34 protein-coding genes and 1 riboswitch (2 of these 35 running past the window's edge) are annotated in these 57,671 nt (G+C 54.7%); of the genes, 25 read left to right on the top strand and 9 right to left on the bottom strand.

The annotated features are described in order from the left end of the window. The 20 genes from MHH78_RS12185 to MHH78_RS12280 form a co-directional block, all read left to right on the top strand. Positions 1-8: the 3' portion of a Gfo/Idh/MocA family protein gene (locus MHH78_RS12185; protein WP_341167544.1), read on the top strand. The gene continues 1,096 nt to the left of window position 1, outside the view; the window shows 8 of its 1,104 coding nt (coding positions 1,097-1,104); its start codon lies beyond the left edge, outside the window; it ends in the stop codon at positions 6-8. A gap of 627 nt (positions 9-635) precedes the next feature. Beyond that, positions 636-2,354 carry an alpha,alpha-phosphotrehalase gene (treC, locus tag MHH78_RS12190; protein ID WP_445668044.1) on the top strand — a complete coding sequence of 573 codons (1,719 nt, stop codon included), beginning with the start codon at positions 636-638 and terminating at the stop codon, positions 2,352-2,354. Positions 2,355-2,492: 138 nt separating this feature from the next. Beyond that, positions 2,493-4,475: a PTS system trehalose-specific EIIBC component gene (treP, locus tag MHH78_RS12195; RefSeq protein ID WP_341167545.1), complete on the top strand. Its 1,983-nt coding sequence runs from the start codon at positions 2,493-2,495 to the stop codon at positions 4,473-4,475. Positions 4,476-4,506: 31 nt separating this feature from the next. Then, entirely contained in the window at positions 4,507-5,226 is a 720-nt protein-coding gene (treR, locus tag MHH78_RS12200; protein ID WP_341167546.1) for a trehalose operon repressor, read from the top strand. Positions 5,227-5,447: 221 nt separating this feature from the next. Further along, a complete protein-coding gene (locus MHH78_RS12205; RefSeq protein WP_341167547.1) occupies positions 5,448-11,408 on the top strand; it encodes an S-layer homology domain-containing protein in 5,961 nt (1,986 codons plus the stop codon). Positions 11,409-11,717: 309 nt separating this feature from the next. After that, positions 11,718-13,241, top strand: a complete 1,524-nt coding sequence (locus MHH78_RS12210; RefSeq protein WP_341167548.1) for a glycoside hydrolase family 43 protein — start codon at positions 11,718-11,720, stop codon at positions 13,239-13,241. Continuing rightward, positions 13,238-14,233, top strand: a complete 996-nt coding sequence (locus MHH78_RS12215; RefSeq protein WP_340951203.1) for a glycoside hydrolase family 43 protein — start codon at positions 13,238-13,240, stop codon at positions 14,231-14,233. Before MHH78_RS12210 ends, MHH78_RS12215 begins: the two co-directional genes overlap by 4 nt. A 928-nt stretch (positions 14,234-15,161) precedes the next feature. Continuing rightward, positions 15,162-17,969: an endo-beta-N-acetylglucosaminidase gene (locus MHH78_RS12220; RefSeq protein ID WP_341167549.1), complete on the top strand. Its 2,808-nt coding sequence runs from the start codon at positions 15,162-15,164 to the stop codon at positions 17,967-17,969. A gap of 146 nt (positions 17,970-18,115) precedes the next feature. Then, entirely contained in the window at positions 18,116-19,939 is a 1,824-nt protein-coding gene (locus tag MHH78_RS12225; RefSeq protein ID WP_341167550.1) for a cache domain-containing sensor histidine kinase, read from the top strand. After that, entirely contained in the window at positions 19,932-21,449 is a 1,518-nt protein-coding gene (locus MHH78_RS12230; protein WP_341167551.1) for a response regulator transcription factor, read from the top strand. Before MHH78_RS12225 ends, MHH78_RS12230 begins: the two co-directional genes overlap by 8 nt. Before the next feature lie 206 nt (positions 21,450-21,655). Continuing rightward, the gene (locus tag MHH78_RS12235; protein ID WP_076084390.1) at positions 21,656-23,161 is read left to right on the top strand and encodes an ABC transporter substrate-binding protein; all 1,506 of its coding nucleotides are present in this window, start codon (positions 21,656-21,658) and stop codon (positions 23,159-23,161) included. A gap of 94 nt (positions 23,162-23,255) precedes the next feature. Then, complete coding sequence (locus MHH78_RS12240; RefSeq protein WP_076084393.1) at positions 23,256-24,182, top strand: ABC transporter permease; 927 nt, start codon at positions 23,256-23,258, stop codon at positions 24,180-24,182. A gap of 29 nt (positions 24,183-24,211) precedes the next feature. Further along, complete coding sequence (locus MHH78_RS12245; protein ID WP_036731568.1) at positions 24,212-25,129, top strand: carbohydrate ABC transporter permease; 918 nt, start codon at positions 24,212-24,214, stop codon at positions 25,127-25,129. Positions 25,130-25,224: 95 nt separating this feature from the next. Then, a complete protein-coding gene (locus tag MHH78_RS12250) occupies positions 25,225-27,519 on the top strand; it encodes a glycoside hydrolase family 3 N-terminal domain-containing protein (protein WP_341167552.1) in 2,295 nt (764 codons plus the stop codon). 17 nt (positions 27,520-27,536) lie between these two features. Next, positions 27,537-30,686, top strand: coding sequence for an alpha-mannosidase (locus MHH78_RS12255; protein WP_341170318.1), 3,150 nt, complete (start codon positions 27,537-27,539; stop codon positions 30,684-30,686). Positions 30,687-30,982: 296 nt separating this feature from the next. Next, complete coding sequence (locus MHH78_RS12260; RefSeq protein WP_341167553.1) at positions 30,983-32,302, top strand: glycoside hydrolase family 125 protein; 1,320 nt, start codon at positions 30,983-30,985, stop codon at positions 32,300-32,302. A gap of 278 nt (positions 32,303-32,580) precedes the next feature. Further along, positions 32,581-33,579: a glycoside hydrolase family 130 protein gene (locus tag MHH78_RS12265; RefSeq protein WP_076084405.1), complete on the top strand. Its 999-nt coding sequence runs from the start codon at positions 32,581-32,583 to the stop codon at positions 33,577-33,579. A 6-nt stretch (positions 33,580-33,585) separates the two neighbouring features. Then, the gene (locus MHH78_RS12270) at positions 33,586-36,324 is read left to right on the top strand and encodes an alpha-mannosidase (RefSeq protein ID WP_341167554.1); all 2,739 of its coding nucleotides are present in this window, start codon (positions 33,586-33,588) and stop codon (positions 36,322-36,324) included. A gap of 43 nt (positions 36,325-36,367) precedes the next feature. Beyond that, positions 36,368-37,858, top strand: coding sequence for a beta-N-acetylhexosaminidase (locus MHH78_RS12275; RefSeq protein ID WP_341167555.1), 1,491 nt, complete (start codon positions 36,368-36,370; stop codon positions 37,856-37,858). A gap of 407 nt (positions 37,859-38,265) precedes the next feature. Next, positions 38,266-39,153 carry a PhzF family phenazine biosynthesis protein gene (locus MHH78_RS12280; RefSeq protein ID WP_076084414.1) on the top strand — a complete coding sequence of 296 codons (888 nt, stop codon included), beginning with the start codon at positions 38,266-38,268 and terminating at the stop codon, positions 39,151-39,153. Between the two features lie 22 nt (positions 39,154-39,175). On the opposite strand, the gene MHH78_RS12285 is transcribed toward MHH78_RS12280, so the two are convergent. Further along, positions 39,176-39,763: an NAD(P)H oxidoreductase gene (locus MHH78_RS12285; RefSeq protein WP_341167556.1), complete on the bottom strand. Its 588-nt coding sequence runs from the start codon at positions 39,761-39,763 to the stop codon at positions 39,176-39,178. A 169-nt stretch (positions 39,764-39,932) separates the two neighbouring features. Between MHH78_RS12285 and MHH78_RS12290 the strand changes: the two genes are divergently transcribed. From MHH78_RS12290 to MHH78_RS12300, 3 genes are read left to right on the top strand one after another with little or no spacing between them, the layout of a single operon-like run. After that, on the top strand, positions 39,933-40,304 hold the full coding sequence (locus MHH78_RS12290) for a winged helix-turn-helix transcriptional regulator (RefSeq protein WP_341167557.1): 372 nt from the start codon (positions 39,933-39,935) through the stop codon (positions 40,302-40,304). 36 nt (positions 40,305-40,340) lie between these two features. Then, complete coding sequence (gene cls, locus MHH78_RS12295) at positions 40,341-41,783, top strand: cardiolipin synthase (RefSeq protein WP_341167558.1); 1,443 nt, start codon at positions 40,341-40,343, stop codon at positions 41,781-41,783. A 48-nt stretch (positions 41,784-41,831) separates the two neighbouring features. Further along, entirely contained in the window at positions 41,832-42,281 is a 450-nt protein-coding gene (locus MHH78_RS12300; RefSeq protein WP_341167559.1) for a DUF1877 family protein, read from the top strand. A 29-nt stretch (positions 42,282-42,310) separates the two neighbouring features. Here the strand turns inward: MHH78_RS12300 and MHH78_RS12305 are convergent, their stop codons facing one another. The 3 genes from MHH78_RS12305 to MHH78_RS12315 form a co-directional block, all read right to left on the bottom strand. Beyond that, positions 42,311-42,745, bottom strand: a complete 435-nt coding sequence (locus MHH78_RS12305) for a GNAT family N-acetyltransferase (protein WP_341167560.1) — start codon at positions 42,743-42,745, stop codon at positions 42,311-42,313. Positions 42,746-42,945: 200 nt separating this feature from the next. Then, positions 42,946-45,417, bottom strand: coding sequence for an MMPL family transporter (locus tag MHH78_RS12310; RefSeq protein WP_341167561.1), 2,472 nt, complete (start codon positions 45,415-45,417; stop codon positions 42,946-42,948). A gap of 29 nt (positions 45,418-45,446) precedes the next feature. Beyond that, positions 45,447-46,067, bottom strand: coding sequence for a TetR/AcrR family transcriptional regulator (locus MHH78_RS12315; RefSeq protein WP_036731586.1), 621 nt, complete (start codon positions 46,065-46,067; stop codon positions 45,447-45,449). A gap of 616 nt (positions 46,068-46,683) precedes the next feature. Next, a riboswitch (cyclic di-AMP (ydaO/yuaA leader) is annotated at positions 46,684-46,866 on the top strand. Between the two features lie 717 nt (positions 46,867-47,583). Between MHH78_RS12315 and MHH78_RS12320 the strand changes: the two genes are divergently transcribed. Both MHH78_RS12320 and MHH78_RS12325 read left to right on the top strand, forming a co-directional pair. Further along, positions 47,584-47,940, top strand: a complete 357-nt coding sequence (locus tag MHH78_RS12320; protein WP_341167562.1) for a hypothetical protein — start codon at positions 47,584-47,586, stop codon at positions 47,938-47,940. Between the two features lie 18 nt (positions 47,941-47,958). Continuing rightward, the gene (locus tag MHH78_RS12325) at positions 47,959-49,389 is read left to right on the top strand and encodes a flotillin family protein (RefSeq protein WP_209871543.1); all 1,431 of its coding nucleotides are present in this window, start codon (positions 47,959-47,961) and stop codon (positions 49,387-49,389) included. A gap of 134 nt (positions 49,390-49,523) precedes the next feature. Here the strand turns inward: MHH78_RS12325 and MHH78_RS12330 are convergent, their stop codons facing one another. From MHH78_RS12330 to MHH78_RS12350, 5 genes are all read right to left on the bottom strand, one after another. Then, a complete protein-coding gene (locus MHH78_RS12330) occupies positions 49,524-51,818 on the bottom strand; it encodes an alpha-galactosidase (protein ID WP_076085905.1) in 2,295 nt (764 codons plus the stop codon). 116 nt (positions 51,819-51,934) lie between these two features. Continuing rightward, a complete protein-coding gene (locus tag MHH78_RS12335) occupies positions 51,935-52,930 on the bottom strand; it encodes a LacI family DNA-binding transcriptional regulator (protein WP_341167563.1) in 996 nt (331 codons plus the stop codon). A 717-nt stretch (positions 52,931-53,647) separates the two neighbouring features. Further along, on the bottom strand, positions 53,648-54,175 hold the full coding sequence (locus tag MHH78_RS12340; RefSeq protein WP_341167564.1) for a phosphotransferase-like protein: 528 nt from the start codon (positions 54,173-54,175) through the stop codon (positions 53,648-53,650). Positions 54,176-54,219: 44 nt separating this feature from the next. Beyond that, positions 54,220-55,842, bottom strand: coding sequence for a response regulator transcription factor (locus MHH78_RS12345; protein WP_341167565.1), 1,623 nt, complete (start codon positions 55,840-55,842; stop codon positions 54,220-54,222). A 100-nt stretch (positions 55,843-55,942) separates the two neighbouring features. Beyond that, on the bottom strand, positions 55,943-57,671 hold the 3' portion of the coding sequence (locus MHH78_RS12350) for a sensor histidine kinase (RefSeq protein WP_341167566.1). It continues 95 nt past the right edge of the window; 1,729 of the gene's 1,824 nt are visible here — the last part of the coding sequence; its start codon lies beyond the right edge, outside the window — the gene reads right to left on this strand; its stop codon occupies positions 55,943-55,945.

The following is a 57,671-nucleotide window of genomic DNA, read 5'->3' on the forward strand; positions in this document are numbered from 1 at the left end:
TGGAGTAGTAAATAGTAGCTAGGCATAGCGAAAAGTAGCGCGAATAAGCGAAGAGTGTAGAGTTAATAGCATTTTAACAAGCAGCGTTCTGTCCCCGGTTGCGGGGAGGGGCGCTGTTTTTTTGTGAGGTGGAGTGGTGGATGCTCGGCCTGAAGGTACGTGGACCCAGTGTATGCGAAAAACCGCACACAATTTGCAGGTAGGGGCGCGTGAACCGAATGTGTGTGAAAAATCGAATACAATTTACAGGTAGGGGGTGCGTGAGCCTAATGTATGTCAAAAACAGCATACATTGTGTTCGCAAGCGGCACACGGCCCGAATGTATGCGGAAAACAGCATACATTGTGCCCGCAAGCAGGCACACGGCCCGAATGTATGCGGAAAACAGCATACATTGTGTTCGCAAGCGGCACACGGCCCGAATGTATGCGGAAAACAGCATACATTGTGTTCGCAAGCGGCATACGGCCCGAATGTATGTGAAAAACAGCATACATTGTGCCGGGGGACGGCGCGTGGTCTTAATGTATCCGTTGGTGCGAGAGCATCCTCCTCACATTCAGGCCCCTCTCTGTTTAAACTTGTATATACAAGTGTAATGTATGTCAACAAGTTCTTCATGGAGGTGCTTTAGTTGAATCAAGTGAGTCAAGCCCGGACAGCGGAATGGTGGCGCCGGTCTACTGTGTATCAGGTGTATCCGAAGAGTTTCAAGGATACGACGGGGAACGGAACCGGCGATATCAGAGGCCTGACGGAGAAGCTGGATTATTTGCAGGAGCTGGGGATTGATATTGTCTGGCTCCAGCCGGTCTATGTCTCGCCGGGACATGATAACGGTTACGATGTGGCCGATTATGAGCGGATTAACCCCGAATTCGGCACGATGGAGGACTTCGACGAGCTGGTAGCGGAGCTGCACCGGCGCGGAATGAAGCTGATGACGGATATCGTGGTCAACCATACCTCGACAGAGCATGAGTGGTTCAAGCAGTCCATCTCAAGCAGGGATAATCCGTACCGTGATTATTATATCTGGAGAGATCCGGCTCCGGGCGGCGGCCTGCCGAACAACTGGCAGTCGAAGTTCGGCGGCCCGGCCTGGCAGTACGATGAGGCGTCAGGCCAATATTACCTGACCCTGTTCGACAAAACTCAGGCGGATCTGAACTGGGAGAACGGGCAGGTCCGCCAAGCGGTGAACGAGATGATGCTGTTCTGGGCTCGCAAGGGTGTGGACGGCTTCCGGATGGACGTCATTAACCTGATCTCCAAGGACCAGCGCTTCCCGGATGATGACGGGAGTGTGCCGCCGGGAGATGGACGGAAATTCTACACAGATGGTCCACGTGTCCATGAATTCATCAGAGCGATGTATGATGAGGTATTTGGCCCGCATGAGATGATCACGGTCGGAGAAATGTCCTCTACTACGCTTGAAGAGTGCATCCGTTACTCCAGCCCTGAGCAGCGGGAATTCTCGATGACCTTCAACTTCCATCATCTGAAGGTGGATTATCCGAACGGCCGGAAGTGGGAGCTGATGCCTTACGATTTCGAAGCACTCAAGCGGCTATTCAGTGAGTGGCAGACCGGGATGCAGGAGGGTGGGGGCTGGAACGCTTTATTTTTCAATAATCATGATCAGCCCAGAGCGCTGTCCAGATTCACGGATGATGGTGTCTACCGCATGGAGAGCGCCAAGCTGCTGGCGACCACCCTGCATGGGCTTCAGGGCACGCCGTATGTGTATCAGGGGGAAGAGATCGGCATGCCGAATCCGAAGTGGCGGGGGATCGAGGAATTCCGCGATATCGAGTCGCTGAATATGTACCGGATTCTGTGTGAGCAGGGGGCAAACCCCGGGGAAACTCTCGCTATCCTGCAGGAACGTTCAAGGGACAACTCCCGTACGCCGATGCAGTGGGATGACAGCGCGAATGCAGGCTTCACCACTGGTACTCCTTGGCTGAAGGTGGATGAACGTTACCCGGACATCAATGTGCAGAAGGAGCGGGAGCGGCCGGATTCGATCTTCCATCACTACCGCAGGCTGATCGCTCTGCGCAAGGCGCATGCGGTCTTCACGGACGGCATCTACCGCAGACTGGACGAAGCACATCCCGAGGTGTTCGCTTATGCACGCTTGGGGGACGGCGAGGCGCTGGTGGTGGTATCGAACTTCAGCAGCAAGGAGGTCAGCTTCCGGTTCCCGGAAGAGCACTGGACGGACTTAAGCGCAGCCGGCAAGGGCCGGCTTCTGATCGGCAATACGGGAGAGCATCCCGCACTGACACAAGAGCTTCAGCTTAGTCCTTATGCTTCCTACCTGTGGCTAATCAGCCAGAGTTAGAGGAAGCGGATAATAGGGAATGTACATTTAGAAGCGGCATAGAAGCGACGCTTGCTAAGAAATCAGATGCACTAAGAGAATAAGAGAAGCAACATCTGCCAGGGCTTCATCAACTATGACTACGCGAGGAGTGACAATATGGCTATAGACCGCAAAAATGTTGAAGAGATTGTCCGGGCGGTTGGAGGCAAGGAGAATATTGAGGTTGCAACACATTGTGTAACCCGGCTAAGATTCTCACTCTATGACGAGAGCAAGGTGGATTCGGCGGCGCTGGACCGCAACGACCTTGTGAAGGGACAATTTTCTTCCCAGGGACAATTCCAGATTGTTATCGGACCGGGAACGGTAGATAAAGTCTATGATGAGATGATTCAACTGACCGGCGGCTCCCGCTCCTCCAAGGATGAGGTGAAGTCAGCCGCTGCCCGCAAGCAGAACCCGCTGCAGCGGGCGATCAAGACGCTGGCGGATATCTTCATCCCTATTCTTCCGGCCATCGTCACTGCGGGTCTGCTGCTGGGGATCAATAACCTGCTGACCGGCCCGGGGATCTTCTTCAGCCAGTCACTGGTCGATGTCTATCCGCAGTGGAAGGATATTGCTGCCATTATTAATACGATTGCCAGCACGGCGTTTACCTTCTTGCCGGCTCTGATCGGCTGGGCGGCCATGACCCGCTTCGGGGGTAGTCCGCTGCTTGGGATTGTGCTGGGTCTGATTCTGGTTCATCCGGACCTTCTGAGTGCCTACGGCTATGCGGCTGCTTCTACGGAAGGAACTGTTCCGACCTGGAACCTGTTCGGCTGGCATCTGGAGCGGATCGGTTATCAGGGGCAGGTCCTGCCGGTCCTGGTATCGGCCTATATTCTGGCCAGTATTGAGAAATTCCTGGATAAGCGGGTCCATGATTCGATCAAATTGCTCGTGGTCGCACCATTGACACTGCTGATTACAGGGTTCCTGGCCTTCACCATCATCGGACCGGTTACGTTCGGCATTGCGAATGCCATTACCTCCGGGCTGATCTATGTTTTCGATCATTTCGCCATCCTTGGCGGCTTGATCTACGGCGGATTCTATTCGCTGCTGGTTATTACGGGAATGCATCACACCTTCCTGGCCGTGGACGTTCAGCTGATCGGCAGCGAAGGAGGGACGTTCCTGTGGCCGATGCTAGCCCTCTCCAACATTGCCCAGGGTGCCGCAGCTCTTGCCATGATATTCGTGGTCAAAGAGCAGAAGGCCAAAGGTCTGGCCGTCACCTCTTCCGTCTCGGCGTTCCTCGGAGTCACCGAGCCGGCGATCTTCGGGGTAAATATCCGCTACCGTTACCCGTTCATCTTCGGGATGATCGGCTCCGCGATGGCCGGAGTGCTGCTGACCGTTAATCAAGTCCGCGCCACTTCCATTGGCGTAGGGGGAGTACCCGGCTTCCTGTCGATCTTCCCTAACCAGTGGGGCGTATTCTTCGTCGGGATGGCGATCGTACTGATTGTGCCGTTTGTTGCCACGGTGCTGTATGGCCGGGCAGTCGTGCAGCGGGCGGCGAACAAATCAGATGCTGCTGGAGCAAGCGCGGCAGTATCCAGTCCATCAGATACAAGCAAAGAGCTAAGCAGCCGCAGCTCCGTCCAAGGCTCGCAGGAGCCGGTGAATATTCTGGAGCTGGCCTCGCCGCTCAACGGAACGGCGGTGCCGCTGGAGCAGGTTCCTGATCCCGCTTTTGCCGAGAAGCAGATGGGGGAAGGGATTGCCATTGAACCTTCCGAAGGCAAGGTCTACGCTCCCTTCGATGCTACAGTGGCCCATGTGATTAAGAGCAAGCATGCGCTGATTCTGGAGCATGCCAGCGGAGTCCAGGTGCTGATCCATGTCGGGATCAACACCGTGTCGCTCAAGGGCAGCGGGTTCACGGCGCGCAAGGAAATCGGCGACAAGGTGCAGGCTGGCGAGCTTCTGCTGGAATTCGATATGGAGGCCATCCGCGCCGCCGGTTACCCGCTCATTACTCCGATCATTATCCCTGCCGGGCAGGAAATGGTGGAGCGGATTGAGGAGCGGACCGGACCGACTACCGCGAAGCAGACAAGTATTCTGACCGTTCATCTTAAGGGGTGACCCGTGTTACAATATAGGGCGGTGATGATTGATGAGAGAGAATATATTTTTGCAGATTTATACGGAATATAGCAACCGTATTCATTCCGGCCAGCTTGCGCCTGGAACCAAGCTGCCCTCCGAGAGTGAGCTGGCGGAGGCTTACCAGACTTCGCGGGAGACGGTGCGCAAGGCGCTGAATCTCTTGTTCCGTGAGGGCTATATTAACAAGATCAAAGGCAAAGGCTCGTTTGTGCTGGATATGACGCGGCTGGATTTCCCCGTAACCGGGCTGATCTCATTCCAGGAGCTGACCGGGACGCTCGGGGTTCCCTCACGGACACTGGTAGAGGAGACGGTCCTGGAGCCGGCAGGCTCCCTGCTGGCCCGGCAACTGCACATCACCGAAGAGACGCCGGTGTGGAAGGTGATCCGCGTCAGAGAGATTGAAGCCGAACGCATTATTCTGGACAAGGACTATTTCCGCTCAGATATCATTCCTTTCCTCAGCAAGGAGATCGCAGCAGGCTCAATTTTTGAATACCTTGAGTCTGAGCTGGGTCTTAAGATCAGTTATGCCAAAAAGCTGATTTCCGTTGAGCCCTCCACCGGGGAGGATCAGCGCCTGCTGGACCTGAAGCAATATACGCATATTGTCGTAGTGCGCAACTATGTGTATCTGGAGAATACCGTGCTGTTCCAATATACCGAGTCCCGGCACCGGCTGGACAAATTTCAGTTTGTGGATTTTGCCAGAAGGGTTAGGCGGTGAAACAAACTTCCAGAACTGGATGTGCTGGAGGCATTCCTGACCGCAACTGAAATGAAGCACCATAAAGCAGGGCGTTCACGTAAAATCGTGCGCTCTGCTTCTTTTTTTGCTTTTTGCGCAAATTAACGACATTTTTCGATCATTTGTGAGAATTTTGTGAGAATGATTTGCTTTTATTAGGGATAGGCTTGCATTTCAATGATGAAGAATGGAGTGAGACAATGAAGCGTAAGAAGCTGCTCGCACTGCTAATGGTGCCCACAATGATCCTGTCTATGTTTCCAGCGCCCCTGGCTGTACATGCAGATTCAGCAGATTGGGGAGCAAGGGCTGCCTATGGCGGGGAAGGCGGAACAGAGCTTTTCCTGGGAGGGAAATTCATTGAACTGGGGATAAGCAACTGGGGGAATTTCGGTACGATGGGCAGTAAGCCCGCTAATTTCCGTGGAACGAATTCCAGACCTTATCTGGGAATGAGTGCGGATCATGACGGATATGGAACAGGCAAAGATCTGCCAGTCGATTATTATTTGCCGGGTACCCCTGAAGAACGGTTCGCGGTAGGATACCAGATCGGCGGAAATACATATGCGAAGTCCAATTCAGCGCAGATGCACTCGATGGATATGCCGACCACCGTTGTAAATACCTCGCAGACGGATAAAGGAATTCTTAGTGCGACTACGGTATCCACATGGACTGACACTATGGAGATTAAGCAGGTGATCAGCTTTGGGGAGAACCAGAAATTCTACCGCAATGATGTGACTATTACCAATCTTACAGATAAGAATTGGGACGGGGCGCGGTATATGCGCTCAATGGACCCGGATAATACGGTGGATCAAGGAGGGGCATATGTCACCTCTAATATTGTGACCCACACCATTGAGGAAGATCGCGCTGCAGTCGTGAAGGCGAGTACTATTGCTGATAATGATCCGCTGTACAAGGCCTTTAATTCAAGAGCCCCAATCTTCTTCTATTCCAGTGATCCACGGGCGAAGGCTTCCGTCTTCGGGTTTACCAATACTAACCCTTATGCGCTGGAAGCTTACAACAGTCCGAAAGCGAAGAACGTGGAAGTCAAGGCTGATGCAGGGATTACCATGACCTGGGATTCTGGTACGCTGGCTCCGAACGCAAGCAAGAAATTCACCTATTACACGAGTCTCGATGAGAGGGATTTCAGTGAAGTCATCTCTGACATTGAGCTGGATGAAGGCGCCAGCAACGAGCTGGTGGAAGCCAAGGCGAATGATGGAACGGTTACCGGCAACCAGAAGGTGAATATAGTCGGTGCGACCCTTGCTGATTCTATTGATCCAAGCCATATCCGTATCAACAATCTGCCGGAAGGACTTGATTTCGCAGTAACCCGGCTGAGTGATACGGAGCTTAACTTCACACTGACTGGTGCGGCGGTTGATCACGGCAAGGATGCGACAACGAAGAACCTGTCCGTTACGGTCGATAAGGAGAATCTGCTGGGGATCTCCTCCGGTCTGACGACCAAGACCTTCAGTGTAACGTTCAGAGATCCTGCGGCGCTTAGCCTGAATAAAGGGATTGTATCCGAAGCGGTCTATGGCTCGGGTGAAATCACTGAGACGCTTGGCGTGACGATTACTGGCGGCAAATTCAATGAAACGATTGATGCAGCCGATGTGCAGGTGCATGGTCTGCCAGCCGGTCTTGGCACTAGCGTGACAAGAGTATCCGACACAGAGCTCACGCTTCAGTTCACCGGTGCAGCTACGGTGACCAGCGATGTCTACGGTGCATACGTGACTGTGGCTTCCGGGAAGCTTGAAGGAAGTCCGGCGGATATAAGCACGAACACCTTCAAATTCGATTTCATGGACAAAGAGCCTTATTTGGTGGTCAAGACACCGCAGCTCTATGAATCGGATCTGAATGATGGCACGATCGGGGATGTGCTTGTTCTTGAACTGAAGAACGGTTCTTTCGATGAGTCGGTTATGGATGCCATCGAAGCGGTGAATTGGCCGCCGGGCCTTACGCCAGGCAAGATTACCGTGGATTCTCCGAACCAGATTACGGTGGCCATTACCGGCCAGGCTGCCAGCCATAAGACTGCTGACAGTGTGAACCGGGCAGCGGTTACGCTAGCAGGCATTCCGTCAGGAACCTTCGCTATTCTGTTCCGCTCTCCTCCGGCAGTGATTGCCGCGTCTCCTGATGTAATCCACGATGCGGGTGACGGCTCAGCGGCAGAGACGCTGACGGTGACCCTGCGTAACGGCGTATTTACAGAAGAGGTCGAAGGCGGTGTAAGTGTTAATAATATGCCTGAAGGCTTAAGCTTCAGCGTGGTGCGAATTAGCGGCACGGTACTTGAGATTCATTTCACCGGTCAGGCGGCTGGAAAATACGAGGCATCTGCTTTTGCTTCAGTCACGGTAGATCCTTCTATTATTGTAGACGGGGTTAAGCCTGTGACCTCCAATAACGTTGATCTGCAGTTACCGGGTGCTGGTGCGTTGGTGAAACGCGATATGGAAGCCTTAACCTGGGAGTTGATCCGTAAGGACAATGCCCTGCAGAGCTCTGTGCTGAGCGGACTAGATTTACCTCTAAAAGGAGCTAACGGTAGCACGATTACCTGGACCTCCACCAATGGAACGGTCGTTGCCACAGACGGGACGGTGACAAGACCGCCGTTCAATACAGGCGATCAGCCGGTTACATTGACAGCGGTGCTGAAGAATGGGGCATCCGAGCTAACGAAGACCTTCGAGCTGATTGTCAAAAAGCAGGCCGGCACCGACAAACAATCGGTAACCGAAGATACTTACCTGCTTACCTGGAATACGATCCGCGAGGAGAATGTGAAGCAGGAATCCGTAACCTCTGCGGTGTATTTGCCGAAGAATGGGACGAATGGCAGCACGATCACCTGGACCTCTTCCGATGAAGAGGTGATTGCCACTGACGGAACGGTAACACCACCTTCCTTTTCAAAGGGGGACAAGCCGGTAACCTTAACAGCGGTCATCCGTAAGGGAGACAGCGTGCTGACCAAAGAATTCGTGCTTACGGTCATCAAGCGTCCAATGACAGATGAAGAATCTGTAAATGAGACCTTGGCCAAGCTGGACTGGGACATGATTCGGGAAGATAACGAGGAGCAGGAGCAGGTCCTGACGGATCTTGACTTGATTACCGAAGGCACCAGCGGCAGCACGATCACCTGGACCTCCTCCCAGGATTCGGTGATTACTCCGGATGGTGGCGTGAAGCGCCCTGCTTATGCAGATGGAGACCAGAAGGTTACCCTGACAGCAACAGTGACCAAAGGCAGTGTGACCTACCAGAAAGAATTCATAGTAACTGTTAAGGCTAAGCGTCAGAGCATCGACGATCAGCTAGATGAAGCTATGAAGCTGCTGAGAATCGGCTACAAAGGACAGGATACAGCCAAGAGCGTAACGCAAGACGTTGAGCTGATCTCCAAGGGCTACTATGATTCCGAGGTTGTATGGACAAGCCATCGCGGCGATATTGTCAGCAACACAGGTGAAGTGCAGCGTCCGCTGAAGGATACAGTAGTACGGCTGACGGCACGCGTTGCCAAGGAAGGCTTTTTCCGGGAGCATGACTTCTACATTACGGTCAAAGGAACGGCCACGGTCGATCTTCCTCAGGATGAGGTGAATATCAAGATCGGTTATGCTCCTGGAGATTCAGAGGAGTCGGTGACCCGGAATCTGTTCCTGCCTAAGACAGGAGAGACCGGATCTGTACTGACCTGGACTTCGAACAAGCCGGATATTCTGACGAATACCGGACGGGTTAAGCGACCGGGGCCGGATGAAGAGGATGTTACGGTAGAGCTTACTGTACAGCTCGCAGACCCGGACCATCCGGGCGGGACTCTGGCGAAGACTTTTACAATTGTTATCAAAAAACTCAGTGATCAGGAAGCGGCAGAGGAAGCGGCCAGAACTACAGGAATCCATCCTGCGGCAACGTTCGCTGAGGGGGATACCTGGGAGAGTGTCACTGAAGCCTTCGTATTGCTTCAGACTGGCAAATACGACACTAAGATTACCTGGACCTCAAGCCTGCCTTCGGTGATTGCCGTCCAGCAGGATGCGGACGAGGCCAAGGGCAATGTAACGCCTCCGGCCCAGGATACGAATGTCATTCTGACCGCTACCTTCACCCGGAACGGTAAGAGTGCAGTGAAGCAATACCTGCTGATTGTGAAGGCGAAAGGCGTAGTCAAGGAAGGTGCCGTTCGTGAAGCAACGTCCAGACAAGCCGGACTGTCTACCCCTAATGACGGCAAGCCGCTGGAGCAGGGCGTGACGATTCTTAGAACGAACCTGTCAAACGGAACGAAGATTGACACCATCGTGATTGATGAGAACGAAGTATATAACCTTGTGGAAGGCGTGAACCCGAATGACCCGGATGCAGCCAACCGGAGTGTAACCATCACCCATGTGGATGATCCGGCTGCGCGCGCGGATGAGATTGCAGTTGAAATTCCATCAACGGCCGTTTCGATTCTTGCCGGGCGCAAGGCTTCACTGGATATTGTAACTGCACTCGGCTCGATCCATCTGGATGCAGCCAGCCTGGCACAGCTTGATGCGAGTGCTACCGACCTGTATTTCCGGATTGTACCGGTGAAGAACCCGCAGGCGAAAGCGAACGTCCAGAGCAACGCGATCCTGAACGGTTCTTCCAAGCTGGCACTGGCCAGTGACAAGACGCTTCAGAATCTGGGTTCGCCTCGCGAGATTGAGACGAACTACAGCAAGATCAATACTATGATTCAGCTCCCGTTGTCCGAGTTCGCGGATCAGATTCCGCTGCAAAGCTCCGGGGTGCGCGACGCCTTCCTGGACAGCTTGCGGGTGTACGTTGAACACAGCGATGGCGAGATTACAATCTACACGCCAGAAATTGTGTATAATCGGAGCGGCGAGCCTGTAGCGCTGGAGATTCAGATTAACAAATTCAGTACCTTCCAGATTGTACGGATTACAGATAAGGCTGCGGAGCCTGTTAAAGAAACTGAACCCGCACCTACAACTGCACCTGTAACTGTCCCTGGGGTAAAAGGCGAGACAGTTCCTTCGGCCAGTGTAGAACTGACCGCAGATCAAGTGAAGGAATTGCAGAATAAGGGCAGTGAAATTGTGATCGAGTCGAAGCTGGGCACGGTTAAGCTTGACGCAGCTGCTATCGATCTGGCAGCGCTCAGCAAGCAGTTTGGACTGAAGAATGACAATCTGGGTGGCATTGTCATCACAGCTGAGCTGGCAGCATCCGCTCCGGATAGCCTGGAAGCCTTCAAGCTTGCGGCCGCGAAGCAGAAGGTACAGCCTGGTAACACTCTGGTGAACTTCTCTATTAAGGCGAAGTATCAGGGACAGACGGTACAGGTAACCAGCCACGGCTGGGCGAAGTACACGCTTGAAGTACCGGCAGATATGAAGATTACCACTGGCGTATTATACCGGGATGGTGCAATCTATCATCAGCCGACATATGTAACCGTTAAAGACGGACGTTACTACGCTACGATCAACAGCCTGGAGAGCGGAGAATTCGGCTTAATCTGGAATCCGCTGGAATTCCCGGATGTAGCGAAGCACTGGGGTAAGCCTGATGTCAATGACATGGGCTCAAGACTGGTGGTAAGCGGCACGAAGGAAGCGGTCTTTGAACCGCAGCGGGCGATCACACGGGCTGAATTCACTGCCATGCTGGCAAGAGCGCTCGGCATTGTCACCCATGGGGAGCAGCCTGTTACGTTCAGCGATGTCTCCGCAGGCGGATGGTACGGGCTGGAGCTTCAGGTTGCCATCGAGAACGGCCTGATCACCGGTTATCCGGACGGAACCTTCCGACCGGACAACAATATCTCCAGACAGGAAGCCATGGCAATTGTCAGCAGAGCCTTGAGCATCACAGAACTGAAGTCTTCGCGCAGCGAAGAGCAGACTCAGCAACTGCTGAAGTCCTTCGCCGATTCCGCTTCGGTAGCGGGCTGGGCGGTTGCTAATGTGAAGCAGAATCTGGCAGCTGGTATTATTCTGGGCAGAGACGAGCAGCGTCTTGCGCCGAACGAGAATATTACCCGCGCCGAGGCGTCGGCTGCCATCCGAAGATTACTGATTCAATCGAATCTGATTAATCCGTAAGTATAAGCATCACATAACCATTGTATAAGCAAGATCAGGGTCGTCCCTCAAGCCAGATTATGGTTGGGGGACGGCTTTTTGTTAACTTTTGAGACTACTATACGGCAGACGGTAAACACCGCAAAAAATGACCATTAACTCAAGCAAAATGGCGAGCAACCGGTGTGTTTTTCCAGTACAATCGGTTGTAGGCGGAAATTGTACATTTTTTCGGGGGAAATTCTTTAGTCTGCGCATAGGAAAGCTTAATCGGGGCTTGTACAATAACACTAGCGATTGTAAACGCTTGCTTTCATTCCAGAGGAGGGTATGATGCAATCCATGAATGTGCGGAATCCCGTTATTGCCGGGTATTATCCGGACCCCAGTGTGGTCCGTGTGAATGAAGATTTCTATCTGATTAACAGCACCTTTGAATATTTTCCGGGTGTGCCTGTCTTCCACAGCAGGGACCTGATCGAGTGGACCCCGATAGGGCATGTGCTGACCCGCCAGTCCCAGCTGGATCTGCGGACCACCAAGAGCTCGTCAGGCATCTACGCCGCCACCATCCGTTATCATGACGGGCGATTCTACATGATTACTACAGATGTCAGAGGCATAGGCAATTTCTATGTGACTGCGGACAAGCCTGAGGGGCCCTGGTCTGATCCGATTCTGCTGCCGCACGGGGGCATTGATCCGTCCCTGTTCTTCGATGATGACGGGCGCACCTATGTTACGGTGCAGAACGGTGCAGGCTATGAGTCGCACATTATCCAGTATGAGATTGATCCGCTGTCCGGGGAAGTGCTGTCGGAGCCGGTTAACATCTGGAGCGGCGATGACGGCCCGTGGGTCGAAGGCCCGCATCTGTACAAGATCAAGGGCGTCTACTACCTGATGACCGCCTCCGGCGGCACGGCGGGCGATCACCGGGAGATTATTGCCCGCAGCAGCAGCCCTTACGGCCCGTTCGAGGACAAGCTGGAGCCGATCCTGACCCACCGGGGACTGAAGGATCACCCGGTACAATGCCTTGGACATGCCGATCTGGTGGAGGATACGTCCGGGCAGTGGTGGGCCGTCTTCCTGGGCATGCGCCCGGTGGAAGGCCGGTATTCCCCGCTGGGCCGGGAGACCTTCCTGGCTCCGGTCACCTGGACGGAGGACGGCTGGCCGATGATTGACAATAATGAAGGCACCGTCATAGCCGCGGACGAGTCCAGCCTGGAGGAACAGGTGCGGCGCTTTACGCCAGAGGACGGCTTCGGGCCGGAGTGGGCCTTCCTCCGCGCTTATGAAGCGGAACGGTATTCCTGGACCGAGCGCGAAGGCAGTCTGACCGTGCGCGGGAATGCCTACACGCTGGACGATGAAGCGCCCGCCGTGTTCGCGTGCCTCCGCCAGCAGCACCACCGGATGGAGACAGGCGTCAGCCTTGACTTCACGCCGGTGACCGAAGGCGAGCATGCCGGACTGGCTGCGCGGCTTAACAACCGCGGATATCTTTTCTGGGGACTTACTTGCCGCAGCGGCCGCCGGGTGATGGAGCTTGTAGTGAAGAACGGCGAGGAGCGGCAGGTTCACCAGTATGAGGTAAGCGGTGAAGGTGCCGTTCAGCTTCGCCTCCGCTGCGACGGCTATCACTACCACTGCTCCTATTCGGCAGATGGGGTGTCCTGGCATGAAGTCCCGGAGACGGTTCATGTATCGGTCCTGTCCCCGGAGGTCAACGGCGGCTTCACCGGTGTCTGCCTCGGCGTACATGCCTCGGGCAACGGTACAGAGAATGCCAGCCCTGCTTACTATGAAGGATTCTATTATTCCAATATCAAAGGAGATGCCTTATGAATCAGCAACAACCACCTAAGCCTAACCAACCGATCGTAACTCACATCTATACAGCGGATCCGTCCGCCCATGTCTATGAAGGCAAAATCTATATCTATCCTTCCCACGATCTGGATCATGACGAGCCGAGCAATGATAACGGTGACCAGTATAAAATGGAAGATTACCATGTTCTCTCGATGGACAGCTTCGATTCTCCGGTGGTCGATCACGGCGAAGCGCTGCATGTGAGAGATATTCCATGGGCCTCCAAGCAGCTCTGGGCTCCAGATGCCGCATATAAGAACAACACCTACTATCTGTTCTTCCCGGCCCGCGACCATGACGGCATCTTCCGTCTTGGTGTGGCAACGTCGGAGTCTCCCGCAGGCCCGTTCTCCCCGCAGCCGAATTATATGGAAGGCAGCTTCAGTATTGACCCGGCCGTGCTGGTAGATGACGACAACCAGGCGTATATCTACTTCGGCGGACTCTGGGGCGGCCAGCTGGAGAAGTGGCAGACCGGCAGCTTCGTGCCGGATGCGGAAGGACCGGCTGCCGACCAGCCGGCGCTTGGACCGCAAGTTGCGCTGCTTAGCGACGATATGCTGTCCTTCCAGGGCAAGCCTGCTGAGATCTCGATTGTCGATGAAGACGGGAATCCGATTCTGGCCGGGGATGAGGAGCGCAGATATTTTGAAGGCCCATGGATGCACAAATATAACGGCGATTACTACCTGTCCTACTCAACAGGAACCACGCATAAGCTCGTGTATGCGATCGGCAAGAATCCGATGGGACCGTTCACGTTCAAGGGCGAGATTCTGTCTCCGGTCATCGGCTGGACGACTCACCACTCCATTGTGCAAGTGGAAGACAAATGGTATCTGTTCTATCACGACAGCTCCCTCTCTGAAGGCGTCAACCACAAGCGCTGCGTGAAATACACCGAGCTGAAGTACAACGCCGACGGCACGATCCAGAGTATCAATCCTTATCCGGATGCGGAGTAAGCTGGCGGATAGATTAATGAAGGTAAGTAACATATGAGGTAACCATGAAGCAGTTCCTAGAGGGGCTGCTTTTTGGCGTGGCAAGGATGCGTGAGGGCCGAATGTATGCGAAAAACCGAACGCATGTGCTGGTGCGGGGCGCTCGGGCTGAATGTATACGAAAAAGCGAACACATTGGACAGGTGCGGGTGCGAGTGGGTCGGATGTGTGCGAAAAACCGAATACAATGTGCTGGCAAGGGGCGTTTCGGCCGGATGTATGTGAAAAACCGAACACATTGGGCAGGCGCGGGTGCTTTTGGCGTGAGGAGATGTTGGTCGGGTTAGGCTATATCGGAAACAGTTGGATTTTCTCCACTTGCTGCTCGAGGAATGGAGGGTTCAAGAATAATAATTGGAAAAACGTCACTTAATTCCTACTAATTCTCCCATAACAGCAAAAGTGCCAATTTTAGTTGTTGTTTTTCCACTTGTTTTCTGGCATCTGTCCGAAATCGGAAAATTAAGATACGTTACTCCACTTGCTTCCGGCAAGTACTAAGGCTGGAGGGTGGGAGTATGAGCAGATCGCAGGGGAAGAGGTGTAGAGTAGCAATCAGCAGAGCCAGCAGCCAATAGAGTAACTAGACAGCAGAGCCAGCCACCACCAGAGCCAACTCCCAATAACTCATTAAGCAGACGCCCACCACACTTCCGCGCCTGCACCACTATATTTTTCCTTTAATTTGACTAGTGAATCTTTAATTTGACTTCTATTAAATTGGGTTTGAGCTGCTATATAGTAAACTTGGATGAACAATAAATAGGAGGATGATGGAATTTATTGTTAATTAGTAAGTTGCGAGTAGTTAGTGTGATGATTTCGATGGTTAAGAAGTCGGTTATTATGAATGCGTTCTCATCAATCTGAAGAATGAGGAGAGTGAACAATGGTAGCTACATCCCGGACACACAGAATTCGTAAGCTGACTTCAGCGGTATTAGGTACAGCGCTGCTGGTGACCTTACTGCCGCAGACAGCCATGGCCGGAGACACCTGGCCGTTCAAAGGTGAAAGCGCACACGGTGCGAATCAGCCCAGCGTACACGGCTATACCAGCCAGCACATTGCGGACTGGAGTCCGCAGAGAGATCAGGACGCGGCGCTGCTGCGCTCCAGGGTGCCGTTGCAGCAGCGGATTGCACCTTTCCAGCAGACTCAGGCCAATCCGGCGCTGAATCCGGCGGTGCAGATGATGAATGTTGCGGGCGATTATGGCAATGCTTTTATCGAGAATGCCCCGTACACCAACAAGTTCGCCCAGTACCACTTCAACTTCTGGCAGTACATTGACTATTATTCCTACTGGCACGGAACAGCGACAGCGTATACACCGCCGGAATATTACGACGATCTGGCCCAGTCTGACTGGCAGCAGAAATGGTTCGAGTTCGGCATGCTGAACATTCCGAATCCTACCTATACCGATGCCGCGCATAAGAATGGGGTTATGTCGCTGGCCGGAGTGTTCTTCTCGAACAATGACCGGGGGCAGCAGACCTATAAGCAGATGATCGTGAAGGACGCGAGCGGGAAGTTCCCGGTAGCCGAGAAAATGATTGAAATGGCCGAATACTTCGGGTATGACGGGTACTTCCTGAATCAGGAGGAGCAGAATCCGAATGTGGCGACAGCGGATATTCCCGATTATATTGCTTTTATGAAAGCGCTACAGGATGGCGGGCTGTATGTGCAGTGGTATGATTCTCTGAATACCGCCACAGGAGCCAATGTCTTCGCCAGAACCTTCAATAACAACAATATCTCTATGCTCTATGATAAAGCGGCCAACAAACAGGTATCGAATTCGTTTTTCTTCGATTATGGCATGGGCAGCTCGCAGATTACCTCGGCGGCGAATTACTTGAATACCTTCAATGCGGCCCAGGGGACGAGCTACAATCTCTTTGAGACCGGCTTCGCGGGGCTGGAAGCCGGGCGCGACCGCTTCAAGAGTGTGCAAGGCTCAGCCTTGAGCAGCAAGCTGGCCGGGGGAATTCCACGGACCAGCCTGGCGACACTGGGCGCGGATTTTGTCCATGCCGGTCTGGATGAGGATATGAATCAGTCCTGGCCGGTCTCGAACCGCACGGATAACAAATACCAATGGATGACGAACCTGCGCGAGCAGCTATGGTGGTCAGGACCACGGGTAAATCCGAAGAATACAGCCGTGTCTTCCAATAATACGGTGGCCGATGTGTATGCCGATAACCGCTACTGGCCGGGGATCGCTTCGGTCATTGCCGAGCGCTCGGTAGTGAAGGATGCCAACTTCTATACCAGCTTCAATACCGGCCATGGCCTCTCCTATTACAAGGATGGAGCGGTATCCAGCGTAGCGGAGTGGTCCAATATGAGCCTTCAGGATGTTCCGGTCACCTGGCAATGGTGGCAGGATACTACAGGCAACCGCCTGAACGTGGACTTCGATTATGGTCCGGGTTATGACCAGACCGCCAATTCGCGTATGAATTACCAGCAGCTTGGCGGTTACAACGGCGGCAGCTCTCTGGCGGTGAGCGGGAATCTGAACAGCGAGAACTTCCTGCGTCTCTACAAGAGCGAGCTTGCCGTGAAGGCTGGTTCTAAGCTGTCCATCGTCTACAACAAGCCGTCTGCCGATGATGGCTCTGTCCTGAGTGCCGGACTGATCTTCCGTGACCAGCCTGCCCAGGTAGTGAAGGTTCCTGTTGCAAATAGCGGGAAGCATACCACGGGCTGGACCACAGCTGAGCTTAATCTTGGTGCTTATGCCGGCCGGGAGATCGCAGCCTTCGGCCTGGTGTTCACCCCTGGAGCCACTCCACCAGCCAATTACCAGATGAATATCGGCCAGCTGCGGGTTCATGACGGCTCGGCAGTCCGGCCTGCGGCTCCAGCCGGTCTCTCCATAGCGCAGGCGCTGCCGGGCACGGATGAGATGATCGTGAAGTGGAGTATGGACACCGATTATTCCAAGGTGAAGCAATACAATGTCTACGTGAATGATATCTATGTGGGCGGGAAGTATGATGAGACTTTCTATATCAAGAAGCTTCCGGCCAAATCCGGCGTGCTGAAGGTGGCGGCAGTAGGTGCAGACGGGCTGGAGGGCGATGCGGCCACGCTGTCCTTCGACCTGAATGCTGCGGTATCCAAGGTGACCGCCGAATCCGCTGCGAATGGGGACTTCCTGGTGAAGTGGACGAATCCCGCCGCCGCTCAGGGCAGTATCAAGGTTACGGTGAAATCCGTGAACTGGACTACCACGCCACAGCCGGTATCGAAGGAATTGACCGTGCCGCAGGGTGCGGCATCAGCGCTGTTCCAGAATATGCCCGTTAACGGAGATGAGTATACGGTTACCGTTCAAGCCGGAAATACCGATAAAATAACCTATAACGGAACGTTCACCGATAAGGTGTCCGAGCCTTATGCAGAGAACTGGTCCTGGAACGGCAATACGCTGAACCTGCCGATGCCAAGCACCCGGGATTGGCGGTATATGTACATTAATGAAGACGGCCAGAACCGTTCATTCCCGGTTACCTATCTGTCCGGTGCTGCGGGCATGAAGCCGATGATTATCCGCGGCCGCACAACCAAAGCTGCGTTAGGCTTCACCTCTACCGCAGCAACAGTTACCGTGGTCATGGAGGATTACAGCGGCAACAAGTCGCAGCCTGTATACCTTAAAGGCCAACCAACGCCGTAAGGCGCGGGTAGGGAATAGGTACCGCCCATTCTGCACAACATACACAAAGCGCTCACCCTCTGGCACAATTAGCAGGGGGGGAGCGCTTCTTGTGTATCCCGGCTAGCCGCGCCTGCAAGGCTATCAACTATGTTAGGAGGTGAATCATGCGAAGCCTTTCGCTGTACCGCAAGTATTTTAAAGACAATATGTTCCTGCGCTTCACGCTGATCGTGTCCTGTATCTTCATAGCCACCATTATCGCCTTCTCTTATCTGGTGCTGCTGTTAATCTCGGATTCGGCGGTGCAGCGCCAGATGGACATCCAGCGCAAGAGTATGGAGAGCATCAGCAATTATGTGGAGAACAAATATCAATCCGTTCAGGATATGCTCCGTGATGTGTACAGGGACGCGAGTCTGGCCAGTAATACGACCTTCCTGCTGGAGAATCCCTTAAGCGATTATATCGAGCACCGGCTGGACCGCTTTCTGCTGGGGGAACAGTCTACCTCGAACGCCATCCAGTATTTCCAGAACAAGATTGACGATGATCCCGATATCCGCGGCCTGATCCTGTACAGCGCCAACCAGCAGGTCATGTATTATTACGACAACCGCAGGCAGTTCGAGCGAATCTCGACCAATGCGGCGCATTCCTTCATCCCCGATTCGATGGTTCTGGGTGAGGAGAGTGTCGTCTCTGTTCCGAATATCTGGGTGCTGAAAAGTATAGGGATGCCGACAGCCCCAATGTTCTCTGTGAAAATACCTATCAACAATAAGTCCTCGCTGCTCAATATCGGCCAGCTGCTGGTCTACTTCGACTCCGAGGCGATCTGGCAGGCCATGAATAACTATAAGCAGGATTTCAAAGGCGACATCCTCGTGCTCTCCGCCCAGAATGAAGTCATCTTCGATTCCTCGGGTAAGGGGTACGGCCGGAAGCTGCCGAAGCTGAAAGGGATTAACGCCGGCGAGGAGGTTACAGTGGATGGAATGGTTGTCACCAGCCAGACGCAGAGCCAGGCCGGGTATACGGTAGTCAGTATGATCTCCAAAAAGGAGCTGGCCGAGACCTACAGTAGTGCACAGAGCACCATTGTATCCATCGCCCTCGTCTGTATTCTGTTTGCCGTGCTGCTGCCGGCGATGTTCATTTCTAATTTTGCCAAACGGACCCACCGCATTATCCGCTTCACCCGCAAAGTCAAGAACGGGGATCTGAACACCCGGATTGTGGACGGTAAGGAAGATGAATTAGGCCAGATTGCCAAAAGCTTCAACAGCATGCTGGATGAACTGAACCAGTATATCGACCAGGTCTATAAGGCGGAAATCAAACAGAAGCATACGGAGATCGCTACGCTGGAGGCCAGGGTGAATCCGCATTTTCTGTATAATACATTAGAGGTTATCCGGATGCGGGCGATTTCGAGCGGGGCAAAGGATGTGGGGGAAATGATCTACAGCCTGTCCATGCTGTTCAAGTCGTACGTCCGTCCGAAGCTGAAATATACGTTCAAGGATGAGCTGGAGGCCTGCCGTCTGTATCTGGAATTATTCCGTATCCGCTATAAGGACAGGTTCGCATACACCATCGAATGCAGTCCAGAGCTGGAAGAGCTTCCTGTGCTCAAAATGTCGCTGCAGCCGGTCATTGAGAACTATGTTCTGCACGGCATGCGGACAGGTCAGACTGATAATGTGATCCGTATTGTGATCACAACAGAGCCGGAGAATATCCGCGCGGTTGTTACGGATAACGGCAAAGGGATCGCGGAGGAGCGGCTGGCCCGGCTCCGCGGGGTGCTGGAGGATCACGGCGAATTGGCCGGGTCCGAGTCGTTCGGGCTGCGCAGTATTCATGAGCGGCTGAGACTGATGTACGGCAAGTCTTACGGTGTAGAGCTGGAGAGTGAGGAGGGCAGCGGAACAGTGGTTACGATTACTTTTCCATACCCGCTGAAGGAGGAGAACACAGATGTATAAGGTGTTTATTGTGGATGATGAGCCGTTCATTCTTAGCGGCCTGCAGGATATATTGGACTGGGAGGAGCTGGGCCTCACGATTGTGGGGCAGGCGGAGAACGGGCAGGAAGCGCTGGAGCAGCTGCGGGAGATTCCCGCTGATATTCTGATTACCGATATCTCCATGCCGGTGATGACCGGCCTTGAGCTGATCCGCGCAGTCCGGGAATTCCGCCCTGATCTCAAGGTGGTGGTGCTGAGCGGCTTCGATGAATTCATGTATGTGAAGGAAGGCTTGGCGCTCGGGATCGAGAATTATCTGCTGAAGCCGATTAATCTGGAGGAATTCCAGCAGACGCTGGAGACGATTGTGGAGAAGCTGAACGTCTCCAGGCTGGATATGCAGTGGTGGGAATATACGAATTCCGTACTGAAGGATAATGTGCTGCTGCGCTGGCTGCGGGGGCAGATTGATCCGCAGGAGCGCTCCGAACGGCTGAATCTGATCGGCCTGCCGCTCACAAGCCGTTATGTGCAGGTTGCCCTGCTGCAGGTAGAGCCGGCAACGGATACCTTCAGGAAGAGGGTATCCGATCTGGCAGAGGCAGAGGCTTCGTTCTTCATGTTCTGGGATTCGGACAATGATCTGGTGCTGATACATAACTATGAAGAAGCCTCCGCCGGAGCTGCGGAGATGGCGTTCATGCTGGAGGAGATTGCCGGCTTATGCACCGGCGGTGAGAAGCTGCGCGCAGCAGTGGGCTCGCCTGTCTACGGGGTAGACGCCGCTCCCGCAAGCTACGAGCAGGCGAAGCAGGCACAGGAGTTCCTGGAGATTCACCCGGAGCGCAGCATTATCTATTATGAGCAGCTGAGGGACCGGAAGGAGGATCTGCAATCAGTCCTGCCTGAGGACTGGAGCGATTACGCCAAGCTCATTATGTCCAAGAATGTGGCCGGGCTGTCGGAGCAGCTGGAGCTATATTTTGCGGCCCCGAGTATGGAAGGGTTAACGCCAGCGATGCTGGAGGAGATCTCGCTGGAATGGATGCTGTTCTTCCGGGTGCTGATCAAGGATATCCGCAGTGAAACGGAGCGTGAGTCTATTGCCGATGGCTTGACGGCGATCCGCCGGGCGAATTCGCTGCCCGCACTGTCCGCTGCGCTCCGGCAGACCTCGGCTGGCATCATCGGGATGCTGGACCGGGAGCTGAAGAGCCCGGTGGTGAATCAGGTGCTGAATTATATCGCGAAATCGTATAGTGAGGATCTGTCGCTGAAGAAGCTGGGCTTCATGTTCAACATTCATCCGGTGTATCTGGGACAGCTGTTTCACAAGACGACCGGCGAATCCTTTGCGGAATATATGAACCGCTACCGGATCGATAAGGCCAAGGAACAGCTTCGCACGACGAACCTGAAGGTGCATGAAATCGCAAGAAGCGTGGGATACTGGGAAATGGGATACTTCTACAAGCAGTTCAAGAAATATGTCGGGATCTCCCCGACAGAGTTCAAGGGGCTCCTTTGAAGGCGGCTCTTTTTGAAAAGAAAAGAAATTATATGTTAGGTACGGAGTTATTTTTCTTTATTTCATACCTGAAAAACTATAGTTTCTCTTCTATTTGAAACTGCTTTCATCTTATAAAGTTAAGGTATAGCCCAAGGAAACCAGCAGCCGGAAATGCCCGGCGGGCCTGAATTTTCCGGACAGCTAATTAAAAGGGGGTACGGCAAATGAGTAAGAAAAAGAAACACTTCTCCTTGTTGTTGACAACGCTTTTAACCGTTTCACTGGCGCTAACGGCGTGCGGGGGAAACAGTAAGAACAATGCAGGCGGGGAAGCAGCTTCGGGCGGCAACAAAGCCTCGGAGAATACCGAAAAGCCAGTGGAACTGATCTGGTATACGATCGGGCCGCCGCAGAAGGATATGGACAAGGTCCTCACAGAAGTCAATAAATACACACTTGAAAAAATCAACGCCACACTCGATATCAAAATGCTCGACTTCGGGGACTACACGCAAAAAATGCAGGTTATGGCGGCTTCCGGTGAGCCTATGGATATCCTGTTCACCTCCTCATGGGCCTTCGATTATGTGCAGAATGCACGTAAGGGCGCCTTCCTGCAGCTCGATGATCTGCTGAAGAATCAGGGCAAGGGCATTGTGGATACCATTGATCCGGCCTTCCTGGAAGGCTCCAAGGTAGACGGTCATAACTATGCAATTCCTGCGAACAAAGAGCTTCCGGCCCAAGAAGTCTTCCGCTTCAACAAAGAACTGCTCGACAAATACAAGCTGGATCTGACCAGCGTGAAGACAATGGCGGATCTTGAGCCGCTGCTCAAAACGATTAAGGAAAACGAGCCTGGAGTAACTCCTTACGCAATGGTGAAGGACTTCATGCCGATTATGCCTTTTGACTATGTGATCGAGAAGATGCCGATGGCTGTCTATATGGACACCAAGGACTACAAAGTGGTCAACATCCTGGAAACACCTGAGATTAAGGAAGCGCTTAAGACCGTCCGCAAATTCTATCAGGCGGGTTACATCTCCCCTGAAGTAGCGACTACCTCATCGGTAGATGATTTGTACAAAGCCGGCAAATGGTTCACTGACCGTGCATCCACCCAGCCGATGGCCGACAATCTGTGGTCCGCAAGCTACGGGTATCCGGTGGTATCGACACCAGCCAGCCAGCCTTATATCTACAACTGGTCCGTAATGGGCTCCATGCAGGCGATCTCGGCTAACTCCGAGTACCCTGAGAAAGCGATGGAATTCCTGAACCTGCTGAACACAGATCCTAAGCTGCGCAACATGATTGACTCCGGGATCGAGGGTGTACATTACGAGAAAATCAGCGACAACATGATCAAGAACCTGCCGGATGCGAAGAACTACGACATGCCGACATTCTCCCTGGGTAACATCATGATCAACTATCTGAATGAAGGCGACCCTGAGAACAAATGGGAAGAATTCAAGAAGTTCAATGATGCCGGTATCAACGCACCGCTGCTCGGCTTCAACTTCGATACGTCCAAGGTGACGAATGAAATCGCCGCTGTTCAGAACGTGAAGGAAGAATTCTGGGCACCGCTGATGACCGGATCTGTAGATTCGGAAGAGTACCTGACCAAGGCTAACGAGAAGCTGAAAGCTGCCGGTCTGGATAAAATTATTGCTGAAGCTCAAACGCAGATCGACGCCTGGAAAGCAGCGAATAATAAGTAGCATTCTATTAGAGGATCGGGCGGGTGATTAGACTTTGCCCGATCTTTTTGTATCAACGGAAGAAGAATTTTCCGGCATAGGAGGAACTAGAAGTATGGGGAAAATAGGAAAGTCCGCCAAGGATATATTGAGAAACAAAGTGCTGCTGTTTATGGTTCTGCCGGGCACACTGTGGTTTTTATTCTTCTCTTACCTGCCGATGGTGGGTACGGTTATTGCGTTTAAGGAGTACCGCTTCAGCCGGGATGGCTTCTGGGCCAGCATCATCAACAGTAAGTGGGTCGGCTGGGATAATTTCAAGTTCCTGTTCAGCACCAATGATGCCTATCTGATCACACGCAATACTCTTTTGTATAACATAGCCTTCATTGGCCTGGGCCTGATTCTGTCCGTGCTGATGGCGGTGGTGCTGTCCGAGATTGCCAATAAAAAGCTAGCCAAGTTCTATCAGACAGGCATGTTCCTGCCGTACTTTCTGTCCTGGGTCGTTGTAGGATACTTCGCGTTCAGCTTCCTTAGCTCGGAGCGGGGGCTGCTTAATGCCATGTTCGGCAGCAATATCTCCTGGTACTCGGAATCGAAATACTGGCCGTTCATTATTATATTCGTCTTTCTATGGAAGGCCGTCGGCTATAACAGCGTGGTCTATCTCGCCGCAATTATGGGCATAGACAAGTCCCTGTACGAAGCCGCGATGATCGACGGAGCCAGCAAGCTCCAGCAGATCCGCAGCATCACGCTGCCGATGCTGAAGCCGATCATTATCATTATGACGCTGCTTGCGATCGGGAAGATTTTCTATGCCGACTTCGGGCTGTTCTATCAGGTGCCGAGAGATTCGGGGACGCTCTACAGTGTGACCAACGTAATCGATACTTATGTATACCGTGGACTTAAGACTACCGGCGAGATCGGAATGAGTACGGCTGCGGGCTTGTATCAATCAGTGGTCGGGTTCGTGCTGGTTCTTACCTCTAATTACATCGTGCGCAAATTCGATAAGGACAGTGCATTATTCTAGGGAAAATGAAGGAAAGTGAGGTCATCCAAATGTCTGCTAATGCTGCGAAATCGCGCGATTTCCATCGGCTGTCGCCGGTGCTCAACACCATCTTCAACTGTATCGCCGGAGGCTTTGCCATCCTGTGTATCTTCCCGTTCCTGTTCGTTGTCCTCATCTCGTTCACGGACGAAGGGGCGCTTGCGCGGGACGGCTACCGGTTAATCCCGGCCAAATGGAGTCTGGAAGCCTACAAATATGTATTTAGCTCAGGGGACACGCTGCTCCGTTCTTACGGAGTGACCATTGCGGTAACGGTCATTGGTACAATTGTCAGCCTGCTGATTATTTCACTTTATGCCTATGCCATTTCACGTAAAAGCTTCAAATACCGCAATTTCTTCGCGTTTTTTTCCTTCTTCACCATGCTGTTCAACGGCGGGCTGGTGCCGACCTATATTGTGGTAACACAGATGCTGGGCCTGAAAGACAGCATTTGGGCGCTGGTGCTGCCGCTGGCGGTGAATGCTTTTTACATTATGATTCTGCGTACCTTCTATATTACCAGTGTGCCGGATGCGCTGATCGAATCGGCCAAAATCGACGGCGCCGGAGAGTTCCGCACCTTCCTGAAAATCGTGCTGCCGCTGTCCTTGCCGGGCCTCGCTACGATCGGGCTGTTCAGCACGCTCGGGTACTGGAACGACTGGTTCAATGCCCTGCTCTATATTGATAATCCGAATCTGGTGCCGCTGCAGTCCATGCTGATGCGCATTGAGACCAGTATGCAGTTCATTCTGCAGAATTCGCAGAACAGTTCATTAAGCCTGGAGGCACTCCGCAACATGCCGCAGGATACCTCGCGTATGGCGATGGTGGTGCTGGCAACCGGACCGATTATTTTCGCGTATCCGTTCTTCCAGCGTTACTTCATTCAGGGTCTTACGGTCGGGGCTGTTAAGGAGTAGGCAAGTCCAAATGTTCACCGCAGTGACGACCAAGCTTCGAATCCAAATCTTAAATATATTTTATATAGATCATAAGGAGAGAGGGTGGAGCCAGGATGTTATATAGAGACCGTACACAGCCCGTCAAGGAGCGGACGAAGCATCTGCTCGGGCTGATGACGCCGGAAGAGAAGGTCGGTCAGCTGGTGCAGCTGTTCGGGTGGCAGACCTATGATCATACAGATGGAACGATTGAATTGACGGAAGACTTCAAACGCCAGATCCGCGAAGGCGGGGTAGGCGCATTATACGGAACCCTGCGGGCCGATCCCTGGACAGGAGTTACGCTGGAGAGCGGACTGGATGCACGGGCCGGAGCAGAGGCTGTGAATTCGATTCAGCGTTATGCGCTGGAGCATTCGAGGCTGGGTATTCCGCTATTAATTGGTGAGGAATGCTCGCATGGGCATATGGCCATCGGGGCCACAGTATTCCCGGTTCCGCTGCTGATCGGCAGCACCTGGAATGTGGACCTCTACAGGGAGATGTCCCGGGCGGTCGCGCGCGAGACCCGTGCTCAGGGCGGCGCTGTAACCTATTCCCCGGTGCTGGATGTGGTACGTGATCCGCGCTGGGGCCGGACCGAGGAATGCTTCGGAGAAGATCCGTATCTCATCGGCGAATATGCCGTAGCGTCTGTGGAAGGACTACAGGGCGATCGGCTTGACAGCGCGTCCAGTGTGGGGGCAACCCTCAAGCACTTCGTAGCCTATGGCAGCTCGGAGGGCGGCCGCAATGCCGGTCCGGCGCATATCGGCAAGCGGGAGCTGCTGGAAGTCGATATGTACCCGTTCCGCAAAGCGGTGGAAGCCGGTGCGGTCTCCATCATGCCGGCCTATAACGAGATTGACGGCGTGCCTTGCACCACGAACCGGGAGCTGCTGGAAGAGATTCTGCGAGGCGAATGGGGCTTCCAGGGCATGGTCATCACCGATTGCGGCGCGATCGATATGCTGGCCTCGGGCCATGATACAGCGGACAGCGGGGAGGAAGCAGCCGTACAGGCACTCACCGCCGGGATTGATATGGAGATGTCCGGCGTGATGTTCGGCGGATATCTGCTGGAGGCGCTGCGCTCCGGGCGGCTGGATGAGAAGTTGGTGGACCAGGCGGCAGCGCGTGTGCTGGAGCTGAAGTTCCGGCTGGGCCTGTTTGAACAGCCATATGCCGATCCCGATGTGGCAGAGCAAGTAATCGGCAGCGCAGAGCATGCGGAGCTGGCGCGGAGTGTTGCAGCAGAGGGAATTGTGCTGCTGAAGAATAACGGAGTGCTTCCCTTGTCTGCGGCCCATGGAAAGGTTGCGGTAATCGGGCCGAACGCAGACATCGGCTACAATCAGCTCGGCGATTACACCTCGCCGCAGCCGCGTGACCGGGTGACAACGGTGCTGGCCGGGATACGGGCCAAGCTTGCCGCACAGCCGGAGCGTGTAGCTTATGCGCCGGGCTGCCGGATCAAAGACAGCTCCACCGAGGGCTTCGAGCTTGCGCGTAAGGTAGCAGCCGAAGCGGATATCATTGTGCTTGCCCTGGGCGGGTCAAGTGCCCGTGACTTCGGCGAAGGCAGCATAGATCTGCGGACTGGAGCCTCCAAGGTGACGGAGAATGCGCTTAGTGATATGGACTGCGGCGAAGGCATCGACCGGATGTCGCTTCATCTGTCCGGTGTTCAGCTGGAGCTGATGAAAGAGCTGAAGGCGCTTGGCAAGCCGGTCGTCGTCGTGTATATCAACGGGCGTCCCATTGCCGAGCCTTGGATTGACGAGCAGGCGGATGCCATTCTGGAAGCCTGGTATCCGGGGCAGGAAGGCGGCCACGCCATTGCCGACATTCTGTTCGGTGATGTCAATCCGTCCGGCAGGCTGACTCTCTCCCTCCCTGAGGATGTAGGACAGCTGCCAGTATATTACTTAGGCAAACGTTCCCGGGGAGTACGCTATCTGGAAGGGAATTCGCAGCCGCGTTATCCGTTCGGCTTCGGACTCAGCTACACCGAATTCAGCTATAGCGGACTCCAGGTCGAGCCGGCAGTAATCACAGCAGATGGGACAGCTGAGGTTACAGTGGAAGTAGAGAATACAGGCTCCCGCAGCGGTGCGGAGGTCGTGCAATTATATATTTCCGATCTGGTCAGTAAGGTGACGAGACCGGCCAAGGAACTCAAGGGCTTCCGCAAGATCGCACTGGAGCCGGGCGAGAAGCAGATGGTGACCTTCACGCTGAGTGCAGAGCATCTGAGCTACATCGGGCCGGAGTATACATCAGTAGTCGAGCCGGGAAGCTTCCGCATCGGCGTCGGCAGGAACGTGAACGACACGCTGAATATAGATCTTACGGTCATGGAGGATTAGAGATGGAGCAGATCAACATCGAACGGATTAACCGGTTCATTCGGGAGTGCTCACAGCAGCAGTGGCTGGAATACCGGGTGCTTGACGACTGGAAGGTCTTCTCCACCATCTACCGGCAGCCGGGCCACTATGACGAAGCACAGCCTTATTCGGGCAGTGAATCGTTCGGATTGTTTCCGAGTGTGCAAGGCACCACCTATTACTTCCGCACTACTCTGGATATCCCGGCGGACTGGACCGATAGGGATACCGGACTGATCTTCCACTCCGGCGGCGAAGGCCTGCTGCGAGTGAACGGAGCCTCGCGGCAGGGACTGGACCGCAATCATACCTATGCTTCCCTGAACCCGGAGACGGACGGCAGGCACCCGGAGCTTGAGATTGAGCTGTATGATCCGATCCCTGAGCCGGATGATCCCCTGAACAAGCAGGCGGTCATTCAGCCGCCGGTCCGGTCGATCACCGCAGCGCTGGTCAGAGCGAACCTGCCGGTGCAGTCGCTGATGTACACAGTGACCGTCATCCGGGATTCGATGCTGCTGCTGCCGGAGCAGGACTTCCGGCGCGTCCGTATGCTGGAGGCGCTGCATCAGGCGATGGATGCTTATGTGAATTTGGGGCCTGACGTTTCGCTGGCTGGCAAGGAGATAGAGAAGATTGAGCAGGAGCTGGCCGCGAAGGTGCGGGCCATCGGCGGCAACAGCGAGGGCTTCATTCATATGATCGGGCAGTCGCATATCGATATTGCCTGGTTATGGCCTACCCGGGAGACCGTACGCAAGACCAGCCGGACCTTCTCGACGGTACATGCCCTGATGGAGGAGTACCCGGAATACCGCTATGCCCAGAGCCAGCCGCAGCTGTTCGCTTATCTGAAGGACAATGATCCTGAGCTGTACGCGAAGGTGAAGGCGCGGATTCAGGAAGGCCGCTGGGAGCTGGTCGGCGGCATGTGGGTCGAGCCGGATCTGAATATTCCGAGCGGGGAATCCCTGATGCGGCAGATGCTGTACGGGCAGCGCTTTTACCAGGAGGAGTTCGGACAGCAGTCCGAGATTGAATGGCTGCCGGACACCTTCGGCTATTGCGCCTCTCTGCCGCAGATCCTGAAGCACGGCAAGGTCCGTTACTTCATGACAACGAAGCTTGGATGGAATGACACGAACCTGTTCCCGTATGACCTGTTCCACTGGGTCGGAATCGACGGGACAGCGCTATTATCCTATATGAACCATGGCGTGAATGAGAGTACGCTGCCGAAGGATATCCATGAGCACTGGCAGTCCTACCGCCAAAAAGCCGTTCACAGCGAGCAAATGCTGCTCTACGGACACGGCGACGGCGGCGGGGGCGTGACGCGAGAGATGCTTGAATACCTGTCGCGCTCGGAGCTGATGGTGGGTCAGCCTGCCTCCGTCTACAGCACGGCGGCGGATTTCTTCGCCGGCATCGAGCAGGCAGCACCGGAGCTGCCGGTCTGGCAGGGTGATCTCTATCTGGAGCTGCACCGGGGAACCTATACTACCCATGCACGGAACAAGCGCAATAACCGCAAGGCCGAGATTCTGTACCGGGAAGCGGAGCTGTGGCAGACTCTGGCCGGACACCGGCTGTCACCGCAGCGGCGCGAAGAGGTGGGTCAGGCCCTGCATGAAGGCTGGAAGCTGATTCTGCTGAACCAGTTCCATGATATTATCCCCGGTTCGTCGATTCCCGAGGTCTATGAGACTTCGGACAAGGAATACAAGAATATCTTCATCCTTGGGGAGAGCAGCCTGAAGTCCGTCATGGAGGCCGCTGTATCGGATATTGATACCCGTGGCGAAGGACAGCCTTATGTCATTCTGAACGGACTGGGCTGGACCCGGGATATGGTTGCCCAGCTTGCGGTTGCTCCAGAAGTAGAGCTTACCCATTCGGCCGTATATGACGGGAACGGAACACGGCTTCCGGCAGAGCTGACTACAGCAGGAAAGCAAACGGTGCTGCGTGTGCGGGTGCCGGAGGTTCCGGCATTCGGTTACACAACCGTGTGGCTGAGGGAAGCGGAGCAGCAGGGGGCGGATACATCGGATGCAGGCAACAACTCAATCTCTGCGGCGAACTCCGCTACATTCGAAGATCGCTGGGAGACCGGTTATTACCGGCTTCAGTTCAATGAGCTGGGCGAAATCATCAGCCTGTATGACAAGGAAGCCGGGCGTGAGATTGTGAAGTCTGGTGAAGCCTTGAACCGGCTGCATTTCTTCCATGACCGGCCGATTCTATGGGATGCCTGGGATATTGACAGCCGGTATGAGGAGCAGCCTGCCGGAGCAGCGGTTCTGCTGGAGAAGCGGCTGCTGTCCTCAGGACCGGTCTGTGATGTGCTGAGCTTCCGCTGGAGTCTCGGACAATCGGAAATACAGCAGGAGCTGATCCTGTACCACACCGACAAGCGGATCGACTTCAAGACGAAGGTCCAGTGGCACGAAGCACACAAGCTGCTGAAGGTTGGCTTCCCGATTGATGTAGTGACCAGCAAGGCCACGTATGAGATTCCGTTCGGCGCACTGGAGCGGACCACGCACCGCAACACCAGCTGGGAGCAGGCACAGTATGAGGTCTGCGGGCACCGTTATGCCGATGTGTCAGAGCATGATTACGGCGTCAGCCTGCTGAACGACTGCAAATACGGCTATGACACGCAGGGCAGCACCATCCGTCTGTCCCTGCTGCGCGCCCCGCGCTGGCCGGATCATTCGGCGGATCAGGGAGAGCATGAATTCACCTATTCGCTCTACCCGCATACCGGAGACTGGCGTACGGCGCATACCCAGCGCAAGGCCGCCGAGCTGAATCATGCTTCGTATGCTGTAGCCTGCGAGGCAAGTGAGGGACAGCATCCATCCACTGGCTCCTTCCTTCCCTACGAAGGGAAGCAGGTGGTGCTGGATACCGTCAAGCTGGCGGAAGACGGAAAGGGCAGCATCCTGCGGTTGTATGAATCAGCCGGTGGACGCGAGACCGTGCGGATCAGCTGGCCGTTGCCGCACTCGGCGATCTACCTGTCCAATGCGCTGGAGGAAGAGACCGGGCTGCTGCCGGATGAAGACGGTGTGTTGACGCTAGACTTCCATCCGTTTGAGATCAAGACGATTAAGATTATTCATGCCGATGCCGAATAGAGGCAAATGAGGGGCTGAGCGTAAGGTCCTGGGATAGTTGCAGAACGTACACTTAAAAACAGCGAAAATGCATTCTTTTATCGTATAACTGTAGTCTGTACAACTAAAACTGCCCAAAAGGGTGAAAATCAACAGCTTATGGCTTTTTTAAATGTATGAAATGCAACTAAACGGGTTGTCGGCTATAAATCAGATGCTTTAGTTGTACAATTTGCAATTAAACCTATCGCAACTCCCACTCTCATCAAGAAATTCAGCATCCAAACTATAGATTAAGCGAGAAGGAGACTACTACCTTGGAACAATTCAGACTTCCCCGCATCGAGATGCCGGAGCTTACGCTGCCGTCATCCATTCAGGCCGTGCTGGCCGACGCCGAAGCGAAGCTGGCCCACCGGCCCAAGCTGCAGCGGCTGTTCCGGAACTGCTTCCCGAACACACTGGAGACGACCACCAAGCTGCTTGATGACGGAACCACCTTTGTGATTACGGGGGACATCCCCGCCTGCTGGCTGCGTGATTCGGTGGAGCAGGTGATTCATTATGTGCCTTTTGCCGCGGAAGATGCTGACCTGCAGCGGATTATCGGCGGGCTGATCAAGCGCCATACGGAGTATGTGCTGATCGATCCTTACGCTAACGCGTTCAATGAATCGGCCAATGACTGGCACTGGAATGCCGCCGATGTGACAGAGATGTCGCCCTGGGTGTGGGAGCGCAAATTCGAGATCGACTCGCTGTGCTTCGTGATCCGGCTGGCCCATGCTTACTGGGAAGAGACGAAGCAGACCGATTTCTTCACCGCCGATTTCAAAAAAATGCTCCGCGTCATCACCGACCTGTTCAAGCGCGAGCAGCATCATGCCGAGCAGTCCCCGTACCGCTTCACGCGGAACAACGGGATTATGGAGGATTCCATCCGTAACGGCGGTCTGGGGATGCCTGTCAATTACACCGGGATGATCTGGTCCGGCTTCCGCTCCAGCGACGATGCCTGCGATTTCCACTACAACATTCCGGGGAACATGTTCGCCGTGGTGGCGCTGCGGCAGATGCAGGATTTCGCCGAGTGGGTGTTCCGGGACCTGGATTTCCTGGCTGAGCTGAAGGAGCTGGAGCAGGAGGTCGATCACGGCATCAAGCTGTACGGCACCTACCGCCACCCGGAATTCGGGCCTATCTACGCCTACGAGACCGACGGCTACGGCAATTACAGCCTGATGGACGACGCCGGAACGCCGGGCCTGATGTCCATTCCGTACCTGGGCTATCTGAACAATGACGATCCTGTCTATCAGAATACGAGACGGTTCGCGCTGAGCAGCGAGAATCCGTTCTACTTCGAGGGCAAGGCCGCCAAGGGAATTGGCAGTCCGCATACCCCTCCGGGCTACATCTGGCATATGGCGCTGTCGATGCAGGGCATCACGGCAGACAGCAAGGAAGAGCGGCTGGCAGTTATCGCCATGCTGGAAGCTACTGACGCCGATACTGGCTATATGCATGAAGGCTTCCACGCCGACGATCCGGCTGTCTTTACGCGCAAATGGTTCGCCTGGTCGAACAGCTTGTTCTCCCAGCTGATTTTGCGGGCGCTGAAGGAAGGCATTCTCTAAATATTGAACTAAAACATTAAAGTTAAAGGAAAAGTGGCGGAGGGGGATTTTGGAACTGGAGGAGCGATAGCGTCCGCCTGAAAGCTTTCCGAAGGAAAGCTAGCATCGTAAGCATCAGCAGTATGCGGATTTCCACCGCGAACAGCGGTATAAAATCAAGAAATCTGCATAAGGGCAGTGGCCGGAAGTCCAAAACTTCTCTGGAGTCACGGCTAATCCATAACATAAAAATCATAAGTTCAATTTAAATATTTTTCACAGATAAAGGAGACCTGATCATGAGTACAATTATTGGAGAAGCACTACCGAACATCCCTTGGCAGGAGAAGCCTGAGGGCACGAATTCCCCGGTATGGAGATATTCCGCCAACCCGATCATTCCGCGCAACGCCATTCCGAACTCGAACAGTGTGTTCAACTCGGCGGTCATTCCGTTTGAAGGCGGCTTCGCAGGGGTGTTCCGCTGTGATTCGCGGTCGGTCAGCATGGACATCTTCGCGGGCTTCAGTGAAGACGGCGTGAATTGGAAGATCAACCATGAGCCTATCGTCTTCGAGGGCGATGAAGAGATCACTAAGCGTGAGTACCGCTATGATCCGCGTGTCTGCAAGATTGATGACCGTTATTATGTGTCCTGGTGCAACGGGTATCACGGCCCAACAATCGGCTTGGCGTATACATTCGATTTCAAAACCTTCCACCAGCTGGAGAATGCCTTCCTGCCGTATAACCGCAACGGAGTGCTGCTCCCGCGCAAAATCGGCGGCAATTATGCGATGCTCAGCCGTCCGAGTGATACCGGGCATACGCCGTTTGGCGATATTTTTTACAGTGAGAGTCCTGACCTGACCTTCTGGGGCAAGCACCGCTATGTGATGGGTACGGTTGACGGTGACGCTTCTGCTTGGCAGTCCAAAAAGATTGGTCCCGGTCCGATTCCGATTGAAACAGACAAGGGCTGGCTGCTGATCTATCATGGCGTTATCAACACCTGCAACGGATTCGTCTACCGCATGGGTGTCGCGCTGCTGGATCTGGATCAGCCTTGGAAGGTGAAGGCCCGTTCACGCAACTATATTCTCGGCCCGGAAGAGCTGTATGAATGTGTAGGCGATGTGCCGAATGTAACCTTCCCTTGCGCGGCATTGACTGATGCGGCTACCGGCCGGATTGCCATCTATTACGGCTGTGCAGATACAGTGACTGGACTGGCGTTCACGACGGTGGATGAGCTGATCAGCTATATGGAGGAATATCCGCTGGAGATTGAGGGGTAACCGATTATGACCACAAAACAGACTGCACATATTATCTCGCATACGCACTGGGACCGGGAATGGTATCTGCCTTATGAGCGCCATCATATCCGGCTAATTCAGCTCGTGGATACGCTGCTGGACACGCTGGAGCAGAACCCGGATTTCCGCAGCTTTTTCTTCGACGGCCAGACGATTATCATCGAGGATTATCTGCAGGTCCGCCCGGAGAACCGGGAGCGGCTGGTGCGGCATATCCGGGAGGGACGGATTTACATCGGGCCTTGGTATATTCTGCAGGATGCATTCCTGACCAGCCCGGAAGCTAATGTGCGTAACTTACAGCTCGGTCATCAGGATGCGGCAGTCTATGGGGAAGTGTCCAAAATCGGTTATTTCCCGGATACGTTCGGTCTGACCGGACAGATTCCGCAGCTTATGCAGCAGGCCGGCATCACTAACGCCTTCTTCGGGCGCGGAGTGAAGCCGACGGGCTTCAACAATATGGTCTCGGATGACGGCTATGAATCCTCGTTCTCGGAGCTGGTGTGGGAGGGGCCGGACGGCTCGCAGGTGCTGGGCATTCTATTCGCCAACTGGTATTCCAACGGGAATGAGGTTCCGGTGGAATTAGAGGAAGCCCGCAGCTTCTGGGAGCGCAAGCTGGGCGATGCCAGGCAGTATGCAGCGACCGATCAGCTGCTGTTCATGAACGGCTGCGATCACCAGCCGCTGCAGACCGACCTGCCGGAGGCGATCCGCACGGCGGAGAAGCTGCACCCGGAGGTCAACTTCGTTCATTCCAACTTCCCGGACTATATCCGGGCTGTGGAAGCTTCGCTGGCTGGCCGCAGCCTGTCCACGGTGAAGGGCGAGCTGCGGAGCCAGCGCACGGACGGATGGGGAACGCTGGTCAATACCGCCTCCGCCCGGGTGTACCTGAAGCAGCTCAACCAGCGCGGCCAGGCCATGCTGGAGAAGGTAGCCGAGCCGTTGGCTGTTATCGCGGGGCTGCACGGCGGGGAGTATCCGCAGCATCTGCTGGATTATGCGTGGAAGACGCTGCTGCAGAACCATCCGCATGATTCCATCTGCGGCTGCAGCGTGGATGAGGTGCACCGCGAGATGGTCACCCGCTTCGACAAGAGCTACCACACCGCCGAAGGCATCGTGGCGGATAGTATGCAGGCGATCACCGCAGCGGTGGGCACCTCCGGCTTCGCCGCTTACGGTGAAGAGGCCCTTCCGCTCGTTGTAACGAATACCAGCGGCTGGAGCCGCACGGGTACGGTGACCGTGGAGCTGGATGCGGCCCGCCAGTACCTGCGCGATGGGCTGCCGCTTGATGAGAATGCCCGGCTTATGAAGGCTGTGGAGCTGGAGGGACGGGTCCTGGTCGATGAACAAGGCCAGTCGGTTCCTTGTACGGTGGAGGATCTCGGCCTGTCGTTCGGCTATGATCTGCCGGATGACCGGTTCCGCCAGCCGTATAGCTGCCGCAAGGTGCGGCTGACCTTCGAGGCGGCGGATGTGCCTGCCTTGGGGCTGCGCACCTATGCCTGGGTTCGCCCTGTTGGAGCAGCTTCCGCTCAAGAAGCCTCTTCGCTGGTTCAAGGCGCGCGCGTACTGGAGAACGATACGCTGCGGGTAGAGGTTATGGCTGACGGCTCCTTCACGCTGGAGCATAAACCGAGCGGCAAGATCTACCGTGACCTTGGTGTGTATGAGAATACCGGGGACATAGGGAATGAATATATGTACAGAGCGCCTGCGGGTGAAGTGCCGCTGACTACTCTTGGCCTTAACGCGGATATCGCTGTTATTGAAGATACGCCATACCGGGCTTCCATCGAAATCACCCATGAATGGGAGATTCCGGCTTCGGCCGATGCCCTGCTGGAAGAAGAGCAGCGGGCGCTGGTCTATTACCCGGAGCGTCTGGCGCAGCGCGCTGCCGCTACGGTAACCTTGAAGCTGCGGACCGTCTTAAGACTGGAACGCAGCGGCAAAGGTCTGGAAGTGAAGAGTTATATCGATAATACGGCTAAGGACCACCGTCTGCGGATGCTTTTCCCTGCGGATCTGGCCGCAGCGTCACATCGAGTAGATTCGATGTTCGAGCTGGCGGAGCGTCCGAACGAGCCGGCACCCGAATGGCAGAACCCGAGTAATGCGCAGCATCAGCAGTGCTTCGTGGATGTTGCCGGGGAGAACGCAGGCTTGACGGTCGCTAACCTCGGATTGCACGAATACGAGATTCTACGCGATGGCCGCAATACGATTGCCGTTACGTTGCTCCGCAGTGTCGGCGAGATGGGCGACTGGGGCTGGTTCCCTACACCGGAAGCCCAGTGCCTGGGGGAACAGACAGCGGATATGCTGCTTCTGCCGCATAGCGGGGATGCCGTAACCTCCGGTGCCGCTGCTGCTGCTTACCAGTTCCAGATTCCGTGGACCTGCGCGCAGGCAGAGATTCATGCGGGAACGATTCCCGCAGTGTATTCGGCCGTCCGCTGGAACGGCGCGACCGCTGCGTTCTCCTCTATGAAGCTGAACAAGGAACGCGGCGATGTGCTGCTCCGCTGGTTCAACATGACGGGCGAGTCCTGTATACTGGAGCTGGAACCAGCGCTTCCGGCTGCCGCCATCTATGCTTCAAATGTACTGGAAACAGAAGGGGAAGAGCTTCAGCTAGAAGGAGCCGCTTCGCTGAAGCTTCCGCTTGGCGGACATGAGATTACAACGGTTGGTATCCGGCTGAGCTGATCCAGGCGAAGAAGGAAGAGGTGAGAAAAGTATGGGGATGGATATGGATGAACCATTAGATCGGCAAGCCTCCAATAACGGCCCGCTTACCGGTGTACAGCAGCAGATTGCGGCGGTATCCGGGGGACAATGGCGCTTGTCTGCCGGGTTCAAAGCGCGAATTGTGGACAATGCGAGATCGGATAATAACAGTGTTCTGAACGAAACAGTCTTTATGGTTCTGGGCCATTTCTCGGGCATTCTGACCCCCGCTGACTACAGCATGACTCTTGTTCACGGGGGGGCGGAGCCGCCCGCTTCAGGCGATATCGTCATTGAGCTGACGGATCATGAAGCAGCGGGAGACCTGGACAGCCAGGAAGCTTACGTCATTGACATCGGGACTTATGCGAAGATCACCGCCTCAAGTGAACGGGCCGTGATGTATGGTCTGTGGACATTGCTGCAGCGGCTGGCAGATGACGGCTCCGTGCCTTGCGGAACCATCACCGATTACCCTGTCATGCCTGAGCGTGCGCTGCATATCGACATCGGCCGCAAATTCTACAGCGAGGATTGGATTGCGGAGCGGATCAGGGAGATGTCCCGGCTGCGGCTGAATACGCTGCAGCTGCATTTCTCCGAGAACGAGGGCTTCCGCTTGATGAGCGATAGCCATCCTGAGGTGGTGTCGGAGCAAGCTTTAACCAAACAGGAAATGAAGGCGATTATTCTTACGGCACAGAGATATCATGTGGATATTATCCCATCACTGGATTCACCGGGGCATCTGGGACAGGCGCTCCGCACGCATCCCGAGTGGTTGCTTAAGGATGCAGCGGGAACTCCGGCTCCGGGGGCGCTGGATATTACGAATCCGGCAGCCCGCCGGTTCGTGCTGGAATTGATTGACGAATACGCCGAGTTATTTGACGGCAGCCGCTATTTTCATATCGGAGGGGATGAATTCATTAACTTCGCGGAGTTCGATAAGTATCCGCAGCTCGCGGAGTATGCTCAGAATGTCCTGAACATCAGCGGCGGCACAGGCGTGGACACCTATATAGATTACCTTAACGAGGTCGCTGAGCATCTGGAGTCGATGGGCTGGACGGTCCGTGCCTGGAATGATGGCCTATACCGTGCGGATCAGATCCAGCGGGTCGCGCCCAAGCCGTCCATTCAAATCACGTATTGGACGAAGTGGCACCCGATGATGGCCCCGGTGGAAGACATTCTCGCCAAGGGACATCAGGTGATTAACTACAACGATGGCTACTTGTACTACGTGCTGGGCGAAAATGCGGGCTATACGTATCCGACAGGCGAGAAAATCCGCGCCTCCTGGCATCCCGGGCTGTTCCCGAACCGTACCGGGGAAGCTAAGCAGGAATACAGCGAAGCTTATCCGCGCGAACTGGTCGGCACCACCTTCTCCATCTGGAGCGATAAGCCGGAAGCACAGAGCGAAGCGGAAGTGGCTACAGGCATCCGCGGCCCGCTGCGGGCGATGGCGGAGTTGGCTTGGCTGGGGAAGCGGGATACGGCTGAGTAGATAGCTGAATAGACAGCAGAGTAGACAAATTGTATAGCTTTCTATAATTGCAGCAACGGATATCGTCCGCTTTAGGGCGAGTCCGTTGCTGTTTTTTGTATGTAATCGAAAAACCGAACACAATGGGCAGGGACGTAGGCGCGTGGTCCCAATGTAATCGAAAAACCGACTACATTGGGCGTGGCGGAGGCATGTAGTCCAAATGTAATCGAAAAACCGACTACATTGGACGTGGCGGAGGCATGTAGTCCAAATGTAATCGAAAAATCGACCACATTAGGCGTGGCGGGGGCGCGTGCTCCAAATGTAATCGAAAAACCGAACATATCATAATGCCTAAATATCTAAAATTTACATTATATACATTTATGCTATCATATTACTCAAAAAAGACAGGCGGTGCAGGTGTGCAGAATATCAAAGTCTATCATTACGATGCGTTCAGCAGCATTCCGAACAAGGGGAACCCGGCAGGGGTTGTCCTGGACGGCGAGGGTCTCACGGAGCAGCAAATGCAGGAGATCACAGCGAAGGTGGGCTTCAATGAGACGGCGTTTCCGTTAAAATCCACCCAGGCGGATCTCAGAATCCGCTATTTTACCCCCGGGCATGAGATCAATCTCTGCGGCCACGGGACTATGGCGTTGTTGTATGCCCTGAAGACGAAGGGGCTGCTGGGAGACGCCAGTGAGTTGAACATCGAGACTAAGGCAGGGATTCTCCCGGTCCGTTTCACAGAAGATCACGACAGCCTCTATATGACGATGAGACAGGCCAGTCCGCAGTTTCAACCCTTTAACGGATCTCTTGAGGATCTGGCCCGCTCGATCGGCCTTGAACCCGGTGATATTGATCAGACCCTGCCGACCATGTACGGCAGCACTGGAACTTGGACCTTACTGGTACCGATTACAAGCCTAGCCGCCTTCACACGGATGGTGCCGGACAACCAGCGGTTCCCTGAGGTGCTGAAGGAGATGCCCCGCTCGTCCATCCACCCGTTTTGTCTGGAGACGTATGATCCTGAGGCGCATATGCACGCCCGCCATTTCTCCTCCCCCTTCTCAGGGACGGTTGAGGACCCGGTTACAGGCACCGCCTCCGGGGTGATGGGGGCTTATTATTCCAGGTACATCGGCGTACAAGGACAAGCCTCCTCCTTCGAGCTGCTGATTGAGCAGGGCCTTGAGATCGGCAGGGACGGTAGAGTGCAGGTGTCCGTATCGGACAACGGCAACACTATAGAAGTGACTGGCAATGCAGTTTATGTGAATGAATTTGATGTGATGCTGTGATTTCCCTCATTCCTGTGATGTGTCAGTTCTCCCCCTGGCCATAATGTAATCCCGCCTGATAGGCCTGTTCCAGCAGCGTTTCATAATGCGCGGGCGGCGAATCCAGGGTCTCGTAAAAGAATTCAACCTTGGAGTCTGTGATTCCGCAGTAATCGGCAATTCCCACGTTCAGCAGACGCGTAGTGGCCTCATCATAATTACGTTTCTTCATCTGCTCCTCTGTTACGCCTGCCAGAGCCAGCCACAGGGCACGATAACCATGCAGGTTACTTGTGCCGTAGGCAACCCTGTTGTTCAGCACCCGGTCGATATACCCCTTCAGCATGGCCGGCAGATGCCACCACCACAGCGGAAAAACAAATGCCAGGCCGTCATGCTGCCGCAACCGCTCCATTTCCCGCTCTAATTCAGGAGAATAGGGCTGTTCCTGTTCACCTGCGGTCATATGGAGTTCCTCCCTCCCCTGCAGAACAGGGTCAAAGCCAATTCCATGCAAATCCAATATCTCATAGCCGTGTCCGGCTGCGGTAAGTCCCTCTGCGAAACGGCGGGCGACCTGGAAGGTCAGGGAATCTTGTCTTGGGTGCGATACGACGATTAATACGCTCATGCTGGTATCTTCACTACCTTTCTTAACAGCAAGTTTGTAGCCATGTTCCGTGGCTGATGCTATTATAAACAGGAATAAAATAATCTGGAAGTACGCACTTTGCTGTTCTATAGGAAGGTGTATGTTCCATAGGAACATTGAGGTTCCCTACATAACGGAGGAAAAAGCGATGACTGAACAGAGTGACGATAGCGTTCCTAAGAAGTATAGAGTGGGAGTGGAGGCAGCGCTGGAAGTGATGGGCGGCAAGTGGAAGCCGCTGATTATCTACCATCTTATGACCGGACAGAAGCGCACCTCCGAGCTGCTGCGGCTCATTCCGGGCTTAACCCAGAAAGTGCTGACTGCCCAGCTAAGAGGGCTGGAGAACGATGAGATTATCTCGCGGACCATCTACCAGGAGATTCCACCCAGAGTGGAGTATGAGCTGACGGCCTACGGCTGGGGGCTGAAGCCCGCGCTGGACCTGTTATGCTACTGGGGAGAGGAGCATCTGGACAGGATCCATGGCGACAGGTCCAAGGTGCTGGAGGACTTTTAGGCAGCAGAGAGAGACAGAGAGAAAAGGGGAAAGAGCATGGAATTTGCAAGTCTAACCACAGTCGTCACCCTCATTAACATCATTCTGGCCCTGGGCTTTCTGTTCATTGAGCGCAGGGAGGCGGGGTACACCTGGGCCTGGCTGATGGTATTGTTTTTCATCCCGATTCTGGGATTTGTCTTGTATATCTTCTTCGGACGCAATCTCAAAAAAAAGAATTTCTACAAGCTCTTCATCGAAGAGCAGGAATATGTCCAGGCCGAAGCCGACAAGCAGCTGGCAGCCTTCGCGGAAGGGGCGGATGACAGGTCGCAGCTGCTGACGAACTATGCCCAGCTCATCAACATGAATATCCGTTCGTCGCACGGCTTGTTATCCAGCGATAATGAGATTGTTATTTACAGTGACGGCCATCAGAAGTTCGCCGCGTTATTCGAGGATATCCGCTCTGCCCGCGCAGAGATCAACATTCAGTATTACATCATTCAGCCGGACCAGCTCGGCACGAGGCTGAGGGATGCGCTGGTCCTGAAGGCGCGGGAAGGCGTGAAGGTACGGCTGCTGTATGATGAGGTCGGCTCCAAGCGGATTTCACGGCATTTTTTCAGGGAATTGCGTGCAGCAGGGGGCGAGGTTGAAGTGTTCTTCCCGTCCCTGATCAAGCCGCTGAACTTCCGGATCAACAACAGGAATCACCGCAAGCTGTGTATTATTGACGGAAGCATCGCCTATATCGGCGGGTTCAATGTGGGGGATGAATATCTGGGGCAGGTTCCGAAGTTCGGCTACTGGCGGGACACTCATCTTCGGATTACCGGAAATGCAGTCAGCCATATCCAAGGCAGATTCATCCTGGACTGGCATCAGGCGGGGATGCATGAGCGCGGGGATTACGGGGAATTCGTCTTCAACATGGAGCCCCATACAGGGACAAGCCCGGTGCAGATTATTACAAGCGGCCCCAATTCGTCCACTGAGCACCTGAAGAATATGTACATCAAGCTCATTCTGTCGGCTAAGAAAAGTGTGTATATCCAGACCCCGTACTTCATACCGGACACAAGCTTCATGGATGCCTGCAAAATCGCCCTGCTCTCCGGAGTCGATCTGCAGATCATGATCCCTAACAAGCCTGACCATCCGTTCGTGTATTGGGCCACCTGGGCGTATGCGGGAGATCTGCTGAATTACGGGGCCAAAATCCTGCTCTACGAGAATGGCTTCCTGCACGCCAAAACGATTGTCGCTGACGGAGAGGTTGCTTCTGTCGGAACGATGAATATCGATTCGCGCAGCTTCCGGCTGAACTTCGAGGTGAATGCCATTGTGTATGACCGGGCGATTGCCGAACAGCTCCAGGACATTTTCCTGAATGATACCAGACTATGCTCGGAGCTTACGGTTGAACGGTATGCGCAGCGCTCGCTGGTGATCAAGCTGAAAGAGGGGATTTCCCGTCTGTTGTCGCCTATTCTGTAAGGAGAGTGGAGCGCGGGCAGCCGTACCTTATATAAGGAGGAATGACAAATGGGGATGCTGGGTCAATATGTCATGGTGGATGAGGATACGCTGGAGCGCATGATGGAGATGGACGGTTCAGAGCTGATGAATACGCTGGAGAAGCTCATTGAAGGAGGAAGTGAATATTACGATATCGACAAGCTGTGGGAGGAGCTGCATCTCGCGCTAACCGGCGTCTCGGCCAGTGAACCTATCGAAGGCGATCCGTTAAGTGAAGCTGTTGTCGGGGTCCATGTGTTTGAGGTGGAAGAGGAGGACGGGTTCTTCGCGTGCACCGAGCAGGATGAACTGGAGGACATTATTGCGGCGATGCAGCAGGTAGACTTGGAGAAGCTGGAGCCGGGCAATGTGACAGAGCAGCTGAGAGAGGCAGTGAAGAGTGAATTTGCAGGCCTGCTGGACTTCTACGGGAAGGCGCTGGCGGCCGGGAAGCATGTGATTTTCAGTGTGGCTTGAACGGGATGGTGTGAAGCGCCGGGACCTCCTTAAGAGGGGGAACCGGGCTTCAGGTTTTTCTGGAGATAATATTTGCTCTGCCCTTCATGCGGACAATCCTTGATTTCACCGAAGATCTCATACCCCTGCTTCTGATAAAAATGCGGTGCCTGCCAGCTCATCGTGGTTAACTCACTGACCTTGCAGCCGCGCTCCGCTGCTCTGGCTTCCAGCTCCTTCAGCAGAGTTCCGCCGAGTCCATTGCCTCTGTACGTGGGGTCAACGGCCAGTAAGTGCACGTTCAGGATATTCCAGACGATATCCCCGGTAATGCCGCCAACGAAGACGCCGTTCTCGTAGGCCGCCAGGGAGATCACCTCGCGCTGATAGGGCGGAATGCTGCTGTCCATGCGGCGGCTGTGTTCCTCCAGTAAGCGGGAGATTTCCTGCTGATTCTGAGCAAGGTCCAGTTCTATGATGTTCATGGGTACTCCTCCTTAGGATTTGAATTCAATTATAGCCATTATATCAAAATAGAGCCTGCGGACGATGCCGCAGGCTCTATTTGTACATGGAGAACGGCGGGAGTGCCGTCCGTTATTCCGGGGAGATGTACATGTCTAGGGTTCCCGCAAAGTACCTGACTATTCATCGAAGCCAGGTCTCCGCTTTGTGTGTGGCGAGTTTAGTGCTTGTGTCCGCTCTCGGCATTCAGCTTGGCGATCAGCTTATCGCCTTCGACATCGAGATTCGGCAGCAGGCGGTCCAGCCATTTCGGCAGCCACCAGGCTTTGTCGCCGAAGACGGCCATGACGGCCGGAACAAGCGTCATCCGGATGATGAAGGCATCGATCAGGATGCCGAAGGCCAGGGCGAAGCCGATCTGCTTAATCATCGCATCAGGGGCGAAGATGAAGCCTGCGAAGACGGACACCATGATCACACCTGCGGCCAGTACGACCCGGCTGGCCAGATCATAGCCGTGAATAACACTCTCCTTGCCATGGCGGCCGTGGACATAAGCTTCACGCATGGAGCTGACCAGGAAGACCTGATAATCCATAGCGAGTCCGTACAGAATACCGGTGACCAGGATCGGCATGAAGCTCAGCAGCGGTCCGCCGGTATCGAAGCCGAACAGCGAATGCAGCCAGCCCCATTGATAGACGGCGGTGGTTACGCCGAAAGTGGCAATTATACTTAACACGAAGCCGACGGTTGCTTTGATAGGTACGATAATGGACCGGAACACCAGCAGCAGAATGATCAGCGACAGGATCACGATGATCCCGATGTATACAGGGAAGGCATCGGACAGCTTCGAGGACATATCAATATTGATAGCGGTGAAGCCGGTTACGCCAAGATTAATATTGTTGCCTGTGGTCAGGCTGGACGCCGGATCGCGCAGCTCCTGTACAAGGTCTCTGGTTGCGGTGTCTGTGGGACCCGTTTTCGGAATCAGGCTGATAATAGCGATATCGCCGGTGGGACTGACACCGAGCGGAGAGACCAGGGTCACATTATCGTGCATTTGCAGCTCCTGAACCAGCTTGCCCAGGATCGGCATGGAGATCTTCTCAGACGGATTCTTTGTCTCAGCAACCAGCAGCAGCGGGCCGTTGAAGCCTTCGCCGAACCCTTTGGAGATGACATCATAGCTCTGGCGGGCCGGAGTATCCAGGTTCGCCGAGGCGCCGGATGGAATACCCAGCTCCATCTTGGTCACTGGAATGGCGGCTGTGCCAAGCACCAGCACCACCAGCACAATGATGGCCCAACGGTATTTCACCGTGGCATTTGCCCAGCGGTGCGAGAAGCTGTGCTGCGCTTTGGCGGCGGCAGTGGTGTTCTTCGTCCGGGCTTTGGCGGTTACGATCCGTTCACCGACCAGGCCGAGCAGCGCAGGCAGCAGGGACAAGGCCAGCAGGACATTAATCAGAACACTGGCCGCAGCCACAAGTGCCATTGTCGATAAGAAGCCGATGCCAATGACGAGCATGCCGCACAAGGCGATAATAACGGTCAGACCGGCGAAGAATACGGCACTGCCTGCGGTGCCCAGTGCCCGGCTGGCTGCTTCGGCTGCGCTTAATTTCTCATCCAGGATCAGACGGCGCTGCCGGTTCACAATGAACAGCGAGTAGTCGATCCCTACCGCGAGACCGATCATCACGGCAAGAACCGGTGTAATATCGTTCATCTGGATCAGGCTGCCGAGGGCAAAGGCACCTCCGACGCTGATGCCGACTCCGAGAAGTGCGGTCAACAGCGGCAAGCCTGCGGCGACAACCGAGCCCAGCGTCAGGAACAATACGACGGCAGCAACGGCTACGCCGATCGCTTCCGTGGAGCCGATGGCCGGCATGCTTTTGAGCGAGTCGCTTGGAATCGCGGTAATGCCTGAGCCGGACTGTTCAACTTCGGTCACGGCATCGATGATGTTGTCCGGCACCTCCGATGGCAGTGATGTCTGCTGAACCGTGAACTGGAACTGGAACAGGGCAATACTGCCGTCAGCCGACAGCATCACGCCGGGAACCGGAGCGCCTTCGGCAATCAGCGGACCGAACGGCATCGCCTGCGCAGCAGCAGCTTGACCAGCGGCGGCAGAAGGATCGGCAGCGGCTTGGCCAGCGGCGGCGGAAGGATCGGCGGCGGATTGGCCGGCAGCAGCGGAAGGATCGGCAGCGGCTTGACCAGTGGCAGCGGAAGGATCAGCAGCGGCTTGACCAGTGGCGGCAGAAGGATCGGCAGCGGCTTGACCAGTGGCAGCGGAAGGATCGGCAGCGGTTTGACCAGCGGCGGCCGCTGCTTGTGCTGCGAGCTCTACAGGGTTGATGACATATTCCATGTTGTATACATCATTGATGGCCTTCAGCAATAGTGCGGAACGCTCAGGCGTATCCAGACGTTCGCCGTCCGGTGCAGTGAAGGCGATACTAGCCTGGCCTCCGGCCGCAGCGGGCAGCTCTTTTGTCAGCTTATCCAGCACCTTTTGCGACTCTGTGCCTTCAATTTTCATCTCGGAGCTGGATTGAATGCCATTGACTCCAATCAGGGTGCCTACAACTCCGAGTACAATGATCCAGACTGCAATGAAGGCCCAGGGCTTAGCATAAGCCGATTTACCTAAGCGGTATAGAAAGGTAGACATGTAGTGGTTTCTCCTCTTTATCTGTGAATTTAGAAGCCGTTGCGTAAATAAGCAAACATGGAATTCAGGTATTGTTCAAACGGCATAGCCCCGGAGTCCCCGCTCTGCTGCTCACCCGGCAGCATGACGTTCAGCCGTCCGTCCAGGATAGGCACGAAGGCCCCATAGACGGCACCTACCAGCAGGTGGGTATATCCATCGGCATACCGTCCACGGGTGAACTGCTCCAGCGTCTCCTGGGCGGTGATCTGCAAATGCCGGAAGACATTAAGAATGTAAGGCTCCAGGGACGGATATTGATTTGCCAGGGAGACGAACTGCCGCAGCTTATGCAGGAACTCCGAGGTGAATTGCAGCTTCAGCAGATTGTACAGGGCATCGAGCGGTGTAGCATCCGACGGCAGAGCAGCCAGCGGGTTATTCTCTTTCTCTTGGACAGCAATAATGCCAATGAAATAGGCGGCGACTGCTTCCTCCTTACAGGAGAAGTAATTCGCAAAAGTCCGCCGGGAATATCCAGCCTTCTGAACTACATCATCCACAATGAAGCCATCCATCCCATGCTCAAGCGCAAGCTCGAAGGCCGCTACGGCTAAGGCATAGGCGGTGGCTTCTTTTTTTTTGTCCCGCAGATTCAGTTTGGAATTCAAAAGTAAATGTTCCTCCTTTCTCTGGAATCTATAAGCTCTAGAGAATCTATAGGTTCTATTATTGCTCAAAGGGAAAGATTGCACAATGAGCATCGAGTGACGGAAATGTGAATATTTTAAATTTGGAGTAATGGGCTGAGAAAAAAAGGTGGGGGGTTAGGAGATTAAGTTAGAAGGGCGTGGGGAAGGGAGTGGGAAGTAAGTGAGTAAATTAGTGAGTGAGAGTTTGAATGGGAGTTAGAGTGGCAGTAAGAGTAGGAGAGTAGGAGTGTGAGTGAGCATGTGAGTGTGTGAGTAAGAGAGTAGGTAAGTGAGTAAGAAAGTAAGTGAGTGAGAGTTAGTATGGGTGTTAAGAGTAGGGGAGTGAGTATGAGTATATGAGTATGAGAGTGGGAGGGGATTAGGTGAGCAAATGAGCAGTACGTGAGAGGAAGAGTAACATGGGTGTAAACAGACGATAGCGCGAGCAAATCCCCGGGCGGATAAGAGCAGAGCTGAAGAATGCGCCTTCATTCACGAAGGAACAGCATTATTGACTTCTTTTGTCATCCGTGAGGTTTTACATTAAATGGCTGCAGGCGTAAGATTCAATCAACAACCGAATGAAATGACACTGTTCTTGAAATGGCTGAATTCCGTAACGGGAACGGGGGAACCAACTGGTGCAGGCGGCTTAAGGATAGGCTGCTGAGTACCCGGGGTGAATCCTTGCCAGTGTGCGACTATGGCTCTGGTGAGGTAGGGCAATCTCGCTGCCCGAATCCGTCAGCTAACCCCGTAAGCCTCGAAGAGAGAGGATGAGCGCCATGATCGAGTAACCGACCACGGAGAGCCCTGCTGCTGCTGTGGTCTTTTTGCTGTGTAGGGAAAGGGATTAATCCCACTGAATGCGCTGAAAGTGGGCTGGATGCGGAAATGAGAGGGATAAATCCTACTGATTGCGCTGGAAGTGTGCTGGAAGTGGAAATGAAGAGCACTAGTGCTCCTGAATCCCGGGAATGTTGGCTAAACGAGCAAATGAAGAGCACTAGTGCTCCTGAATTCCAGGAAAGTTGGCTAAATGAGTAAATGAAGAGCACAAGTGCCCCTGAATTCAAGAAAAGTTGGCTAAACGAGCGAATGAAGAGCACAAGTGCCCCTGAATCCAATTGCGCCTCTGCCATACACAACCAAGCAGTCTAAAGTGAAAATTAGGGGCAATAGTGACAGGTGGAAGCACAATTGAATCTTATAACAACACTAATTATTCAGTTTATGTACCACATTAGTCAGTTTCCGCATCGCCACTACAGTCAGTTTTCTTATAGCCATATTACATTGAAAGGAGGGGGTTACCATCGCTACTGTATTTATCGTCTGCTTTTGGGTTGGACTTCTGCTTATTCTTAGTGGCAGTATTCATGGGCACGGCCTGGCAGGCCATCTGCATGTAGGGGGAAGCGATGCCGGGGGGCCGGGCTTTCTGCCGATTCTTCCGCTGATGGTGTTTGTCACCGTCTGGGGCGGCACGGGGTATATGCTTGTCAAGTACAGCGGGATGCAGCTGCTCGCCGTAGTGCTGGTCTGTACCTTGATCGCCCTGCTGCCGGGCATCCTGCTCTACACGGTACTGGCCCGGGTGATGACCCGGTATGACAGCAGTATGAGTGAACTCGATTATGATCCGGCAGGCCAGCTCGGCTATATCAGCATCGCCGCAGCGGATGGGTCCGTGGGAGAGATGAAGTATGTGCTGCACGGGACCATGCGCTCCATCGGCGTGCGTGCCGAATCCGGTCAGTCGCTGTTGCGGGGCGATCGGGTGATTATTGTGAAGACGGATAAGGGGATCGCAGCGGTCACTTTGTTCGAGAGGGAAATGGAACAAAACTAACGGGGAGTGTCGGAGCAAATGTTAATTTTATATGTAACCGGAGCTATTGTTGTTGTAATTCTGCTGGCGTTAACCAGTATTGTGACCGCGTATAAAAAGGTTCCGCCCAATCAGGCCATGATCGTATACGGTCTCGGCGGCAAAAGAGTGGTTCAGGGCGGCGGGACATTCGTCATCCCCGGCTTCCAGAACAATAAAACCATCTCCATGATGCTGATGAGCTTCGATGTGATCCCGGCGCAGGCCATGTTTTCCCGCCAGGGCATCAAGCTGAACCTGGAGGCGGTCGCCCAGATTAAGATCAAAAGCGATCCAACCGCTATTCTCACAGCCAGCGAGCAGTTCATTGACCGGCCGGAAGAGGACCGTGAGACGATTATTCTGCATTCGGTGGAGGGCCATCTGCGCGGCCTGATCGGGCAGCTCAGTGTAGAATCTATACTCAAGACCCCAGACGAAATCAACAGCAAGATGCGGGAGACCTGCTCGGAGGATCTCGACAAGATGGGGCTGGAGGTCGTCAGCTTCACCATCAAGAAGATTACCGACGACAAAGGGTATATCGACAATATGGGGGTGCCCGAGATTGAGCGTATCCGCCGCGACGCTAGTATTGCTAAGGCCGAAGCCGAACGCGATATTCAGATCAAGCAGGCCGAGGCGGAGAAGGAATCCTCCATTGCCAAAGCCAATGCGCATCAGGCGACGATTGAAGCAGGAACCGCTGCCCGTGCGAAGGAATCGCTGTTCGAGAAGGAGCTGAACATTAAGCAGGCTGATTTCAAGCTGGAGACCGAGGTGAAGAAGGCGCAGGCGGATCTGGCGTACGAATTGCAGCAGAATAAGATCAAGCAGTCGCTGGTTACCGAACAGGTCAAAATCACACAGATGGAAGCGGAGGCTAACCGGACAGTCCGGGAGATCGAGGTCGAGCTGAGACAGCGGGAGCTGGAGGCGACAGTGATCAAGCCGGCCCAGGCGGAGAATCAAGCGACGATTATGAGAGCAGAAGCCGCCAAGCAGCGGCAGATTCTGGAGGCGGAAGCCGAAGCCGCTACGACGACCAAGCGCGGACTGGCAACAGCGGAGGCGGAATTGGCAAAAGGGAAGGCGAATGCGGAGATCGTCCAGCTCGCCGGAGCGGCGGAAGCGGGAGCGCTGCAGAAGAAGGCTGAGGCGTACAAACAGTTCACTCAAGCCGCCCTGACCGTGGAATTCCTGAAAATCCTGCCCGAGCTGGCTGAGAAAATCGCCTCCCCGCTGGCCAAGGTAGATAAGATCACCGTCATCTCCCAGGACGGGGCTTCCTCAGGCGTGAACAAGATTACGGGTGATATCGCCAAAATCATGGCTCAGGTTCCAGAGCTGACCCAGACACTTACCGGCATGAACGTGACTGAGGCGCTCAGCGGTTTACTTGGCCGGGATCATGAGCATGGACAGGAGTAGAAGAGGGAGTAGGGGAGGCAGTAAGTAGTTAATGAAACGGCAGCAAGCCCCTTCCTGACTGCATCTCTCCACAAAAAAACAGGCGTCAATCTCCAAAAGGAGGCTGACGCCTGTGGTATGTCTGAAGCTGTAGATCAGCGCTGCACCGCTCTCAGGCGGTAAGTGCAGCTTGCGTAATCCCCGCGCAGGTCGGAGACCACAAGACCGATACGCATCAGGCGGTCACCGCCCAGCGGTGTGCCGTCAAAGGCGGGCTGGAATGGAGCGGAGCTGACGCCATCTGCAGGTGCAGAGGCTTCTGCGCCGCCGTGGACATGCCCGTTGCTGCCTTTTGCCCCCGTCTCAATGACATAATCCAGCTCGGGATTGAGTCCTTTGAGCGTAAGGCGCGAGATCGGAGGATTCGGTATGGCCAGCACGCGGAAATAAGCGACGAAGGCTTCGGTCTTGTCCTCGCTGACGAACATCCAGGCGGTGTCGCCACTACCCTCGAACGGACTCAGCAGACGGTACATATCCCCTTGCTGCACCAGTGTGCGGATCTCCTTGTACTGGGCAATCTGCCGGGTAGCCAGGTCCTTCTCTGCTTCGGTGAACTTTGTGAGGTCCAGCTCATAACCGAAGTTGCCGCTCATCGCCACATCCCCGCGTGTAGCTAGGGTGGTGATGCGGTCTACCTGATGGTTCGGAACATCAGACACATGTGCGCCCATGCTGCTGGCCGGATAGACAATACTGGTGCCGTATTGAATCGCTAGGCGTTCTACCGCATCGGTGTTGTCACTGGTCCAGGTCTGCGGCATATAGAACAGGATTCCCGGATCGAACCGGCCGCCGCCGCCGGAGCAGCTCTCGAACAGAATGTCCGGGAAGCGCGAGGTCAGGCGCTCCAGCAAATTGTACAGCCCCAGCATATAGCGGTGGGCGGTTTCTTTTTGCCGCTCAGGGCTGGCTTTGGCAGAAGCTATCTCGGTCATATTACGGTTCATGTCCCACTTGATATAGCGGATCGGGGCACTGGAAAATACGGCGCTTAAGGTCTCATACAGATAGTCGCAGACTTCCGGGCGGGAGAGGTCCAGGATTAGCTGGTTGCGGCCTTCTGTGCGGCGGCGTCCTGCGGCATGCAGGCACCAGTCCGGGTGCTTGCGGTACAGCTCACTGTCCGGCGAGACCATCTCCGGCTCCACCCATAGACCGAACTGTACGCCTTCCTTGTTGACCCGGCCGGCCAGATCCGCCAGACCTTCAGGCAGCTTGCGGCGGTCCTCGAACCAGTCGCCGAGTGAGCTGTTATCCTTGTCGCGTCTGCCGAACCAGCCGTCGTCAAGGACGAATAGCTCAATGCCGAGCGGGCCTGCTGCTTTGGCGATGGTTGCGATTTTGTCCGCATCGAAGTCGAAGTAAGTCGCCTCCCAGTTGTTGACCAGAATCGGCCGGGCCTGATCACGGTGAACACCGCGGCAGAGCCGGGTCCGGTACAGCCGGTGATAGGTACGCGACATGCCGCCGAGACCTTCACCGGAATAGACGAGCACGGCCTCCGGGGTCTGGAAGGATTGGCCCGGCTCCAGCAGCCAGGAGAAGTCGAACGGATTAATCCCGATACTTACACGGGTCTGTCCGAACTGCTCAACCTCGGCAGTGGCGGCGAAGCTGCCGCTGTAGACGAGGCTGAAGCCGTAGACATCCCCCTGGTCTTCATCTGCGCCGTGACGTAGCAGCGCAATGAACGGATTGGTCTGGTGGCTGCTTGAGCCGCGGCGGCTCTCCAGTGACAAGGCAGCGCCCGGAGTAAGCGGACGGCGCTGAACATGGCGCTCTCTGGCCCATGCGCCGCTCAGATGCAGCGTATCGTAAGAGGAATCGGCGAAATCGACGGATGCGCTAAGCGCCTGCTCCAGCCGGAGCGGGGCTTCGCCGTTATGCTCGAAGCGGACGGAACGGGTAATCGCGTTATGATCGGCGAATACGGTGTAGAGCAGTCTAACCGTTAGACCAGCGTAGTCATCTTTCAGGGTAAGCTCCAGTGTCAGTGCTTCTTCTTCATTCTCCGCATACACGGCAGGCAGTCCTTCGAGTGCCGGCTTGCCTGGTGTAATGGTATATCCCGCATATTTGAGTTCAGAGATCCGCGTGCCGTCCGCTAGCTGAACCTGATAGGCCGGCCGCCGGAAGTCGCTCGTTCCATACTGCGGATACTCCTGAGAGAGGGCATCCAGAGAGAGCGAAGGCCGCGTTAGCACCGGGGTTGGCGAGAAGGAGGCACGTTCGCGCAGCTCAAGCACTCCGGTCAGGCTGCTGTCATGGCGGAGCCTCGCTCCCCAGTAGACATGGGCAGGATAACCTTCAATCAGTTGGATAATGTAGCTGGTATCTTTGGACTGAAGGTGGAACAATCCTCGTGATTCGTCTGCAAAAATGTTCATGATCATAACACTCCTTGTGTGATGGGATAAGGTCCGGATATCTGGACCAACTGAGCATTATTTCTGCTGATACCTTAGAAAAGGCAATCAACGATTGCTGTGCAGCCGGGCTGCGGTTAATCCGCTGTCCCGCCGCTGGTCTCCCGGACAATCAGCTTCGTGCCGATCATCGAATGCGAAGGGGCTTCGCGTCCTTCGAACCGCTCGGCGAGCAGTTGAACCGCAGCTTTGCCCATCTGCTCGGGATAGGCGCGGACCGTTGTCAGCGGAGGCTGAACATAGGCCGCCATCTCGATATCATCGAAGCCGACGACAGCCATCCCGGCAGGCACCTGTATCCCGTGATCATGCAGGGCGCGCAGAGCGCCGACCGCCAGCGGATCACTGGCGGCGAAGCAGGCCGTAGGCCGCTTTACCCCTGCCAGCAGCTCGCTCATCATCCGGTAGCCGTCAGCACTAGTCCAGCTTCCCGTGCGGATCAGCGCCGGATCATAGCAACCCTGGCTCTGCATAATCCGGGTGTAATGATGCCTGCGGCGCTCCTCCTCGCTGCCGCCTCCGATGAAGGCGATCTCGCGGTGACCGAGCTCCAGCAGATGGCCCAGCGCCTGATCGACAGCCTGCCGGAAATGCGTGCGCACGGAGTCATATTCCGGGCGCTCCGAATAATGGTCGACCAGTACGGTGGTGCTTGTATCCGGGTGCAGCTTCGCAAGCTCTCCCGGCTGGAAGCTTCCGCCAACTACAATAAGCCCGTCACCTGTGGGCCGGAGCGGGGCTGGCGTGCTGTGTCCGCGCAGCGTCTGGCCGAGCCGGATGCCCAGCTCCTCACAGCGCAGCTCCACGCCGCGCCGGATCGAGCCGTAATAAGGGTCGTCCCGTTCCTCTTCGGCTGTACACCAGAGCAGAAGCGTGACGGTCTTGCTGCCCAGCTCGTTCTCCCGCTTCAGCTGCCGCACCCGTGAGGGCTTGTAGCCCAGCTGCCCGGCCACGGCGAATACACGGCTGCGTGTCTCCTCACTGACAGCCAGGGACAGGTCGTTATTTAGCACTCTGGATACGGTTGCGGCTGATACGCCTGCCTCCCGGGCGATGTCTTTAATCGTTGCCAAGCTGATCACGCCTTTTTAGTTAATAAATTTACTAAATCTTCGCCTTAATCCTATCATCCGCCGGAGGTTCTTTCAAGAGTATTTTTTGAGCGCTTACATTTAGAAGGGGGTTGAAGGGAAGCATGGTTCCATTCTTTTCGTGCACACCAGGAATCAGCTGCATCGTTTCAAGTCCGCCACATTGTTCAAGCCTGCTGCTGCATCGTTCAAGCCTACCGCCGCATCACCAAGCTTGCCGCCACATCATCAAGCCTGCTACCGCATCACCAAGCCTGCCATCGCATCAACATCGCGCTTCCCCGAAGACTGTGCGGACTGACAGGCCGTTATTTGTATGCATACCGCGATCCTACCGGGCTAAGCGGACTCAGTGGCCGCTAATGAACCACATTCCCCTCGTTTACAGCATTCCAAGGCCACATAACGGCCCCTGAGTCCGCGAAACTCGCAAAAGTCCGTTTTTTCACACAATAGCGTCCTCTGAGTCCGCCAAATGCAAAACAACCCAAAGAGGAGCTTTAACCAAGGTTAATCGCCACCGATTGGGTGGAATCCTTACGCGCATAGCAGGCTTTGCTTGGTTGCCCAGCTCTTGCTCCTTCGGGAAAGGTTGCCGCAGCCCATCATCCAGTTTGTACGCAGCAAAAAAAGGCTACCTATATCGGCAGCCTCAGCCTCGTCCATTTTTTTAAAGCAAATAACGTCATCTCATCCCTATCATTCTCCGGTACGCTTACCGAACAAATGCCCCACAATCAGATCCGCACACTCTTCAGAGGTGTTCTCATGCGTATCCACCCTATAGCTATACCCGATGTCACGGGCCATCAGCTTGTGCTGCTCCTCCGACTGATCTTCGCTCCGGTGCTCCCGGGCCAGGTTGCGCTGGCGGCAGATATCCAGGGGACAGAACACTTCCACAATGGATAGCGGGTATCCGCTGAAAATCTCCTTTACCTTCTCATAATGAGGCGTGAGGCCCGGACGTTCCACGATAATGCCGTCAATCAGCACATGCTTGCCATGATCCGAGAATAATTTGGCAGTGTGGTACATCATGATAATTGCTTCACTAAGATACTTCCAGTAATCTTCACGCAGGTAACGTTCCCCGATCGTTTCTTCGAACAGATCATTGGCAACTACATAAAAGAATTCTGGCGATCTCGATTGTATTGCTTCAACTATTGAGGTTTTGCCGGAGCTGGTCACTCCGTTCAGAAACACGATTTGTCCTTGGTTCATTTGCTTTTCCTTCCTTTCATGCTTCGCTTAATTTCATCCTTCGTTTAATTCTCTCCCGCATTCCCTTCAATCTGCTGCATATAATCCCGGGGAGAGAGCCCGGTGACCTTCTTGAACACCTTGCTGAAATAGAAGGCGCTCTCATAGCCCAGCTTCTGGGAGATTTCGTAGATCCGGCCATCGCCGCGGACCATCATTTCCTTGGCGGCGGTGATTTTGGTCTCTGTGATATACTCAACATAGTTCACCCCGGCGACCTTGGAGAACAGGTGGCTCAGATAGTTGGGGCTGAAGTTGAACACATCCGCGACTTGATTAAGCGACAGCTTGGTACCGAGATTTCTTTTGATATACTCCTGGACATTCTTCACCACCTGCTCCTTATAGCTCTGTCTGCGGGTGGCGAGCATCCGGACACAGCCGTCCCGGAACTGGACGAGCCAGCCGGTAATCTCTTCAATGGTATGCATCTGATAGATCGCCCGGTAGCCCTCCGGCTCCTGCTCGAAGATCTGCTCCACCATGTTCTCCCCGTCCGCGAGCAGGGAGGTCGCCATATATAGAATGTTGCAGGCGGCATCGGTGGCGGGAACGAGCAGATCGGCCCGTCCGTCGAAGATCTCGATCATCCGGGAGATGATGCTGTGCAGGGCGCGGGTATCCATTTCTTCAAAAGCTCTGCGGATCTCAAGCCGCGATTCCGAGAAATCAAACAGCAGGTGCTCTTGCAGGGGGGCTTCGCCTTCCGTGAAGAAGACGAAGGAGCGCTCCTTCACAGCGGCGGGCAGCGCCTTCCGGGCGGCGAGATAGCTCCCCTGCAACAAAAACGGATCTTCCACCGCGAAGCCGATCGCCCCGATAATGGTCACATTGAAGTAATTATGCAGTACGGAGGCCATGTCCGCCAGCAGCTTCTGGATGTCTTGCATCCAGAGCTGCGGGTCCGGGCCCGGCACAGGCAGGGTCAGCGCGAAGTTGCGCAGATCCAGGCTGGTGACGTAGCAGGCGCTTCTGGAGGCCAGTGTATCCTTTGCCATCTGCACGGTGCTTGAGCATAAGGCCACCAGCTTATCCCCGCGCGGCGGGACGGTGTCCGGCCCGAGAATGCGGCAGGTACAGACCAGATAAGCCGGCGCGGAGAGGTCCATCTCCAGATCCTCCTTTTGCAGCAGATACTGGTTCTTGTTCTCGAACAGGCCGCTTAACAGCCGGATGAAGAATTTATCCCGCTGGGCCTGGAGATTGCCGCGATGGACCAGCTTCGGATAGCTCTCCATGGTCTGGTACTCCTCCAGGATACTGGTGGCCCGGCGGATCGATTCGGCCAGCGCCTCCGGGGTCAGCTCCAGCTTCACCAGGTAATCGGTAGCCTGGATCTCAATCGCTCCGCGCGCATACTGGAATTCCTCGTAGCTGGTCAGCATGATGAATAGCGGAAGCCGCCCGTACTTGCGGCGGACCGAGCCGGCGACCTCCAGGCCGCTTTTGATCGGCATTTTGATATCGCTGATCACAATGTCCGGGCGGAGGGTGTCGATCATTTCTTCCTCCTGTGCGCCGTTGTGGGCGATGCCGACAATCTCAATGTTATATTGCTCCCATTTCAGCATGGACTGGAGTCCGATGCAGACCAGGGCTTCATCATCTGCGATTAATAATTTGATCAAGCTCATCACATCCTTGCTCGGTATGCTATTGTTTTGGGGTCCCCGCAAAGTACCTGAGTACTCATCGAAGCTAAGGCCTCACTTTGTGGGGGATTCTTAGCTATTCTTTCTGCCGGAAGGGGAGCAGCAGCTTCATTAAGGTATAGCGGCCGGGCTCGCTCTCAATGGACAAGCCGTACTCTCTGCCAAAAGCGAGCTGCAGCCGTTCGTTCACACTGCGCAGCCCGATATTCTCCAGCATTCCCTTAGCCTCGTCCCCGGGAACGGTTAGAATGGTGGCAATCTGCTCCGCCGTCATCCCGACCCCGTTGTCCTCGATCGTGATGAGCAGATCCGTGAATCCGCTCTTCGTGACCCGGACTACAATGTCGCCCCGGCCCTTGGGCTCGATGCCGTGGAAGATCGCATTCTCGACCAGCGGCTGAAGCGTGAAGCGCGGAATAAGCCCGCCAAGCAGCGCCTTCTCTTCAATCTCTGTGACCATGCTAACCGTGCTGCCGTACCGGTATTTCTGAATCAGGAAATAATCCTCCAGCAGGCTCAGCTCATCCTTCAGCGGCATCAGCCGCCGGTTGTCCTTGGCAATGCTGCGGAGCAGCCGGGACAGGGAGGTCGTCATCTCCGCAATGCCGGTGGCGTTCTGGATCGTAGCCATCCATTTGATCGAATTCAGGGTATTGTAGAGGAAGTGCGGATTAATCTGGTTCTGGAGCATCCGGTATTCCAGCTCCTGCTTCTGCTTCTCGTCCGCGAGCCGGCTGTCCATGAGGGCTACGATATCCTGGGACAGGCGGTTAATACCCCGGCCGACATCGCCCAGCTCGCTGTTCCATTCAATATTACGGTCGAGCAGGAAGTTGCCCTGGGCGATCTTGTCCATACGCTTCTTCAGCTTCTCGACTGGAAGGCTGATCGTGCGGGTCAAATACAGCGTAATGATCGCGCTTAAGACAAGCACGAGCAGACAGACGCCGAGCAGGACGAGAATCCATATATTGCTCCGGGGCGCGAACTGGTCGCTGGATAAGGTCTGCGAGAGCATGACACCGCTGCGTACCGGATACGATACCACGATATGGCTTTCCCCATCATCCTGCATTTTCACCATGGACAGCTCGGTATCGGGGCCGACAGGCTTGTCACTGGTATAGGCTACCGGCTCATACGGCTCTTCGATGGCTCTGACCTGATCTCCGTTAAGCTGATAATGATGATCGCCGAGCGTAAGCAGCAGCCGGGAGTGCTCCGGCAGGGCATAGCCCTTCAGCTTGTCCGTAATGACGGAGGTATTCGCGAGCAGGTAGACGGTGCCCACCCGGGTAGCCCCCCGGCCATATATAGGGAACACGAAGGGAATACCGTAGGAATTGGAGAGCGGGTCCTTAATGACGCGGTCCCATTGCTCTTCGGCCTCATTCGTCAGACCGGTGACTTGACCGATATTATGGATCGTAAGCGGAATGGAGGTGCCGAAATTCTCCACCTGCAGGAACTTTTCGCTGTTATCTGTGGCAATCAGGCGGCGTACATAGCTATAGGAGCGGTTGATCCGCACATCGTCCTGCATCGCATTGAAGACATTCAGGGCCTGCTTGGGGCTGGCCTCCGCCGAACCGAAATATTCGGTAAGCAGGGTGTTCGTGGACGAGTTGGTGCTGCTGGTCATCGCCAGCGTAGTCAGATTAATCAGATCCTGTTCGATAATATGGGAGACGAGCTGGAGGTTGAATTCCGTCGCCTGGATCGTTGTTTTGCGCTGGTAATACGTAATCAGTTCGTAGCTAAACCAGGACAGCAGCGTCGCAATCAGCAGCGCAAAGGCGGTCATG

The sequence above is a fragment of the Paenibacillus sp. FSL H3-0333 genome, assembly GCF_038002805.1.
GTDB classification, from domain to species: domain Bacteria; phylum Bacillota; class Bacilli; order Paenibacillales; family Paenibacillaceae; genus Paenibacillus_AQ; species Paenibacillus_AQ silagei.

Coding starts and splice junctions, on each gene's coding strand:
- MHH78_RS12330 (WP_076085905.1), bottom strand. CDS start 51,818: ATGAACATTTTTGCAGACGAATCACGAGGATTGTTCCACCTTCAGTCC.
- MHH78_RS12220 (WP_341167549.1), top strand. CDS start 15,162: ATGGTAGCTACATCCCGGACACACAGAATTCGTAAGCTGACTTCAGCG.
- MHH78_RS12250 (WP_341167552.1), top strand. CDS start 25,225: ATGTTATATAGAGACCGTACACAGCCCGTCAAGGAGCGGACGAAGCAT.
- cls (WP_341167558.1), top strand. CDS start 40,341: ATGGAATTTGCAAGTCTAACCACAGTCGTCACCCTCATTAACATCATT.
- MHH78_RS12300 (WP_341167559.1), top strand. CDS start 41,832: ATGGGGATGCTGGGTCAATATGTCATGGTGGATGAGGATACGCTGGAG.
- MHH78_RS12225 (WP_341167550.1), top strand. CDS start 18,116: ATGCGAAGCCTTTCGCTGTACCGCAAGTATTTTAAAGACAATATGTTC.
- MHH78_RS12205 (WP_341167547.1), top strand. CDS start 5,448: ATGAAGCGTAAGAAGCTGCTCGCACTGCTAATGGTGCCCACAATGATC.
- MHH78_RS12235 (WP_076084390.1), top strand. CDS start 21,656: ATGAGTAAGAAAAAGAAACACTTCTCCTTGTTGTTGACAACGCTTTTA.
- MHH78_RS12285 (WP_341167556.1), bottom strand. CDS start 39,763: ATGAGCGTATTAATCGTCGTATCGCACCCAAGACAAGATTCCCTGACC.
- MHH78_RS12290 (WP_341167557.1), top strand. CDS start 39,933: ATGACTGAACAGAGTGACGATAGCGTTCCTAAGAAGTATAGAGTGGGA.
- MHH78_RS12210 (WP_341167548.1), top strand. CDS start 11,718: ATGATGCAATCCATGAATGTGCGGAATCCCGTTATTGCCGGGTATTAT.
- MHH78_RS12270 (WP_341167554.1), top strand. CDS start 33,586: ATGACCACAAAACAGACTGCACATATTATCTCGCATACGCACTGGGAC.
- MHH78_RS12305 (WP_341167560.1), bottom strand. CDS start 42,745: ATGAACATCATAGAACTGGACCTTGCTCAGAATCAGCAGGAAATCTCC.
- treR (WP_341167546.1), top strand. CDS start 4,507: ATGAGAGAGAATATATTTTTGCAGATTTATACGGAATATAGCAACCGT.
- MHH78_RS12310 (WP_341167561.1), bottom strand. CDS start 45,417: ATGTCTACCTTTCTATACCGCTTAGGTAAATCGGCTTATGCTAAGCCC.
- MHH78_RS12230 (WP_341167551.1), top strand. CDS start 19,932: ATGTATAAGGTGTTTATTGTGGATGATGAGCCGTTCATTCTTAGCGGC.
- MHH78_RS12320 (WP_341167562.1), top strand. CDS start 47,584: ATGCTTGTCAAGTACAGCGGGATGCAGCTGCTCGCCGTAGTGCTGGTC.
- MHH78_RS12245 (WP_036731568.1), top strand. CDS start 24,212: ATGTCTGCTAATGCTGCGAAATCGCGCGATTTCCATCGGCTGTCGCCG.
- MHH78_RS12275 (WP_341167555.1), top strand. CDS start 36,368: ATGGATGAACCATTAGATCGGCAAGCCTCCAATAACGGCCCGCTTACC.
- MHH78_RS12325 (WP_209871543.1), top strand. CDS start 47,959: ATGTTAATTTTATATGTAACCGGAGCTATTGTTGTTGTAATTCTGCTG.
- MHH78_RS12215 (WP_340951203.1), top strand. CDS start 13,238: ATGAATCAGCAACAACCACCTAAGCCTAACCAACCGATCGTAACTCAC.
- MHH78_RS12265 (WP_076084405.1), top strand. CDS start 32,581: ATGAGTACAATTATTGGAGAAGCACTACCGAACATCCCTTGGCAGGAG.
- MHH78_RS12240 (WP_076084393.1), top strand. CDS start 23,256: ATGGGGAAAATAGGAAAGTCCGCCAAGGATATATTGAGAAACAAAGTG.
- treP (WP_341167545.1), top strand. CDS start 2,493: ATGGCTATAGACCGCAAAAATGTTGAAGAGATTGTCCGGGCGGTTGGA.
- MHH78_RS12340 (WP_341167564.1), bottom strand. CDS start 54,175: ATGAACCAAGGACAAATCGTGTTTCTGAACGGAGTGACCAGCTCCGGC.